The organism is Bacteroidia bacterium (genome assembly GCA_016218155.1).
Classification (GTDB): Bacteria; Bacteroidota; Bacteroidia; order Bacteroidales; family GWA2-32-17; genus GWA2-32-17.
Genome location: JACREQ010000075.1, coordinates 1 through 57671, shown reverse-complemented (window position 1 = coordinate 57671; position 57671 = coordinate 1). Strand labels below are relative to the sequence as shown.

Sequence of the window (57671 nt, the reverse complement as noted above, 5' to 3'; positions counted from 1 at the left end):
AAGATTCTAAAGCATATTTAAACGGAAAGGAAATTTCTGTATCAAAAAGAAAAACTGTTTCGGATAGTTTAATTGCAATTGGTTTCCCATATTATGATTATGAGAGAATTACAGCATTTTTAAAGTCAGTAGATTATTTCTGCCATAAAAGTCATGGGGTTCGCAGATTAGGAAGTGCTGCAACAGATCTTGCTTATGTTGCTTGTGGTCGCTTTGAGACATTTTATGAATATAGTCTTCATCCCTGGGATGTTGCTGCCGGTGCAATAATAGTGCGACAGGCGGGTGGAAAAGTCTGTGATTTTAAAGGAGGCGATGATTTTATTTTCGGGAAAGAAATTATAGCAACAAATAATTATGTATATAACGAGTTTGTTGACTTAGTTAAAAACTTCATGAATTAACATTTTGTTAGGTAATACACGTTGTTAGGAGACTTAGATGTTTTGTTAATATATTTAATGTGGTTTTTTGTGTTAAAATTTCGTAACTTTATATTAATAATTTTTGAAATTAATTAATAACCTAAATAGAAATATTATGAAAAAGTTAGGGGTATTTATATTATTAACTTTGATATATTGGCAGTCAAAATCTTCTGATTTGTCTGTATATTATTATTATTCTCCATTTTATAGTGCTGAAGTTGGTAATTATATAGAAACCTATTTAACTGTTGTTGGAAATTCTGCCGAATTTACTAAAGAAGAAAATGGTAAGTATAAGGCAATGGTTGAGATTACTATGCTTTTTAATCAGGACGGACAAGTTAAAGAATTTAGAAAATACAATTTAAAAAGCCCTGAAGTAAATGATACAAGCTCAAAGCCAAATTTTATTGATTTGCAAAGAATTAATTTAAAAGAAGGTTTATATAATTTTGAATTAAAGGTTAAAGATTTACAAAATGCAAACTCAAAAGAATTTGTTTTTCACGATATTATTACAATTGCCCATAACCCAAAGGAGATTCAGTTTTCCGGTGTTGAATATTTAGAAAAATTTTCGCCTACTAAAGAATCAAATCCATTAACAAGAAATGGGTATGATATGGTTCCTTATGTTGCAGATTTTTACCCTTCAAATATAAAAAATTTTGCATTTTATTTAGAAATATATAATACCAATGTAGTTTTTGGTGAAGCACAGGAATTTTTATTACAATATTATATTGAATCAATTTCTCAGCAAAAGCCAAGTGCTTATTATACCAGAACAAAGAAACAAAAAGCAGCAAGTGTAATCCCTTTAATGGGTGAGTTCTCAATTGATGGTTTAGAAACCGGTAATTATAATTTTGTAATTGAAATCAGAAATAAAGAAAATAAAGTAGTCTCAACTAAGAAATCGTTTTTTCAAAGAAGTAATCCAAAACAAAAAATACAATGGGAAAATATTGACCAGGTAAATGTTATGCAAACATTTGTTGAGGGAATTACATCTGTTGATACTTTGTTAGAGTATATAAATGAATTGTATCCAATTTCTGATGGTGCAGATTTAACTTATGCTCAGAACGCAATAAAATCAAGAGATTTAAGCTATATGCAAAAATATTTTTATGCGTTTTGGAAAGCAAAAAATTATTCCCTCCCTGAAGAAGAATGGAAGAAGTATAAAGAGCAGGTTGATTATGTAAATAAGCTTTATGGATCGCAAATTAAAAAGGGATATGAATCTGATAGAGGAAGGGTTTATTTACAATATGGTGCACCTAATAATACTACTCAAAATAATTCGTCAAATAACATTAATCCATATGAAATTTGGCATTATTATATAATAGACAATCAGCGTGATGGAGTATTTCTTTTTTATAATCCCGAAATAATGGGTAAAGACTACACTTTAATATACTCAAATGCAAAGAAAGAACTCTGTAAACCCAATATAACTACCCTTGTGGATAAGTTATCAAGAGGGAAATCATCATTATCCGAAAATTCTGACTGGTCTGCAAGATTGAAAGAAGATTTAAGAAAAGAAGGAATAAAATAATTCTTATATTTTATTGGTATTGAAAATATGCAGGAATTTACATTTGAAATTTGTGTATTTTTGAAAATTCATGTAGGTTTGGTAAATTTTTGTAAGTGGATAAATTAGCTGTAGTAATTTTAAACTGGAATGGGCGTGAACTTTTAGAAAAGTTTTTGCCTTCTGTTACAAGATATTCTGCTTTACCCGAAGTTAATGTATATGTTATAGATAATGGAAGTAATGATGATTCTGTTGCATTTTTGAATAATGTTTATCCTACAGTCAGAATTATTAAATTAAAAGAAAATTTTGGTTTTGCTGGTGGATATAATAAGGGATTAGAACAGATTGAAGCAAAGTATTTTTGTTTATTAAATAGTGATGTTGAAGTTACAGACGGGTGGTTAAATTCAATAATTTCAATACTTGATTTTAACGAACAGATTGCGGCTTGTCAGCCTAAAATTAGGTCTTATGTAAATAGAGATGAATTTGAATATGCTGGTGCTGCGGGAGGTTATATAGATAAATATGGATTTGCATTTTGCAAAGGAAGGTTATTTAATGTCTATGAGAAGGACAATGGTCAGTACAATAAATCTTCTCATATTTTCTGGGCTACTGGTGCATGTTTATTTATTCGTTCTGAAGTTTATTTTAATGTAGGAGGGCTGGATTTTGATTTCTTTGCTCATATGGAAGAAATTGATTTATGTTGGAGATTAAATTCGAGAGGTTATAAAATAGTATATGAGCCAAATTCTGTAGTGTATCATTTAGGTGGTGCAACATTAAGCAAAACAAATCCACGTAAAACTTATTTGAATTTTAGAAATAATCTATATTTATTATATAAAAATCTTCCTTCTGAAAAATTATTTAAAATTATTTTTACAAGAATGGTTCTTGATGGCATTGCTGCCATTAAATTCTTATTTAGTTTCGAGTTTGCTAATTTTTGGGCAGTATTTAAAGCTCATATGAGTTTTTATTTTTCTATCAGTAAATTCAAGGTAAAAAGAAATGTGAATTTAAAAGAAATGAAAGTTAAAGATTACAATACTATATATAATAAAAGTATAGTTGCCGATTTCTTCTTTAGAAAAAAGAAATATTTTAGTGATTTGCACTTTAATCCATGATGCAAAATAAACTTTCAGTAATTCAGACAGATGATGGTTCAACATCCGTTTATGATTTACAGTTTGGAGAAAATTTTCATTCAACATATGGAGCTATTGAAGAATCTAATCATGTATATATTGTAAATGGATTAAAACTCTTTCAAAAAGATGAGTTAAGAATACTAGAAGTTGGATTTGGTACAGGATTAAATTGTTTGCTAACCATTATAAATAAAGAAACAAATCAGAGAATTTACTATAATTCAATAGAAAAATTTCCGCTAAGTAAAGAACATATTGCAAAACTTAATTATTCAGATAAGTTAAAAGTATCAGATAAAATTTTTGAAAAAATTTCGAATGCTGAATGGGATAAACAATGCGAAATATCTGATAATTTTTATCTTAAAAAAATAAAAATAGATTTGTTAGACTTCATACCAGTTGACTTTTATGATATTATTTATTTTGATGCATTCAGTCCAAATGCTCAACCAGAATTATGGACTACCGAAATATTCAAAAAACTGTTTTATAACCTTAAACAAAATGGAATATTAACAACATATTCATCAAAAGGTGATGTTAAGCGTGCTTTGCGTTGTGCTGGTTTTGAGGTGTTTCGTATTGATGGTCCTAAAGGTAAAAGGCATATATTAAGAGCATTAAAGAAATAAATATTATAAGTAATAAATATCATCTTTTCAATAACATTTGTCATGTTAGTATTGTGATATTAAACATTTTTAATAATGTCAAATATCAGAAATTGAAAATTTTTATATCTCCAATTTTGTTACCATTATTAATGAAAATAAATTCTCAATTAAAATAAATTTTTAATTATCTAAATAAGTTAAAAAAATGGCAGATACAAAAGAGCTAATTACAACTTTAGCTAAAAAGCACGGAGTTGAACGAAAAAGTTTACTTCCGATTCTACAGGGCATTGTTGAAAAAGAAAATTTTCTTTCAAAAGATTCAATGCTAGAAGTAGCAAAAGTTCTTGATATTTCCGCAGCGGAAGTATATGGAACAGCATCTTTCTTTTCATTTCTTGATACAAAGGAAAGAGGTCAGTATGTTGTTAGGGTTTGCAAGTCTATGACTTGTGATATGAAAGGTAAAGAAGAAATCCTTGCAACAATTGAAAGTGTGTTAAAAATTAAAATTGGAGAAACTACTCAAGACAAAAAGTTCTCTTTGTTAGAAACAAATTGCCTTGGACTTTGTGATGAAGGACCTGCAATGCTTATTAACGATGATTATTTTGTAAAATTAACACCTGAAAAAATTCGCGAAATTTTTGGAAGGTATATAAGAAACGAAATTTAATTTAAAGGAGGACTATCAAAATGACAAATAAACCAAAAAAAGTAGATATTATTTTCAGCCCATATTCAGTTGCGCCTTATAAGATTCTAAAAGATACTATGAAGCGTACAAAAGAAGAAATAATAGCAGAATTAATAAGTTCAGGTTTAAGAGGCAGAGGTGGAGCAGGCTTTCCAACAGGAATGAAGTGGAAATTTGCAGCTGAACAAAAAAGTAGTGTGAAATATGTTATCTGTAACGCTGATGAAGGCGAACCAGGTACTTTTAAAGATAGAAAACTTTTAGTTGAAGTTCCAAGAAAGGTTATTTCCGGAATGGCAATTTGTGCTTGGGTAACAGGTGCTACAGAAGGTTTCATATATTTAAGAAGAGAATATAAATATTTAGTAAATGAACTTCAAAAAGAAATTGATCTTTTTAAAGTACATTCAAAAGAAGTTGGATTAAATTTTAATCTTCAAATATTTTTAGGTGCAGGTGCTTATGTTTGCGGTGAAGAAACTGCTCTTCTTGAATCAATGGAAGGCAAAAGAGGCGAACCAAGAAATAAACCACCTTATCCAATTCAGGATGGATTCCTTGGAAAACCAACTGTTGTGAATAATGTTGAAACTTTTGCATCTGCATCAATGGTATGTAGAATTGGTGCTACTGAATATAAAAAATTCGGAACAGCTGACCAGAGAGGTTCAAAATTATTTTCAATTTCAGGTGATTCTCCAAAAGAAGGAGTTTTTGAACTAGAACTTGGAATGAGCGTTGAAGCATTTGCTGCCGAATTTGGTGATGGCGATACAAAAGCTGTTCAGGTAGGTGGTGTTGCTGGATTCTGTGTTCCAAGAAAAGATTTTGCAAAAGCTATTATCGGTGATGGAAACACAACCGGAGGTTCTACAATGATATTCAATAGTTCAAGATCTATGTACAAAGTGTTACATAATTATTTGGATTTTTATGCTGAAGAGTCATGCGGACAATGTACACCATGCAGAATAGGATGTCAACAATTATTAAAAGGAATTGAAGCTGTTAAAAAAGGCGAAAAACCTGCTGAATACTTAGATCAATTACTTAAACTATCCGAATCGATGAGATTAACTTCAAAATGCGGACTAGGACAGTCAGTAACAAATTCGTTCTCTTCAATTGTAACAAATTTTAGAGAAGAAATGATTTATTAATAATTAATTGAATAAAAAAAAGTAAAATGGCTAATAATATAAAATTAACAATAGACGGACATCAGGTAACTGTAGAACAGGGAACCTCTATTTTAGATGCCGCAAAAAAAATCAATATTAAAATTCCAACACTTTGCCATCACGAAGATCTTTGTGTGGCTGGTAATTGTAGAATCTGTGTTGTAGAACAAGTAGGAAAACAAACTTTAACAGCTTCATGTGCAACTCCTGCTGATAACGGAATGGTAATTTTAACTTCATCTCCAAAAATCAGAAGAGCAAGAAAAGATATTATGGCTCTTTTAGTTTCTGAGCATAATACTCAATGTACAACTTGTTATAGAAGTACAAACTGCGAATTGCAAATTTTATCTGCAGAATATAATGTAGATAACTCAATTTACATGAGTGTTCTTAAGGAAAATGATTGTAAAATTGACAAAGCATCATGGTCTGTTGAAAAAGATAACAGTAAATGTATTCGTTGTCAGCGTTGTGTTAGAACATGCGCCGATATTCAACATGTAAATGCTCTTGCTGTAACTGAAAGAGGAAAAGATATGAAAATTTCTACTTTCATGCATTTACCTATGAACGAAATAGTATGTACAAACTGCGGACAGTGTATAACACATTGCCCAACAGGTGCATTAACTGAAAGAAGATACTATGATGAAATCTGGGCTGCAATTGATGATCCGGAAAAACATGTAATTATAAATACAGCTCCTGCTGTACGTGTTGCTTTGGGTGAAATGTTAGGATATCCGGTTGGAACAAGAGTAACTGGTAAAATGGTTACTGCTTTAAAGAAAATGGGATTCAATTCAGTATTGGATACCGATTTTACTGCCGACTTAACTATTATGGAAGAAGGAACAGAATTATTAGGTAGATTAAAAGATGCTTTGGTTCATAAAAAACCAGTATCACTTCCTATGATAACATCATGCTCACCAGGTTGGATTAAATTTATTGAGCATATGTATCCTGAGCATTTAGGACATCTTTCTTCATGTAAATCACCACAACAAATGTTCGGTGCATTAGCAAAAACTTATTATGCTGAGAAAAAAGGTATAGATCCTTCAAAAATTGTTAGCGTTGCAGGTATGCCTTGTGCTGCTAAGAAATTTGAAGCTAACAGACCTGAGATGAGAGATAGTGGTTATCAGGATGTAGATGCAGGATTAACAACCCGCGAACTTGGTTATATGATTAAACAATCAGGTTTAAACTTCCAGGATTTAGAAGAAGATTCATTTGATAAAATTATGGGTGAATCAACTGGTGCTGCTGTAATTTTCGGAGCTACCGGTGGTGTTATGGAAGCTGCATTAAGAACTGCTTATTTCCTAATAACAGGAAGAAATGTTCCATTTGAACATTTAAATATTCTTCCGGTTCGTGGTTTGGAAGGAATTAAAGCTGCAAGTATTAAGTTTGAAAATTGTTTACCAGAATATTCTTTCTTGGAAGGTGTTGAAGCTAAAGTTGCAATAGCACACGGTTTAACAAATGCTCGTTTAATAATGGATCAGATTGTTGCCGGAACTTCTCCATATCATTTCATCGAAGTTATGGCTTGTCCTGGAGGTTGTATTGGTGGCGGTGGTCAACCAATCCCAACAACTAATGAGATCAGACAAAAACGTATTGATGCAATTTATGCTGAAGATATGGGTAAACCAATTCGTATGTCGCATGAAAATCCTGAGGTAGCTCAGATTTATGCTGAATACTTAAAGGTTCCACTTGGTGAAAAATCACATCATTTGTTACATACCAAGTACAGAAAAAGAAACAGATATTAAAATGTTAAAAAAAGCTGCTCAAACGAGCAGCTTTTTTATTTTTAACCTCAAAAATCTGTTAGGTTTTAATCCAATTCTATTAGTTTTAAAAATTCAGTAACTGAAATAATCTGAACATTTAATTTCTCAGCTTTTTCTATTTTATCTGGTCCAGGTTTTTCTCCTGCAACAATAAATGTAGTACTTTTGGATACTGACTTTACAAGTTTTCCACCATAATTTAATACAAGTTCTTCAAGTTTTTTTCTATCAAATGGTTTTGGAAAACTACCGGTAACTACAATGCTTTTTTCTTTAAGAAGGGCAGGGTATATAATCTGATTTTCCAGATTTTCAGAAAATTGAATACCAGCATTTTTTAGTTCATTTATTAAAATGATATTTTCTGGATTCTGAAAGTATGAAATAACACTTGATGCAATTTTATCGCCTACTTCATCAACTGCTAACAAATCTTCAGAAGTACTACTAATTATCGCATCAATGTTTTTGAAATGGATTGCTAATTTTCGTGCTACAGTTTCGCCAACAAACCTGATTCCAAGAGCAAATAACACTTTCTGAAAAGGAATTTCTTTTGATTTTTCAATTCCTGTCAACATGTTATCTGCAGATTTTTCTGCAAATCTTTCAAGTTTTAAAATCTGTTCTTTTTGTAATTTATAAATGTCGGCAACAGATTTTATTAATCCATTTTGATAAAGCAAGTCAACGGTTTCTTCTCCAAGTCCGTCAATATTCATTGCTTTGCGGGATATGAAGTGTTCTATTTTTCCTTTTACCTGAGGCGGACAATTTTCATTAGGACAAAAATGACCGGCTTCATTTTCATTGCGTACTAGCTTTGAGTTGCATTCTGGACAGTACTCTATAAAATTAAAAACTGTAGAATTTTCATTACGTAGGTTTGTGTCAACAGAAATAATTTTTGGAATAATTTCTCCGCCTTTTTCAACTAACACAGTATCTCCAATGCGAATATCAAGCATTTCAATCTGATCGGCATTGTGTAATGTTGCACGTTTAACGGTAGTTCCGGCTAACAACACAGGTTCAAGATTAGCAACAGGTGTAATAATTCCTGTTCTTCCTACCTGAAAAGCAATAGAAAGTAATTTTGTTTTTACCTGTTCTGCCTGAAATTTATAAGCAATAGCCCAACGTGGACTTTTTGCAGTAAAACCTAATTCTTCTTGCTGAGCAACTGAATTTACTTTTATAACAATTCCATCAATATCAAATTTTAGGTTATGCCTTTCAGTTTCCCAATACTTTATGAAATCGAAAATTTCAACTTCAGAACTACATAATTTAATATACTCAGGAACATTAAATCCCCATGATTTTGCAATTTGTAAATTTTTAAAATGACTTTCAAAAGGAATGTTTTCGCCTAATAAGAAGTATAAAAAACATTCAAGTTGCCTGTTTGCAACTATTGATGAATCTAATGTTTTTAATGTTCCAGCTGCTGCATTTCGCGGATTTGCAAAAGCCTGTTCACCTGCTGTTTCTTTTTCGTTGTTTAATCTGTTAAAAACATCACGAGTCATTATTACTTCGCCTCGAATTACAAATTTATTAGGTACGTTGTTAATATTTATATTTTTTGGTATTGATTTAATCGTATTTACATTTGATATTACATTGTCACCAATTGTTCCATCGCCACGTGTTAATGCTTTAGTTAGTATTCCGTTTTCGTAAATTAAACTTATTGATGCCCCGTCAAATTTTAGTTCGCAAACATATTCAGGAAAAAAGCCAATTAGTTTTTCAGTTCTTGTAAAAAAAGCTTGTAATTCTTCTTTTGAATATGTGTTTCCTAATGATAACATTGGATATTCATGAGTAAATTGTTCAAAACCCTTTACTTTGTCGCTTCCAACTTTTTGACTAGGAGATGATGAGTCTATGAATTCCGGGAAAAGTTTTTCTAACTGAACAAGATCATTCATTAAAATATCATATTCAAAATCAGAAATTGTAGGTTGATTAAGAATATAATATTGTTCGTTATGCTTTTTTAATGCTTCTCTTAATAAATCAATGCGCTTTTTTGCTTCTTCTTTTTTCATGAAAAAAATATAGAAAAATGGAATTTTTATTCTGATTTAATTTCTTCTAATTTGAAATTATATTTTCTTGAAAATTCCTCCTGAAATTTGTTAAATTCAAGTAATTGTAATTGTATCTTTTTATAAGCGTTATTCCAATAATTGTTAAGTTTATTTTCATCTTCAATAGTGTATAATGAATCTGGCAGTAAATAAATATTAATTATTTGATTATACTCATTTGTGGCAATATCTTTATAAACTTCAAATAAAGACATAATATTTTTTTTGTATTCATCAGTTTTATCAAATGCCTCAGCTTGGTTTATTTTAATAGTTGATTCTTCAATTTGCTTAATTATTTTATTATGAGTAGGTAGTAATTTTTTAGATATGTTACTGTCTAGACAATAATTTAATGAGTCAAATAATGTAGATATTTTTAATTGTTCATCAATCATTAAATCATTATATTTTACAGCTTCTTCAGTTGAAGGAGAACAGGATACAGCTAATAACCCTGTAAAAAATAAAAGTAAGTAAATATTCATTTTCATAAAAAACATGCAAAAAAACAAAGCTATAATTAATTTAAATCTGGTCAAAAGAATATTTAAACTAAATATTTTTACTTTTGTGTAAACGTTAACAATATTGATGTTAAATGTCCAAAATGATAAATAAATTATTTTGTTAATTATGTTTGATTGTATTAATTAATATTAATAGTAAACTCATGAAAATTATTTTTTTAAATATTTTGTTATTTCTTGTTGTACAGCAAAATGCTTGTAATAAACAAAAAAGTACTACTCAGAAAACTATTTATACCGATTTTGGATCATGTTATGATGAAAGGGAAACTGTAAAAGTTTTAGAAAAATGTAAAGGAAAAATAATTAAAATTTCAGATAATTTATGGGCAATTCAGCCTGATGATAATGAAATAAGAAGGTTGGGAATTTGTCAGATGAATGAGGAATTAAAAAAAGAGAATTTACAAATTATTTTTACTGGTGAAATAAAGAAAGTTGCTCCTACAGAAAGATTTGCTGCAAACCCATTCAAGATTAAAGAATTAATAATTGCAGATTAATTTACACAATTGTTTTTAATTGTAATTTGCTCATATTTAATATTCAGTATAAATATATTAATAAAAAATTCTTTATTCTTTTTTTTTAACTTTTTTTATACTTTTATGCAACTAAAGAAAACAATCTTATGTCTATGCTAAATTAAAACCAAAATTTTATGAAAAAACTATTATCATTTTTATTGATTTTTACGTTTTCGTTTGGATTAATGGCTCAACAAACAGAGTCAAACAAACGAATTTGTGCAACAGATGATGTTCATCAACAAAGAATGAACACAGATCCTGTATATGCAAAAAACTTTGCTGAGTTAGAAAGCTTTGTTAATAAATTTGTTGCTGAACATCCAAATGGATATTCACCAAAAGCTGTGGTAACAATTCCGGTTGTTTTTCACGTAGTATTAACAAGTGCTCAATTTGCTTCATTTCCTGATTCAAGAATTACTGAGCAAATGACTGTTTTAAACAGAGACTATGCAGGTCTTAATACTCATTCAATGGGAGCATTTTCAACTTCATTAAAGTCAAATACTGAACTCCAGTTTTGCCTTGCAGCAGTAAATCCTACAGGTGGTGCTACAAATGGAATTGAAAAGAAAGTATTATCAACTAGTCAAACATGGGGAACTTCTTCAAATATTAAACATACAGCTTCAGGTGGTTTGGATGCATGGGATGTAAATCAATATTTAAATATTTGGGTTTGTAATTTGGGTGGTGGACTTTGCGGTTATGCGCTTTATCCAACTGCTCCTTTAAGTAATGAATATGGTTTGGTTTGTCATTATCAGTATGTTGGTGTTACTGGTGCTTCTGCACCATTTAATTTAGGTGGCACAACAACTCACGAAATAGGTCACTGTTTTAATTTAAAACATATTTGGGCTGATGCAGCAGGATGTTCTCCTGATGATTTAATTGCTGATACCCCACCTCAGGATCAGGAAAATTATGGAACTCCTTCAAGTCCTTTATATGATGCTTGTTCAACAACCTCTCCTGGTGTTATGTTTATGAATTTTATGGATTATGTTGACGATGTAGCATATGCTAATTTTACTCCTGGACAGAAAACGAGAATACAAGCATGTTTTACAGCTGGTGGACCTTTATATAATTTAAGTTTATCTACTGTATGTTCAAGTCCATCTGCAGATCCTGTTGCTGCTTTTACTGGTGCACCTTTAACTGTTAATGCTGGAGGTCAGGTAACTTACACAAGTCAATCTACCGGAACAATTACTTCCTATAGTTGGTCATTCCCTGGTGGTACTCCTTCTACATCTACTAGTGCTGGTCCAGTAACTGTAACATATAATACAGTTGGAGTTTATAATGCAGCTTTAACAGTAGGAACCCCATCAAATACTTTAACTAAAACAAGCTATGTTACTGTTACAGCTCCTGGAACTACAATTTGTGGTGACTGGAATACTGTTCAGAATACAGGATTTGCAACACAATACAGAGGTATTTCTTCTATAAATATTGTTGATGCAAATACGGTTTGGGCACCTGCTTATAATGGCTCAGGAACAGGTGGGTCTTATACACAGGAATATACAAGAACCTCAAATGGTGGAACAACATGGACTGCTGGGAAAATTAACGGTTATGCTGCATATAGCATTGCAAATATTTCTGCAGTTAGCGCAACAAATGCTTGGGCATGTTTATTTGATACAGCAAATGGTGGTGGTAAAATAATGGTAACAACAAACGGTGGAACATCCTGGACTCAACAGACAACAGCTGCGTTTAATACTAGTAGCTGGGCTGATTTTGTGCACTTCTTTAATGCAAATGACGGTATTGCAGTAGGTGATCCAAATGGAGGATATTGGGAAATTTATAAAACATCAAATGGTGGTACCACATGGGCAAGAGTTGCAACAGGAAATATACCTGCACCTTCTAGTACAAGTGAGTATGGCTGGACAGGAGTATTTAGTGCAGTAGGTAATACTGTATGGTTTTCTTCAAATACGGGAAGGGTTTATAAATCTACTGATAAGGGAGCTACATGGACAATGGCAGCAACTGGTGCAACAGATATTAATGAAGTGAAATTTATTGATGCAAATAATGGAATAGCCACAAAAAAAGTATATAATACTACAACTGGTGCACTAACAACTTTTTCAACATATAGAACTACTAATGGTGGTACATCTTGGACAGCATTTACTCCAACAGGTTCTGTAAATACTAGTGAAATGGCTCCTGTTCCTGGAACAACAAGTACATGGTATTCAGTAGGTGGAGTTTGGCCATATGTTGCAAGTACTTATGGTTCTTCATACAGTACAGATAATGGTGCGTCATGGACAGCAATTGATGCTTTGCAGTATACAGCTGTTAGTTTCTTTAATGCTAATACAGGATGGGCAGGTGGATTTAATACCAGTGCTTCAGCAGAAGGTATTTTTAAATGGACTCCATGTGCTACAATTGTTAATGATAATAGTAGTATAGCAAGAGATATTCTTATTTATCCTAATCCTGCAGGAAATGAAATTAATATCCTGATGCCTTATTCAGATGGCGAAAAAATTAATATTAACATTATGGATATATATGGTAAACTTTGTAAAAAAATAGTTGTTTATAATAATATTGATAATGCTGCTAAGATTGATATTAGTGAATTGTCTAATGGAATTTATTTAATTCAGGGTGAGTCTTCAAATGGTAAGTTTGTAAGTAAAATCTCTGTTGTTAAATAAGGGTAATTAAAATAATTATTAAAAGCGACCACTTCTTGCAAATGGTCGCTTTTTTATTTTAATAAATAATATGTTTTTAAATAGTTTTTTGTATTTTTATAAAAGAAATGATTTGAATGATTTCTGATATAATAATCTAAAATGCTGCATAGTATGAAAAGAATAATACTTTTTACTTTCTTTTTTATTGTAATAGTAAATTATAATAATGCTCAAATTAGCCATGGTGGTTTACCGCTAAGTTTTAGCCTTAATTTAAAATCAAATATTGATAAAGTAGAAATAAAACCACTTGCTGTAAATTATGTAAATAATGAGGACCTTAAATTTCCTAAAGATGGCAAACCTCCAAGGGTTGGTTATGGTTTAGCTGCTGATTTATCTTTGAATAACTCTGGTACTTGGACAATTTTAGAAGATGGCAGCAAGATTTGGCAATTGCAAATTAAATCACAAAGTGCGTTGGCGTTGGGTGTTTATTTTGATTTGTTTCACTTGCCAGTAGGCAGTAATCTCTATTTATATAATGAAGATAAAACACAGGTAATTGGTTCTTTTAATTGGCTTAATAATGATGAGTCAAAATTGTTTGCAACTGAGATGATATATGGTGATTTAGTGAATATTGAATATTATGAACCAAAAGAAGTTTTTTCAAAACCAGAATTTCACATTAATAATATAGCATATTTTTATAGGGGAGTTTCTGATTATAAAAATCCGTCATGGACTGAGCCATCTGAGTCATGTGAGGTGAATGTGAATTGTAGTCCGGTTGGAAATAACTGGCAGGATGAAAAAAAAGGAGTAGCAAGAATAGCAATTCAAATTGCAGGAAGCTATTATTGGTGTTCAGGCTCTTTAATAAATAACACTAATCAGGATTGTACTCCTTATTTTCTTTCAGCATTTCATTGTTATGAGGGAGCAACTGCATCAGACCTTAATCAATGGATTTTTTATTTTAACTATGAGGCTTCAGGGTGCACAACTCCATCAAATGAGCCGAGTTCTAATACTATGACAGGTGCTACATTAAAAGCTGATGCAAATATTGTAGGAGGCTCTGATTTATTGTTGTTGCAGCTAAATCAAACAGTTCCTAATAGTTATCATGCATATATGAATGGATGGAATAGAGCAAATTCTTTCCCTGGACCAGGTGTTGGCATTCATCATCCTGCTGGCAGTATTAAGAAAATTTCAACTTTTACCAATGCTGCAACAGGTACATATAATAGTGCCACAGCAGATGCTCATTGGACTTTGTCATGGGTTTCAAATTCAAACGGATGGGGTGTTACAGAAGGTGGGTCGTCAGGTTCGCCTTTATTTGATGCAAATAGTAGAATTGTTGGCACTTTAACAGGAGGTTCTTCATATTGCACTTCTCAAACAGCTGCTGATTATTATGGTAAAATGTATTATCACTGGGATCTGAATTCAGGCGGTTCTTCTGCGCAATTAAAAACATGGTTAGATCCTGCAGGTTCTGGTGTAACAACTTTGAATGGTAAATATTGTGACGGAAGTGGAACAACACCTGTATGTGCAACAGTTAATTTAATGTCAAGTGGTCTATACTGGAATTCATATGCAAATGGAAATAATTCATATGGTGATTTAGCAAAGGCAAATTATTTTGTTACAACAAATCAACAATCAATTCAGGATGTTGAAGTACAGTTTATATATGCCAAAGGTACTGGTAATGCAACTTTAGGTATTTGGAATAATTCAGGTTCAGCTGGTTCTCCTGGCTCATCACCAATTGCAACCAAAACTGTTCCTATTAGTACTATTATTTCTGATATTAATGCAAGTCCTATAAGATCAACATCATTTCATTTTACCTCTCCTGTAACACTTTCGGGTCCTTGTTATGTAGGAGTTATTTTGCCTACTAATTCAGGCGACACTGTCGTAATTTGGGCAGATACTTCGGTTAATTCATCTTATAACGTTGCTTGGGAAAGATGGAGCATTGCAAATGGTGGTGGATGGTATGCTTATAATAATCCATCATCTTGGAATAAAAATGTTGCACTAGCAATTTGGCCTGTGGTATGCACTCCTTCTGCTATTAATGAGATTGAATCTTTGCCGGTTTCAGTTTTCCCAAATCCTGCTAAAGAAGAAATTTTTATAGTACTTCCTTATAAAGCAGGTGAAAAAGTAGAAATATCTTTATATGATATTTTCGGAAAACTATGCAAGATTTATAATGTTGTATCTGCTGAAAATGAACAGGTAAGACTTGATCTAAGTAATCTTAGTAATGGAATCTACATTTTAAATGGTAAATCAATAAGCGTGAAATTTATTGAGAAAATTACTGTAATAAGATAGTTTTTGTAAATCAGAAAGTTAAAAAGCGACTAATGGTCGCTTTTTTTATTTAAAACAGAGCAACCTTTATGAGTATTAATCGTCTACTAAAAGGTTTTAAAATTATGTTTTTTTGAAATAGATTTTTTTTATCTTTACGAGTAAAACTTTTGAAAAATAAGAACAATATGAAATACATTTTTACTTTTTTAATTGCAGTTTTAATGTCGGTAGTTTTATTTGCTCAGAATAATACTACAAGCACAAAGCGTAAATGTGGTTTTGAAGAAGTTCAGAAATGGCGTTTACAAAATGAACCTGGATATGCAGAGGTTTATCAGAAATTACAGGATTTTACAAATAAATTTGTTGCTGATCACCCAAATGGCTATTCTCCAAAAGCTGTAATAACAATACCTGTTGTTTTTCATATTGTTTTATCTACTGCTCAACAAGCTACTTTTGCCGATTTAAGATGTACTGAACAAATAGCTGTGATGAATCAGGATTATGCAGGATTAAATACCCATTCAATGGGACCCTTTGCTGCAAGCTTAAAAACCAATACAGATCTTCAGTTTTGTTTGGCTACAATTAGTCCTACTGGAGCTGCAACAAATGGAATTGAAAGAAGAGACTGGGCTGGAGCACCATGGGGTACAAGCTCAGATGTAAAACATTTTGCAACCGGAGGTTTAGATAGTTGGCCAACTACAGATTATTTAAATATTTGGGTTTGTGATCTTGGAGGAGGCTTATGTGGATATGCACTTACTCCAGGTGGTGCTGCTACAAATCCTGAATACGGATTGGTAAATCATTATGAATATACAGGTGTTACTGGTGCTTCACCACCATATAATTTAGGTGGCACAGGTACTCATGAAAGTGGTCACTGTTTTGATTTAAAACATACATGGGGAGATGCTGGTGGTTGTTCACCTGACGATTTAGTTGCTGATACTCCTCCTCAGGATATTGAGACTTATGGCAATCCAACACCTCCTTTGTTAGATGCTTGTTCGGGAACTGCTCCTGGAATTATGTATATGAATTTTATGGATTATGTTGATGATATAGCATATGCAAATTTCACTCCAGGTCAGAAAACAAGAATTCAGGCTTGTTTTGCTCCGGGTGGACCTCTTGAGCAACTTGGACAATCTGCTAAATGTGGCGTTCCATTAGTTGCTGATTTTGTTGGTGTACCATGTGTTCCTTTAACAGTAAATATTGGCGGATTGGTTGATTTTACTGATTTAACAACTGGTAACCCAACTGCATGGCAATGGACTTTTACAGGAGCAGGTGCCGGTCCTGGACCTTTAACATCAACAATACAAAATCCTCAAAATATTCAATATAATACAGTAGGTTTATTCCCTGTTAAATTAAAAGTTACAAAACCAAATTTTGCAGATAGTATCACCAAGATAGCTTATATTGAAGTTATAGATCCTGCAGCTGTAAATTGTGATTTTGTTGGAAACCCAACAGTTATTTTATCAGGAAATACAGTTGATTTTACTGATTTAAGTACAAATGTTCCAACTTCATGGCAATGGACTTTTGATGGGGGTGTACCAAATACTTCAACAGTTAAGAATCCACAAAATATACTTTATAGCACTCCAGGTATTTATAACGTATGGCACAGGGCTGCAAATGCTGCAACAAATGATACTTTAACAAAACTTGGATATATTAAGGTAATTGATCCTGCTGATATACCACATGCTGATTTTATGGCAGATTTCACAATCAGACCTGTTGGCTCTAATATTAATTTCACAAATTTATCCACTGGTATTTATGATTCTCTTCATTGGTATTTTAGTGGTGCTGTTCCAACTAATTCTGTTGTAAATAATCCTGCATTAGTTAATTATCCAGTTATTGGGGATTTTGATGTGACACTAATCTTATTTAGTGGTTATGGTAATGATACATTAACAAAGCAACTGTATATTCATATTTTTGATCCTGCAATTGCTGACACGGTTCATGCTAATTTCCATGCAACTACCGGTAGATTAATAGTTCAGGGTGGAGCAGTTAGCTTTGAAGATTTGTCAATTGGAAATATTACAGGATGGCAGTGGACATTCCAGGGTGGAACACCTGCAACTTCTACAACTCAGAATCCACAAAATATTGTTTATTCTACTCCTGGTATATATGATGTTTGTTTAATTGTTAGCAACGCTACTTTCCGTGATACTTTATGTAAAACTGATTATGTTGTTGTAACAACAGAAACATGGCCTGATCCTAATGGTTTCTGTGATACAGTTTCTAATATTTATCAAGGCGAGCATCCATTAACATTTATGCATCTTACTCCACAACATTGGGGATATTTCCCAGGACATAACCAACTTTTATATAAATATTATGCTGATAAAGTAACAAATTATACTTTTACAGATGTTACAGGTTTGGTAGTGCCAGTTGTTAAGGCTTATAGCGCTTCACCAAATAATAAAGTCAGATTTACAGTATGGGATGTAAATAGTCAAGGATTACCTGGAAATAGAATAGGATATAAAGACGAATTAATAAGTTCTTTTACTCCATATTTATATCATCCTGTTCACTTTACTACACCTATTCCTGTAAATGGAGAATTCTTTGTTGGATTTGAGTTGTTTTATAATTCTCCTGCTGATACATTTGTTGTGTATATGGCTCCTAATCGTGGTATTACTGGTACAAATAATTTGTATTTAAGAAAAACTACAGCTTCTGCCTGGAAAACCCCAACTGAATTCTTTAATGATACCATGCTTGTTAATACAACACTTGCAATTCAAATTCAAGGTTGTTTAGTTGGTATTGAAGAAATAGATATGGATAATCAGATTTCAATCTATCCTAATCCAGCATATGATAAACTAAATATTGAATTGATAGATGTTATTACAAATTCTTTTGATTGTAAAGTTTATGATTTAACAGGGCGCAGTATAGGTGTTGAACCTTTTGAAACTAACTCAAATCATTATGAAATAGATTTAAGCAGGTTTAATAGTGGAATTTATTTACTTGAACTAAATGTAAATAATCAAAAGGTAACAAAGAAAATATCTGTAATAAAATAATTAAGCACTGGCTTAAATAACAATATAAAAAAGACTGTTTCAATTTTGAAACAGTCTTTTTTATATAGATATAATCAATGCGAGTTCGATATAAAATAATAGAATATATATTGTTTTGTTACTTCGTTGCGGATAATTAACAACGTTTTCTTATAACAAGTTAGTGTTAATTAAGTTTTATTTGTCGTATTTCTTTGATTCTTCCCAAATTTCATTCATCTCGTCAAGTGTCATATCATGTAACGAACAACCTTTTTTTATTGTTTGTTCTTCAAGGTAGTTAAAACGATTAATAAATTTATGATTGGTACGTTCTAAAGCCATTTCGGGATCAATATCATATAGTCTTGCTGCATTTATTACAGAAAATAACAAATCACCAAATTCAAGCTCTGTTTTCTTGAAATTATCAATTTTATTTGCTTCAACAATAAGTTCATCAAGTTCTTCTTTTACTTTATCCCAAACCTGTGTTCGTTCTTCCCAGTCGAAACCAACACCTCTTACTTTTTCCTGAATTCTGCAGGCTTTAACCATTGAAGGTAATGAAACTGGAACTCCTCCTAATACTGATTTATTTCCTTCTTTTAGTTTTAAGGCTTCCCAGTTTTTTTTAACTTCTTCATCATCTGCAACTACAACATCGCTGTAAATATGAGGATGTCTAAAAATAAGTTTTTCACAAATAGAATTAATTACATCATCAATATTAAATGCCTTTTGTTCATCTGCAATTTTAGCATAAAAAACAATGTGCAATAAAATATCTCCTAATTCTTTCTTTAATTCATTTAAATCGTTTTTTGTTATTGCATCTGCTAGCTCATATGTTTCTTCAATAGTAAGTCTTCGAAGACTTTCAAGTGTTTGTTTTTTATCCCATGGACATTTTTCTCTAAGCTCGTCCATTATAGCTAGCAACTTATTAAAAGGACTTAAATCATCATACTTCTTCATCATATGGGGAATTAAAAACATTTTCTACAGTCCATGCAATTGGCTCTTTAACACACAATGTTCTTACTGTTCTTGTAACCTCTTTAAATAATTCAGTCTTTTTATATTTTTTTAAATGCTTTTCTGTAGCCCAGATAGTATAAGAGAAAAACATAAGTTCATTGTCTTTATCACAAAAAATATCGTGATGCAAACAACCGTCCTGTTTAAGTTTTTCTTCTTTCAAATTATCCATAAAGTGTTCGAAAAGCTCAATTTTAGTCTCATTGAGCTCCATTTTTACAATTCTAAGTATCATAAAATTGAATTCTAATATTTGATTTTATTTCAAGTTGAATGAGATTCGCAATTGATGCATTATTCATCGCTATTTCTAATAATCCTATAGAGTTAAATAATGCAATAAATTCGTTGTCGTTATTTTCGTTGTATGTTTTGTTAATTTTTGAGATATGATAATTGGTATTTCCAAGAATAATTTTAAATCTTCTTTCGTTACAAGTCTTTTCAAATTGCTCTTTGTTAATATTTACAATAACATTACCATAATTGTCAATATAAATAATAGTACCTGTAATTGTTGATTTTTCTATTATTGGATAAAAATTCTTAACAATCTTATATTCATTTATTGTGTTTGCAAAATCTGAAATATTTTCACCATTTAATATCTTACATGCACATTTGGCAAAAACATCCTTTTCTGGAAAAGTAGATGAATCATTGGCTAAACAATAAACTGCATCTGGTGTCTCATCTGTAAAGTGTGTAAAAAAGCCATTATCGGAGCATAAAATATAACGGTTTAGGTATTTAAAACACAGATAATTATTATCACCTTCAATTACAGTCTGAATACCAATGATGAAAATTGTACCTTCAGGAAAATCATTAAAACATGATTTTAAAATAAATGCTGCCGGAAATAAATTATGTTTTGTGATGCCATTATTTATATCTATAATATTAACATCGTTTAATTGAGAATAAATAAAACCCTTAACTGCACCTAAGTAGTAGTCATTTTGTTGCCAATCTGTTATCAATGCAATATAAGGCATGTGTTAATATTATGCTGATAAAATATTTTTATTTAGATGAACAAAACTGCTTTCTTTGCGATATTCAAAAGTAAAGAATTATTTCAAATTCATGATCGAAAAAATAATACTTCTAGACGAAGTTGACCCATTAATTTTATTTGGTGCAAATAATAATATAATCAATAAGTTAACTAAAATATTTCCGACAATAAAAATTGTTGCTCGCGGAAATGAGTTGAAACTAATTGGTTCTGAAATAGAAATTGAAGCATTAGGAGAAAGGATTTTATATCTGATTGGTTATTGCAAAAAATATAAACAGCTTCCGGATGAAGTTTTTGATTATACATTTGCTGAAGAGAATCAGGCGGTTTCTACCGAACCAATAAATTCAAATGAAGTTATTCTTACTTTTAATAGCAATGGCAAACCAATTCGTGCATTTACACCAAACCAGAAAGTTTTGGTTGAATCTTGTAATCAAAATGACTTGGTTTTTGTAACTGGTCCTGCTGGTTCTGGAAAAACGTATTGTGCAATTGCACTTGCAGTAAGAGCACTTAAAAACAAAGAAGTTAAAAGAATTATTCTTAGTCGTCCGGCTGTTGAGGCAGGTGAGAATCTTGGTTATTTACCAGGTGATTTAAAAGAAAAACTCGATCCGTATCTTCAGCCATTGTATGATGCTTTACGGGATATGATTCCTGCAAAAAAGCTTAAAGAATATTTTGAAGAAAACGTTATTGAAATAGCACCACTTGCTTTTATGCGTGGTAGAACTTTAGATAATGCATTTGTTATTTTAGACGAAGCACAGAATTCTACATTAATGCAGTTAAAAATGTTTTTAACCAGAATGGGGCGGAGTGCTAAATTTATTGTAACCGGCGACCTTACTCAGGTTGATTTACCCAGAAGAAACGAATCGGGATTATTTTATGCAATAGATATTTTAAAAAATATTGAAGGAATTTCTTCAATTGTTTTTGATGAACGTGATATTGTTCGTCATAAACTTGTTAAGTCTATTGTTAAAGCATTTGAAGACAAACAAAAATAAATAAATATGGATACACTAAAAGGAACAAACTACCAGTTTCCAAAACAGAAAAGCCACTATGTTGGTAAAGTAAGAGATGTTTATAACATAAACGATGAATTATTGGTTATGGTTGTCTCTGATAGAATTTCTGCATTTGATGTTGTTCTACCAAAAGGAATTCCTTATAAGGGACAAGTATTGAATCAGATAGCTGCAAAATTTCTTGATGCAACTTCGGATATTGTTCCAAATTGGAAGATTGCTTTACCAGATCCAAATGTAACTGTTGGCGTTATGTGTGAAACCTATCCTGTAGAAATGATTGTTCGTGGATACCTTACCGGAAGCAGTTGGCGTACATACAAGTCTGGAAAACGCGAGATTTGTGGTGTTACAATACCAGATGGAATGAAAGAACATGAACGTTTTCCACAACCAATAATTACTCCTACTACAAAAGCCAGCGAAGGTCATGACGAAGATATTTCACGAGAGGAAATTATTTCAAGCGGTTTAATTCCTGAGGAAGAATATAAAATGCTCGAAAAATATGCAATGGAATTGTTTTTAAGAGGAACTGAAATAGCAAAGAAACAGGGGCTTATTTTAGTTGATACAAAATATGAATTCGGAAAAAAAGCTGGAAAAATTTATTTGATTGATGAGATTCATACTCCTGATTCATCACGTTATTTTTATTCTGAAGGGTATGAAGAACGTCAGGCAAAAGGAGAACAACAAAAGCAATTGTCAAAAGAATTTGTTCGCGAATGGTTAATGGATAACGGTTTTCAGGGACATGAAGGACAAAAAGTTCCCGAAATGACAGATGATTTTGTTAAACAGGTTTCTGATAGATATATTGAATTATACGAAAAAATTACCGGTGAAAAATTTGTTAAGGCTGAACTTTCAAGTTTAAATCAAAGAATTGAGAATAATGTTATTAATTATTTGAAATAGTAAATACTTATTAAAAATAAAAAAAAGAGCTTCCCTTTAAGAGAGGCTCTTTTTTTATAACAAATTATAAGAATCTTTCCTACTGAATAATGAATTTTTTAACAGCAGTTTGGTTATTATCATAAATTGATAATACGTATATCCCAGACTTAAAATCTGTAACATTAAAATCAGTATTAATTAATCCTTTATCTAGAAATAAGTTTTTTGTATTTATTTTTTCTCCAAGTAAGTTTAATATTTCTATTGTATAATCTCCGGAAGCTGATATTTCAAATTCAGCAAATATCTTTTTATCTGAATTAAAAACTGTTTTAATATTTAATTCAGTTAAAGATGGTTTACAGTTTATATTTTTAAGAGGGAATATTTCAGTTTTTCCATCATAGTCTGTTTGAGACAGCCGGTAATATGAGTTCCCTTCTAATGGGTTATAATCAATCCAACTGTAGTGTGTTATATCATTTGAGTTTCCTGCACCATCTACTTCTGTTATTTTTTGAAATATTCTGCCATCTTCAGATCTTTCAACTGTAAAAAAATCATTATTTGTTTCAGAACTTGTTTCCCATACTAGTTGATTTTTTCCTTCAAAACAATTTGCAGAAAAATTAATAATATTTACTGGTAAAGGAATTGAAACAGGACAAAAGTATTGCTGATTGGCAAGTAGTCCTGTTGAACCTGTAAACCCCCACCAAACATTAGGATTGCCTCCAAATACATTATTTACAAAATCATAAGTGCGTGAAATTCTTAAACTTCCATCAACGTAAACGCTTAATAGGTTTGGTGCTGCAGGATTCCATGTTACTCGAAGTGTATGTAATAAACCGTCAGCTAATAAACCATCTAATGGGTCGGCTTGAACAGGTCCGGCTAAAGGTGCTCCAGGGCCTTGCATATCACCATCAATTTCAATAGCAGTATGGTCAACTGACATATCGTAATTATGAGTAGGGAAGTCATTGTCATATGTGTCAAATTCAACAACAACTGCATTAGGTATTCCTCCGGCACCCAACTGACCACCGGTTGAGCCACACTGACTAATTCCTTGAGGTGAGTTCTGAAATACAAAAGCACATCCATCTGCTCCACCAGCTGTTGCACCAAAATACATTTGAACTGAGTAATCAAAAGCACTTGCAAACGATATTTTATTTCTATTCCATGCACATCCGTTTTGTGTTGATGCTGCTGAAGTAAGCTGTACACAATTTGGACCGGCAGTAGGATAATTAATTGCACTATTATACAGGCAATAATATTGATTTGTTGATGTTCCCGTTGTAAAGCTCCATGTTGTAGATCCCACTGCAGAACCAAGAGCATTTATTGATACAACTTTCCAGTAATAAGTAGTGTTGTCGGAAAGTGCATTTGGAATAGCGTAAGAAGTTGTTGTAAGATTTGAAATAAAAGGTGGAGTTGCAGATGTTCCAAAATAAAAATCATAAGAAGTTGCAGCATTACAGCCTGAATTAGCAGGAGCTGTCCAGAAAAAATCAAGACTGCATGAATTAATATTTATTGAGCCATTTGATGGAGTAGGATTTGTAGTTATACCGGGAACTGAAGGTGTACAACAATTAATGGCTAAAGTATATGCACCAGTATTTGATGAATAACCACTTACAAAAATATAATATGTAACGCCAACTGTGGTATTGAAACTGACTTCGGATTGTAAGCTGCAGAAATCATCATTTCCATCAACACAAATATAAGATGCACATGTTCCTGAGAATATATGTAATTTTGTGTCATATGAACTTCCACATAAACTTGCAGTTACTGAATTTCCGGTTCCAATAAATTTATACCATACTCCCGGTCCATCAACCGATGTACCACAAGAACCTGTAGGATCATTCGTAGTTGTTGCGCCAACAGTAGTTCCGGAATAGGAATTTCCACATGTTACTGTAATTGCTCCTGAGCATTGATCGTTTACTTGTGCTTTTGCAAAAAACGTCGTGAACATCAAAAAAAACATTAAAAATTGTTTCATTTTTATAAAATTATTGTGTTAATAAAAGTGCTATACGTCCATATCTAAACCGTTTTAGGTGTAAGAGCATAAAAAATACCTAAAATGTTTAGGTAACTAGCACTAATATAATAACTTTACTAATATCTAAATCGATTAAGTTATATTTTTACTAACTTTTTCAAAATATTGTTAATAAGTTGGTTGAACTATTTAATCTAAATCTGTTCAGATCTACTTTTTTTGAGGCAAAATATTTTTCGTTTTTTTTCAAATAATAAAAACTCTTAAATGTATTTTTGTTGAATATTTTAAAAAAGTGAGGAAATCTACAATAATTATATTTTTTATTTTTCTTGTTTGTACAGCCTTTGGTCAGGAAATATTTACAAAAAGAATTTCATATAATATAAATTATAGGTATGGATTTATTATTCCTCATCGTTCTTCAATGGTATATTTAATTGAGGATCACGTAAGATCATGGGATCTTTCAATCTCGGTTAAAACAAAAGGAGAAAAACCATGGCAGGTTTTATATAGAACACCTGATTTAGGTATAGGTTGTTATAGGGCAAATTTAGGCAATTCTAAATATTTAGGTACAGCAACAGCAGCATTTTTGTTTATAAAAATTCCTATTGTTAAAAAGAAAAATTTTAATTTATCATATTCAATGGGAGAGGGGCTTGCATTTTTGTCAAATCCATTTAATAAAGAAGATAATATATATAATGTTGCAATTGGTTCTCATGCAAATGCTTTTATTGATTTAGGGTTGTTTTCGGAAATGCAAATATTGAAAAATCTGCAAATTGTTACAGGTTTCCATTTTACTCATTATTCAAATGGAGCATGGCGAAAACCAAATCTGGGGTTTAATATTCCTTCATTAAAAGCTGGATTAAAATTTACATTAAGCAATTCAACTGAGATTGATAAAACCAAGATTAAAGAGTTAAAAGCTTCTTTTGTAAGAAAAAATGAATATAGTATAACATTATCCAAAGGTGTTCGTGAAAATCCTCCACCAAATGGTAAGAAGTTTTATACAACAACTGTTAGTATTAATGCCGAACGACTTTTTAATCTAAAAAGAAAATTCGGATCAGGCTTGGATGTATTTTACGATCCTTCTTTAGAATCGAGAATAGTAAGTGATAGCATTGTTTTTAAGCCATTATATAATTTCAGGTCCGGTTTGCATTTGTCTTATGATTTAATGTTTAATCGAATTTCATTTACTATGCAGGCTGGTGCTTATTTCTTTACTAAGGCTTATGATGACGGATTTGTATATAGTAGATTGGGTTTACGTGTAAAAGTATGGAAAAATATTACTGCATCTCTAACTTTAAAAACACATTTTGTTAAGGCTGATGTCATTGAATGGGGAATAGGATATAGTTTTTATAAATAAAAAAAACGGGTAATTAACAAGGAGTGGTTGGAAGAAATTCCGACCACTTTTTTTATGTCTTATTGAAGAATAAATCAGGGTTTCCTCCACATTTAAGAACAAATAATGCAATTACTAAATTTCTAATAACAAATAAATTATATGCTTGTTTAATTTTAATGCACCTTTACTCACAGTCATCCTGAGGTTCTCGAAGGATTTGCCCACAAACTCTCACACATGTTTCGAGAGCCTCAACATGACCCCATTTTGAATAAGATATAATTTACTTTGTTATAAAAACAAAAATGGCCGCAAGAAAAAACTTCCGACCACTCCCGGTAATTAACCCGTTCCTGTTACTTGTAATATGTATATTGTTATTTTACTATATGCTTATGCTTTAACATAGCTAAGCTTTACCATATTTGTTCTGCCTTTTTCATGTAAAGGTGTACTTGCCGCATGAACAACTATATCTTCATTCTTTATGAATCCTTTCTCAACTAAAGTCAGAATTGAATAATCAATAGCATTATCAATACTATTAAAATGATCTGTATAGAAAACAGTAACACCCCACACAAGTGAAAGTTTTGAAACAAGTTCTTTATTACTGGTAAATACAATTACTCTTGCTTTTGGTCTGTGTGCAGCAATTTGAAATGCAGTATAACCAGAGTAACTAAATGTAATAATTGCTTTTGCTTTTGACTGTTCTGCTAAACGGCATGCTGTATGACAAATTGAATCTGAAAGAAATGTACGCGACATTTCCTTTGGAGCATGATCTCTGTTAAAACGGTACGCTGCATCTTCAGTATAATGAATAATACTTTCCATTGCCTGAATAGTTCCTACAGGAAATTTACCTACTGAAGTTTCACCACTTAACATTAAACAATCAGCACCATCTAAAACAGCATTAGCACAGTCTGTAGCTTCTGCTCTTGTTGGTCTGAAAGCAGTTACCATACTTTCGAGCATTTGTGTTGCAATAATTACAGGTTTAGATTGTTCTATACATTTTTTTACTATTTCTTTCTGAATTAAAGGAACTCTGTCAAAAGCAACTTCAACGCCTAAATCACCTCTTGCAATCATTATAGCATCTGTCATATCTATAATGTTATCTATTTCTGCAATTGCTTCAGGCTTTTCTATTTTAGCAATAACTAAAGCATGCTTTTTCTTTTTTCTTATGATTTCTTTAATCTCAACAATATCTGTAACTGTTCTTACAAATGATAATGCAACCCAATCAACATTATGCTCTAATGCAAAATCCAGATCTTTCAAGTCTTTTTCAGTAAGACACGGAAGTGAAACTTTAGTATTAGGTAAATTTACACCTTTATGCGAAGAAAGAATTCCTCCGTTTATAACAACAGTCTCAACAGTATCTTTGCGGTTTGTATTTGTTACGCGAAGTTTAATTTTTCCATCATCTATAAGTATCTCATCATTAACCGCAACATCCTTTGGGAACTCTTCATAAGTAAGATATGCCTTTTCTTTAGTTCCAAGGCAATCAATGGTAACAATATTAAAAGATTGACCATCATCTAGCATTACACCATTATTTTCCATGTCGCCAACGCGAAGTTTCGGACCTTGTAAATCTGCAAGTATTGCAACATTAGAATGAATTTCAGAATTTATTTCACGGATAGTATTCATTACTTTCAAATGTTCTACATGTTTTCCGTGAGAAAAGTTTAAACGACATACGTCAAGACCATTTATAATCATTTCTTTAAGTACATCTTTTGGCGAAGATGCAGGTCCCATTGTTGCAATAATCTTTGTTCTTGATAAAGTCGGTTTCATAGTATTTAATATTAATATTTGGCTAAAATATAAAATTAAAGTCGAAAGGCAAACAAGGTAAAAGTCAAAAGTTAAAAGTTAAAAGTTAATGGTTTGACAGTTATAATTTTGATAAATCAAATTTGTTTTTTTGCAAAGCATAAAAAAAAAACATAATTTGCAGTCAAAACCAAATATTTAATACTATGAAAAAAATAACTTTTACATTTATTTTATTTGCATTAATTGCTTCGCCAATACTTTGCTTAAGTCAGGCTGCAGGAAACTGGTATTTTAACCAGAAAAAATCCGGAAATATTAGCAATTTTGATGATGGTTTAATTAATAATAATGCAAATGAAGCTGCTTATTATCGTCAGTCTCAGCAACAGGCATATTATCCATCTTACTCATCAAATGATACTTCTTTTACTGTTGATGCAAAAGTTATGATGAATGTTAAAGCAGATGAGTATGTTATTATTTTTGCTACATCTCAAGTAGGAGAGACCATTGAAAATTGCCATGATGTAATTAATAAAAGAATTGAAGCATTCGTAGCAAGCTTACTTCCTTTAAATGTTAAAAAGGAAGATATATATGTTGATTTTATTTCACAATTTCCAATATTTGAAGTTGAAGTTGAGAAAAAACTTTTTAGTAAGACATATAATGAAGTACCCAAAGGTTTTGAAGTTCGTAAAAATATTCATCTTAGGTATAAAGATTCTAAAATTGTGGAGCAAATGCTTATTAAAGCATCACAAAATGAAATTTACGACATAGTTAAAGTTGATTATGTTATTAATAATTCTCAGGCAGTTTATGATTCCATAAGAGCTACTTGTGTTAGAATAATTAATGAAAAAGCAAAAGAATACAAAAAACTTGGTGTTAAATTCGATTCAAAATATCAGACTGTTAATGATAATATTTCCAGTACTTATCCTTTGGACAGATATTCTACTTTTTCTGAATTTGTGAAATACACCGGAGATCAAACAAAGCCAGGAAGTAAATCGTTACCACGCTCAAATGTTCCTGCACTTTATTACGATAAAAAAGCTTATTCAGGTTATGATTTAGTAATAAATCCAGCAGTTATCGAACCTGTTGTGCAATTTACTTGCAATTTAACTGTGAAGTTTGTTTTGAAAAAACAGTAAAGTACATAATCATGAAAAATAAATTTATTTATGCTCTGATTATTTTTGCTTTTTATAGTGCCAATTGTTTTTCTCAATATGGAGGTAGTTTAGTATTTTATTCAAATATTGATTTTGAAAGTACGTTAGATACCAATTTGAAAATTATTTTTAATAATGACACTAATGACCTTTGGCAAATTGGAAGACCTAATAAATCTTTTGCAAATTCTTCATATACCCTTCCAAATGCTATAATTACCGATACTATATCTCCTTTTATAGGTCAAAATGATTCATGGTTTGATATTAAAATTAATACCCATCTTTGGATGGGGCAAGCAATGCAACTTGATTTTTTACATAAGTATGAGAATGACAGTTTACATTCAAAATGTTTTGTTGAAATAAGTTATGATCAAGGATTTTCGTGGTTAAATGTTATTGAAAATCAGAATGTTGGAATGGGGCAGATTTATTATGATAATTTATATTCATCAAATGACACTTCCGAATTTGGAGTAGCTGGTTTTTCAGGTAATTGTAATGATTGGCAATTTAGTAGTGTTTATTGGATTTGGGAAGCCTCTGCAAAAAATATTTGTGATACTGTTATAGTTAGGTTTCATTTTATTAGCGATTCTCTTGCTACTACTGGTGGCGGTTGGGTTATTGATAATATTCATATTCTCGGATTTATTAATGCTTGGAGTATTCCAAAGAATTTTGAAAACTCAGATATTGTTATTTACCCAAATCCAATAGTTGATCAGGCAGTTATTGAATTCAAAAATCCTATAAAAAAGCTGTTTATATATGATAGAGTTGGGCGAATGGTTTTATCAGAAGATATTTGTAATGATTATTTTATAATAAAGAAAGAGGAACTCGGAAGTGGTGTGTTTGTAATAAAATTATTAAATAATAATGGAAAAGAGAGTACGAAAACAATTGTTATTGAATAATGTTATAAATTGTCTTTGCAATTAAAAGATTTGGAAAGGCAAAAATGTTAATAAATTGACCTTTAGGTCATGTAGTAGTTTAATAATAAAAAATAATATTTATTTGCCATGACCTTCAGGTCGTGGCAAATAAAAAAATAAATCCGGCTTTAGCCAAAAGAAGTTATGCCATACACTAAAGTAATGATACATTTTATTTGGGCAACAAAGTACAGAATGCCGATAATTTCAAAAGAATTAAAGCCATTACTTTTATCACATATAAAGGAAAATAGTAAAGTCAAAGAAATTTTTATCGATACTATAAATTGTGTTGATAACCATATTCACATGCTTATTTCATTAGGTACTGAGCAAACTATTGCAAAAATTGCTATGCTAATAAAGGGAGAATCTTCATTTTGGGTAAATAAGCAAAAAATAATTAAGCAGAAATTTGAATGGCAAGATGAATATATTGCTTTATCTGTAAGCGAATCAGCTATTGATATTGTTAGGAAATATATTTTGAATCAAGAAGAACATCATAAAAAGAAAACATTTTCTGAAGAATATGATGAGTTTTTGGAAATAAATGGATTAAGCAAAAGCAATTTTGGCTAAAGCCAATTAGCTTTTATTTTTTTTAATCCCCGACCTGAAGGTCGGGGCAAAATAATGGAATGATAAATTTGCAATGACCTTTAGGTCGTGGCAAATGAAAAATATAAATCTGGCTTTAGCCGAAATAAATTATGATAAATAATAAAGAAAATATCATCCGTTGTCCCTGGTGTTTAAAAGATGAACTTTATATAAAGTATCACGATGAGGAATGGGGAAATCCTGTACATGATGATAAAAAACATTTTGAATTTTTAATTCTTGAAACTTTTCAGGCCGGGCTTAGCTGGCATACTATTTTAAAGAAACGAGAGAATTTTCGAAATGCTTTTGATGGGTTTGATGTTATAAAGGTAAGTAAGTACAATGAAAATAAGATAGAGTCATTGCTGCAAGATGCCGGAATAATTAGATACAGACTTAAAATTGAATCTGCTATTGCAAATGCAAAGGCATTTATAGCTGTACAAAAAGAATTTGGAACATTTGATAAATATATTTGGAATTTTGTTAATAATATGCCAATAAAAAATAAGTTGAAATCAATGTCAGAAATTCCTGCAAAAACAGAATTATCTGATAAAGTTAGTGCAGATATGAAAAAGCGTGGATTTAAATTTGTTGGTTCAACAACTATATATGCGCATTTACAGGCTATTGGTGTTGTTAATGATCATTTAGTTAATTGTTTTAGATTTAAGTAATTTATTTCTAGTATTTATATAAGAGTAAATAATTCGTTGATTAAAAAATAAAGCTAAATTTGCTAACTTTTTTTAATAATGAGTTTTAGCAAATATTTTAATCCTGTTAAGTCAGAGTTTATTAAAAATACTCTGACATTAATGAGCGGTACTACTATAGCTCAAGCCATTAACTTTCTTTTATCTCCATTACTTACAAGAATATATTCTCCTGCAGATTTTGGATTACTTGCTACATTTATGGCTATTACCAATATTGTAGGAAGTGTAAGTTGTTTGCGATATGAAATGGCTATTATGCTTCCAAAAAAGGAAAGTGATTCGACAAATATTATAGCATTATCACTTCTAGTGAATATATTCTTTGTTATACTAAGTTTGATAGCTGTTGTGTTGTTTTTTATAATTACTAAAGGTTCAATAATTAATAATTTGTCAGAAAATATTTTTTATTTAATTCCATTATCAATTTTATTAATGGGTGGAATTCAAATATTTAACTTTTGGTCGTTTCGACTTAAAACATTTAAGCAAAATGCTTTAGCAAGAATAGGAAATTCAACAGGAAATATTTCTATTGGTTTAGTTTTAGGTTTTTTAATGAATGGGGGTGGTGCTGGCTTAATCATTGCTTATGTTGGTTCAATGGTAATAAACATTTTGTTTTTAATGTATAAACCATTTAAAAGCCTTGGATATTATATAAAGCAGGTGAGTAAAACAGATATTAAAACTGTTGCAAAAACAAATAAAAAATTTCCAATAATAAATACTCCCCATACTTTAATCGGTGCATTTAAGGATAGTGGAATTGTGTTTTTAATAAAAGATTTATTTAGCCAATCAGTACTTGGTAGTTATTCTTTTGCATACAGGGTTTTAAGCATTCCTACAAGTATAATAAGTTCGTCAATTTCGCAAGTGTTTTTTCAAAAAGCCACACAATTAAATCATGAAAATAAACCATTAAAGCCTCTGTTAATTAGTATTTATAAGACTTCTGCTTTTGTTGGTTTTCCTATATTCTTAATATTGTTTTTTATAGCACCAGGCTTATTTGCATTTGTGTTTTCTGAAGAATACAGGCAGGCAGGTGAAATTGCAAAATATCTTTTACCATGGATATTTATAAACTTTGTTGCTTCTTCTGCTTCTGCACTTCCATTGATATATAACAAATTGTTTGTACCAATGTTGTTTTCAATTAGTGATATTATTTTGCAAGTTGTTTCTATTATTATTGGTTGGTATTTTAATAGTTTTGCCTTGGCATTTATATTAATGGGAATTCTTTGTTTTTTGAATACTTCAGTAAGTTTTGTTTGGTTATTCTCAATTATAAATAAAGCAGAAAAAAATGAAAAAGAAGAATAATACACTTTTTCATACACCTGATTTTATTTCGCTTATTGCGAAAGAATATAATAATGCTGAAATTATTGGTTGGATAGTTGATGAAATTAAAATATATGGTATTGTAACAAAATATAAAATATTCTCACAACTTTATATACTTCCTTTTGGATTGTACATTCCTGAATTGTCTACAGATTCTTTTAATAATTTTATTAAAGTAATTGAGTCTGAATTAACAAATTATGATTATATAATAATAAATAATTCGCCATTTAGTAAGAAATCTTTTTCTGAATATTTTGATTCCAAATTATTTAAATTTAATAATAACCATTGTTATATTTTAGAATTAGATAAGCCATTAGTAGATATTGTTAAAAGTTTTAGCGATACACGTCAAAAGCATATTAAAAGAATAATTAAGAAGAATGCTTTAAATATTTTTCAAACAAATGAAAAAATATATTTCGAGAAATATATTGAATTATATAAAGATACTTTAGCAAGGTGGGGTGAGTCGACTCCTGCATATTCATTTGAGTTAATTGAAAGTTTGCATAAGGTTGATAATATTAAGCTTTGGGTAGCAGAATATGAAGGGAAAATGCTTTCAGGTATGATATGTTTTTATGGCGAAAATACTGTGTTTGATTGGTTAGCAGCAACAATAATAAATGATGAATTTAAAAAATTATATCCTGCTATTGCTGTTCAGTATGCTGTAATTGAACATGCACATAATCAAGGATTATCATGTGTAAATATGGGTGCTTGTGATAATCTTGACGGAGTAAAGGATTTTAAGCTTTCATGGAATGTTAAGGAGTTGACATATCAAACACTTGTTTACCAGACAAAAACATTTAAAGCTTTAAAAAAAATACAACACAATATTTCAAAATTAAAAGGAATTTAAATATTAATTGTAATTTGCAACTTTGTTAAGAATAGATGAAAAGTTTCATAGTTAAAATACTAAAAAAGAGTTTCTTCATGCAAAGGTTACTAATGCATTATAACTCTTATAGAAATCTTAAATATATTTATAAAAAATTTCAGTATGTAACTTTTGGAAGAGGTGTTGAAATTATAAACCGCACAAATTTAGTTTTAGGAAAAAATGTTTCTTTTCAAGATAGAGTAATGCTTCATTGTGGAGGTGTTGATTGGTGCGATTTTAAAGGTGGAATTGAAATTGGTGATAATTCAGTTATTTCTCCAAATTGTATTTTCTGGGGATGTGGTTCTAAAATTACTATAGGTAAAAATTTTGATTGTGGCCCTGGAGTTAAAATATTTGCTTCAAGAACAAAATATGAAGAATTAACAAAATATCCCGAAATTAATAAACATGTTTTTGAAGATGTAATTATTGGGGATAATGTTATATTGTATACAAATGTAGTAATTGGGCCAGGTGTTAAAATAGGTGATGGAGCTGTAGTTGGTGCAAATAGTATGGTTTTATCTAATGTTGAACCATATACTTTAGTTGCTGGATCACCTGCTAAATTTATAAAAAATAGAATTTAGTCCTCATGAAAATCATTGTTACCGGCTTACCTTATTTTGGTAGAAAAATATCTGCTCTTCTAAAAAATGCAGATGCTGGTAATAATTATATTTTTCTGAATACTTATTACAGTAATTACGATAGACTTCGTTTTCTTTGGCACATTTTAACAGCTAAAACAGTTTATTCAATAAATGGAGCAACAGGTAAAAGTTTTGTTCTTAGTTTAGCTATTAAGTTTAAAAAACGTGTGGTTTTTCATTGGGTAGGCTCTGATTTAGAGCTGGCCAGAGTTGCTATAAATAATAATACTGCTGAAAAAAGATTTATTGATTTTCCTGTTCATTTAACCGATTCACCATGGTATGTAACCGATTTAAAAGAAATAGGAATAAATGCAAAATATCTTCCGCTATTGTCTGTAGATAAAGCTCCTGATTCAGTTTCTTTTCCGACTGAATTTAACGTACTTGCTTATATTCCTCAGGATAATCAGGAGTTTTATGGAATATTATCAATCATTGAATTGGCAAAAGTATTTCCTGAAATTAATTTTAATATTACTGGATCAAGCGAATATTCTGTTGAGTTACCAACAAATATAAAATTGCTTGGTTGGATTAAAGATATGAAACCGGTTTTTGAAAATACAGTTGTTTCAATTCGTTTTCCAAAGCATGACGGGCTTTCATTTTTTGTGCTTGAATCTTTGCTTTATAGTAGGTATGTTATTTATAATTATCCAATTGATAATTCTATTTTAGCTAAGAATATTGAAGAAATTAAGTCTGGTTTGACTGAACTTTTAGAAAAATTCAAAGCAGGTAAATTAGAGTTAAATATTAAGGGAAGAGAGTTTGTAATACGTGAGTTTTCACAAGGGAACATTAATAAACTTGCAAAAATATTAACAAAGTAATGAAAGCTGATAGTAAAATTCATGTTATTTTGTTATCGGTTTACTTTCCGCCAATACTTTCGGTTGCAAGTAACAGAATGATTGCTTTTGCAAAATATCTGGATAAAGAAAAATATAATGTGTCAGTTGTTACACTTTATTCTGATGGCTCTGAAAATGTTGAATTACCAGATAATGTTAAAGTGTATTATGTTAAGAATAGCCAGTTTTTAAAACTAGCAACCTTTAAAAAACATAGTTCATATCTGGTTCATAAGCTAAAGGCATTATGGAATAAAATAATAATTTCATTGAATATTCCTGAATATTCATCCTGGCAAAAAGGAGCATTAAAAAAGTTAAAAGATATTATTGAACCCGATTCAGAAACTATTATTATAGCAAGTTTTCCTGTAGAAGAACCTCTTGAAGTTGCAATTAAAATTAAAACCGAATTTCCTAAGGTTAAATTCATCGCCGACTTACGTGATGCATTATCCACAAACCCTTTTGTTAATGAACAAATTAGAAATAGGTATGATAATCTGGAAAAAAGAGTAATAAATTCTGCCGATATAATAACCACAGTCTCCGAGCCAATAATAGAAGATCTTAAGATTAAATTAACAAATAACAAAATTGTTTTTTCTGAAATCAGAAATGGCTTTGATTTTTTGCCCGGCAACATTAATAAAGTAAATGATAAATTCACAATTACTTATGCGGGAACTTTTTATGCAGATAGAAATCCAACACATTTCTTTAATGCTTTAATAAGTTTAATTGAAACTAAACAAATTGAGATACCTGTTGTAAATTTCTTAGGCGTAAGCGGTGGAATAATAATTCCTAAAGCACTGAAAGAAATAGTTAATTGTTTTGAAAGAGTTGAATATGAGCAAATAATTCCAAAGCTTAAATCTTCTGATGCTTTACTTCTAATTCAGCCGGGGAATGGGTTTAAGGGACTATTTTCTGGTAAGATATTTGATTATCTTGGTGCTATGCGACCAATTATTGCAGCAATAGATAAAACTGATGTTGCTGCTAAATTAATTTTTGATTGTAATGCAGGTTTTGTGGCTTCATTTGATAACGAAAAAGAAATTTCCGATGCGATATTATCTGCATATAAACTGTGGAAAAATAATGAGAGCCTTAAGTTTAATGAAGAATTAATACTTGAACATCATCGAAGCAAGCAGGTACAAAAGTTAAATCAACTTATTTTATCTTTGTTTCATGAATAAGCCAAGATATCTTTTGTTTGGAAATGCAGAAAGTGTTCACATGCTTAAATGGGCTAAGGAATTGGTAAAACATTACGATGTGTTTATTCTTTCACCTCTTGGTGTTCATACTGATATTTTAAAAATTATTCCAGAAACTAATATTGTAACATTAAACTTAAAGTTAAATCCGGATGGAGGAAATGTCGCTTTATTAAAAAAACTTTTTCTTTTTAAACGACTCATAAAACAAATAAATCCTGCAATAGTGAATGCTCATTATATTACCAGTCATGGATTTATTGCAGCAATAATTAAAAGTTTATTAGGAGTTAATTATGTATTAGTTCAATCAGCATGGGGAACAGATATTTTAGTAACACCTAACAGAAGTTTTTTGTATAAATTTATTACAAAATATTCTTTAAATAAAGCAAATGTAATAACTTCAGATTCAGAATATATGTCTGATGTTATAAAAAAGCTTTCTAAAACTAAATGCATTACTTTTCCCTTTGGATTGGATTATTTACCAGAGGTTAAAATTGAAGAAAAGGATATTAATTTGTGTTTTTCAAATCGTGCATTGACCGAAAATTATAATATAGATAATGTTATTTATGCTTTTGCAACAATGGTATTTAAGAATGAAAAGCTTAAATTAATTATTGCAAATGATGGTTCAATGCGTAATGAATTAATTGAGATTACTAAAAATATTGGATTAAGCGATAGAATAGAATTTAAAGGATTTTTGTCTGCTTCGCAACAAATTGAAATATATAAAAAATCTACTTATTATTTTTCTTTACCTACATCAGATTCTACTTCAGTTTCTTTGTTGGAAGCTATGGCATATGGATGTATTCCAATATTATCTGATTTGCCGGCAAACCGTGAATGGGTTGTGAATGGAAAAAATGGTGTGATTTTTACAACAAAAGAAGATTTTATAAATCATATACCTGATAAGTTGAAAGCATTTAATGAGAATAGAATTATTATTTCTAAACGAGCAATTTTTTGTGATTCAATTTTAAAGTTTGTCGAAGTGGTTATGTCTGAATTGCAATAAGTTTAGGCGAGGTTTTTAAAATATGAAAAATTATCAAGACGTAATAAACGAGAGATTTGACACTGAAATAGACAATAATAATTCTATTTATTCTCCAATTCATCCAATTGGTAAATATGTTAGAAAAAAAATGTTTGGTGGATTAAATGTTTTTTTTAATGAATATAAAATTAAATATGGTGAATTAAGTAATAAAAAATTATTAGATATTGGTTGTGGTGATGGTGGGATGATTGAATATTTTTTAACAATAGGTTTCTTCCCAGATAAAATTATGGGAATTGATTTATCTTCAAATAGAATTAATAAAGCACAAAAAAGGAATAAAGATGTTCAATACACTTTGGCTGATATAACAACTCTCAATTTAAATGAAAGAAAATTTAATTTAATTACTTCTTTTGATTTATTTTCGCATTTAACAACAAAGGAACAAATAATTAAAGGGCTTTCAAATGTTTATAATCATTTGGAAGATGATGGGTTGTTTTTGTGGTATGATATATATTCTAAGGATCATTTTTTGCCTGCTAAAGATGCCGACTCATGGGGATTTAATAAGGAACAGATGATTTATTTATCAATTGAATTAGGATTTGAAATAGTGTACTATAAAACTTTCTTTAAAAACTTTTTTAACAGATATCATTCAATTTATCAAGTTAAAAGATTATCTCCGGGAATTGTGAATATATTAGAAGCAATTTTGCCCGGAATGCCTGGAAATATTATGCTGGTTTTTAAAAAGAAAAATGTAGAAAAAGAAATTCATTATATAACAAATAAAAATAATTAGCTACATATTTATAGAATGAAAATCCTTTTACTTACTCAATATTATCCTCCCGAGATTGGTGCTCCTCAAAACCGATTATCGGAACTTGCAATAAGGTTAAAGCAAATGGGTGATGAGATTGTTGTATTAACAGCATTACCTAATTATCCTCATCAGGAAATTTATGAGGGTTACAAGGGTAAATGTAAAGTAAAAGAAATAATTGAAGGTATAGAAGTTCATCGTACATGGATATTTGTCAGGAAAAGCAGTTCAATATTTTTAAGGTTGTTAAATTATTTTTCATTTGTATGGAGTTCATTCTGGTATGGTTGGTTTAGATTAGGAAAGTTTGATTTGATTATTTGTGAATCTCCACCTTTGTTTTTAGGTATTTCAGCTTGGTTACTTAAAAAATTAAAGGGGAGTAAATTACTTTTTAATGTATCCGATCTGTGGCCTGAAAGTGCTGAGAAATTGGGTTTGGTAACAAATCGCATGTTTCTCAAATTATCTGGCAGTTTAGAACGATTTATGTACAAGCATTCTGAACTTATTAGCGGACAAACACAGGGAATTGTAAAAAGTATTTCTGATCGTTTTCCAAAAAAGAAAATATTCTGGTTACGCAACGGAGTAAATACAAATTTCTTTGATCCATTAAAGGAATATGAAGATATAAGGATAAGATTAGGAATTGGTAAAGATAAATTTGTAATCTTTTATGGAGGTATTATAGGGCATGCACAAGGGTTGGAAGTTATTTTAAAAGCTGCATCATTTTTAAAAGAAACTAATGTGTTATTTGTTTTGGCAGGCGAAGGACCAGTAAAAGAAGAGTTGATGAAAATGAAAGAAAACCTGAATCTTTCAAATGTGCTTTTAATTCCTGCGTTTAAAAAACAGGAAATGCCTGCTGTTATTAAGTCAATTGATGCATCTGTTATTCCGCTTAAAAAACTAGATTTATTTTTAGGTGCTATTCCATCTAAAATATTCGAAAGTTTAAACATGAAAAAGCCAATAATACTAGGTGTTGATGGCGAAGCGCGTGAATTATTTATAAATACCGGCAAGTGTGGACTTTATTTTGAGCCTGAAAATGAAAAAGACCTTGCTGAGAAAATAACTCTTTTATATAATGATAAGCAGCTTTATTATAATCTTGCCGAAAATGCGTATGATTATGTTTTTAAGAATTTTAATCGTGATATAATTGCAAAAGAATTTAAAGAGTTTTTAACTAATTAAATTAATAAAATGAATTAGTTTTGATGTTTGAAAGTTAGTAATTGTAACATTATAAAATAAAATGCTTAAGATTCTAAATATTATAGGTGCCCGTCCTCAGATTATTAAAGCTGCTGCTATAAGTAGGGCAATTAAAAATCATTTTTCTGATAAGATAGAAGATATTATTGTTCATACCGGTCAGCATTATGATGAAAATATGTCTGAAGTTTTTTTTACTGAAATGGGAATCCCCAAGCCAAAATATAATTTAAATGTTGGAAGTGCATCACACGGAGTTCAGACAGCTGAAATGATAAAGGGAATTGAGAGTATTATATTTTCAGAAAAGCCAAATGTAGTTTTGGTTTATGGTGATACAAACAGCACTCTAGCTGCTGCTGTTGCTGCTGCAAAATTACATATACCGGTTGCTCATGTGGAGGCAGGATTGCGCTCATTTAATAAAAGTATGCCAGAGGAAATTAATAGAATCACATGTGATCATGCCTCAACATTATTGTTTTCTCCAACCGAAACCGGAATTAGTAATTTAGAACGAGAAGGATTTAAAATAAATGCTGAAAAGCCTTATAATATTGATAATCCTGGCGTATTTCATTGTGGAGATGTAATGTATGATAATAGCATATATTTTTCAGAAATATCAGCAAATAAGTCTAATGTTATTGAGAAATATAAATTAGAGAAAAATAATTTTGTTTTAGCAACAATTCATCGTGATAATAACACTGATAATCCTGTTCGTCTAAAACAAATTTTCGAAGCGATAATAAAGATTAGTAAAGATTATTCTATTCCTTTCTTTATCCCATTGCACCCTAGAACTTCAAATATTCTTAAGAAAAATATTGGAGATGAGTTGTACAATCTAATAATTAGCAATAAGGATATTATTTTGGCGCCGCCTGTTTCATTCTTTGATATGATACAGTTGGAATCGAATGCAAAACTTGTGTTTACTGATTCTGGCGGAGTTCAGAAAGAAGCGTATTTCTTTAAAAAACCCTGCATTATTTTACGTTCGGAGACTGAATGGGTGGAAATTGTTAAAAATGGAAATGCAATTATTTGCGATGCCGATTTTAATAAAATAATGGATGCGTGGAAATTGTTCAACTCTAAACAGAATATGGAATATCTTCAAATATTTGGTGATAGTAAAGCATCTGAATTTATTTGTGAAAAACTAGTTGAAACCTTTGAGTAATGTATAAAACAATTACAAATAATTTACTTTTTTATAGCAGTTTACTAGTTGCTTTTCTAATGCCATTGTCGCATAAAATTACTGTTTATGCTATAATGTTATTTGTTTTATCGTGGTTGTTATCCGGACAATGGCTGCATAATGCAAAATTTGCAATTAAGAATTCAGTATTTATTATTTTAGTTACTTTCTTTTTACTGCATTTAATTGGTTTGCTATATTCTTCAAATATGCATGCGGGCTGGTTTGATATAGAGGTAAAGCTTACAATGATTTTATTTCCCTTAGTGTTTTTTCTATCAGATTTCTTGAATGAACAAAAACGTAAATCAGTATTATTAACATTTGTTACCGGAACAACACTTGCAATGTTTGTTTGTATTGGTGCTGCTTTTTATGAATATTTTGTGAATAATGTAAATAATTTCTTTTACATGAAATTGTCAGTTTTTCATCATCCTACTTATTTTGCAATGTATATATGCTTTTCATTAGCTATTATTTTGAAATATTTATTCTATAATGAATCTGAAATTAGTAATTTTTTAAAGTCATTATTTGTCGTTTTAATATTATTATTTGGAGTATTTATTTATATGCTTTCTTCTAAGGCTGGTATAATAATATTCTTTATTACATTAGCTGCAATGTCGCTTCCGGCTTTATTTAATAAGAGTAAAAGATTATTTGCGTCTATTGTTTTATTTTTTGCAGTTTTTCAAATTTGGTTTTCGTTAACTCAGAATATGCGTTTTGAAACAGTTTCAAAATCAGTTGCAACTGCCGAGCAAAATGTTACAACAGCCGAGAGTAATGGCGTTAGAGTATTGATATATGAAGCAGCTATTTATATTATTAAATCAAATTATGCAATAGGAGTTGGTACAGGAGATATTAAGGATGAATTATTATTGGAATATAAAGTCCTTAATATGAAAGGGGCTTTTGATAATAAATTAAATGCACATAGTCAGTTTTTAGAAACTTTTATTGGACAGGGAATAGCAGGAATTTCATTGTTATTATTATTGTTTCTAATTCCATTTATTAATTCAATTAAAACAAAAAATTGGTTATTAATGACATTTGTTTTTATTGTTGCATTAAATTTCTTAACTGAGTCAATGTTAAATACTCAAGCAGGAGTTGTGTTTTTTGCATTTTTTTATAGTTTCTTTGTAGCATCTAAAGGCAGTAAATTATTAAATGCTTAACTTTTTTAAAAAATAGAACAATAAACTTTTAATTAAAATGATACCATTTTCACCACCAAGAATAGATCAGAAAATAATTGATGAAGTTGTTGATACTTTAAAATCAGGTTGGATAACAACTGGTCCTAAAACTAAATTATTTGAGAAAAAAGTAACCGAATATTGTGGCTGTAAAAATACTATAGCATTAAATTCAGCTACCGCAGGATTAGAATTAGTTCTTCGCTGGTATGGAGTAGGCGAGGGCGACGAAGTAATAGTTCCTGCTTATACATATTGTGCTTCAGCAAATGTTATTGTTCATTGTGGAGCAACACCTGTAATGGTTGACATAGATCCTAATGATTTTTCTATTTCTGTTGCTTCAATTAAAAAAGCAATTACTTCAAAAACAAAAGTAATTATTCCTGTTGATATGGCCGGGCTTACCTGTGATTATGAAGCCATATATAATTTGGTAAACATACCGGAAGTTAAAAGTTTATTTGTTGCTAAAAATGATGAGCAAAAGAAACTTGGTCGTATTCTTATTATGGCTGATGCTGCACATTCTTTTGGTGCATTTTATAAAAATAAAAATACCGGTGTATTAGCTGATATTACAGTGTTCTCATTTCATGCAATTAAAAATCTAACAACTGCCGAAGGAGGTTCAATTTGCCTGAACTTGCCTGATAGCTTTGATTGTGATGCATTATATAAATATTTTAGTATTATGATTTTGCATGGCCAAAGTAAAGATGCATTTTCTAAGCTTCAAAAAGGTGCATGGCGTTATGATGTGATTGATGCAGGTTATAAAGCTAATATGACAGATATTCTGGCATCCATTGGATTAATTGAAATTGATAGGTATAAAACTGATACTTTAGTAAAACGCAAATATATTTTTGATTGTTACACCAATGCATTTTCAAAAATGAGTTGGGCACAACTTCCGGTTTACGAAGATGAAAACAGAATTTCTTCTTATCATGTTTATTTGTTAAGAATAAAAAATATTACAGAACAACAACGTGATGCAATAATTCAAAGAATATTTGATAAAGATGTTTCTGTAAACGTACATTTTCAGCCATTACCAATGCTTAGCGCTTATAAAAACAGAGGATTTAAGATGGCAGATTATCCTGTAGCGTTTGATAATTACAGTCGAGAAATTTCTCTGCCTGTTTATTATGATTTAACTGATGAAATGATTGAAACCGTTATTAAAGCTGTAAAAGATTCTGTATTTGAAGAAATTGGAATTTAATGTTAAAAAGATTTACTGACATATTTTTATCTTTGTTAGCAATATTGGTTTTATTGCCAATTATGTTTGTTATTTCATTAATTATAAACTTTGAAAGCAGGGGTGGTTTTTTCTATTTTCAGAAACGTGTAGGGAAAAATAGTCGCGATTTTAAATTAATGAAATTCCGTACAATGTTTGTGGGGTCTGATAAAAAAGGTCTTATCACTGTCGGAACAAATGACAAAAGAATCACCGGATTTGGAAAGTTTCTTCGTAAATTTAAATTAGATGAATTGCCACAATTGTTTAATATTTTATTGGGCGATATGAGTATTGTTGGTCCGCGTCCGGAAGTAAGGAAATATGTTAATCTTTATAACAAAGAACAATTACATGTTTTGTCTGTACGTCCAGGACTTACAGATTATGCCTCGATTGAGTATATTGAGGAAAATAAAATATTGGCAGAATCTGATGATGCAGAAAAAATGTATGTAGAAAAAATTATGCCACATAAACTGGAATTGAATTTAAAATACATTAATAATCAAAGTTTTTTTACTGATTTTAAAATTATATTTAAAACAGCTTTTAAAATATTTTCATAGATGAGAATTATTTTATTCTTTATATTGTTATTATTCTCATTTAATTGCTTCTCACAGAATGCAGATATTGAATTATTGCGCGATATTAATTTAAACAGAAATAAAAATCTCGATGGTGGTTTCCAGCTTATTTCTAATACAACAGGTATAGTTAGTTTTGGAGTTCCTGCTGTTGTTTTGGGAACTGGTTTAATCATGAATGATAGTACAATTAAACATAAAGGATTATTGTTAGGAACTTCTCTTGTTTTAACTTCTGGAATTACTGTAATAATGAAGTATTCAATAAACCGTGAACGCCCTTTTAAAACATATCCTGACATCGAAAAAATGTCTTCTGCCGGGAGTAAATCATTTCCATCGGGACATACATCAGAGGCATTTTCAACGGCAACTTCATTGAGTTTGGCATATCCTAAGTGGTATGTTATAGCACCATCATATTTGTGGGCATCTTCAGTAGGTTATTCGCGAGTGCACCTTGGAGTCCATTATCCAAGCGATGTTGCAGTAGGTGCATTAGTAGGTGCAGGCTCTGCTTTTCTTTGTTATAAAGCTCAAAAATGGTTAAATAAAAAGAGAAGTATTAAATAAGTTTTGATTATGCTACAGAGTAGCATAATGTTTATAAAAAAATAAAAAAATACCTTTCAGCTACAGAGTAGCTGAATGTAAATTGATAAATACAAAATAATACCATGGCAAACACCTATTCTCAAATGTATGTTCACATTGTTTTTGCTGTAAGAAACAGAGAAAACCTAATTCCCAAAAAACATAAAGAGGAATTACAAAAGTATATTACCGGAATTGTAACAAATCATGGGCAAAAACTTTTAGCCGTTAATTGCATGCCAGATCATACACATATTCTTATTGGGTTTAAACCGAATATTTGTGTTTCTGATTTAGTAAGGGATATAAAAACATCTACATCAATCTTTATTAAAGAAAAGAAATTCACTAATTTCAAATTCTATTGGCAGGAGGGTTTTGGCTCATTTACGCATTCGCATCTTCAATTAACAACTGTAATTAATTATATTTTAAATCAGGAAGAGCATCATAAACAAAATTCTTTTAAAAATGAATATTTAGAATTGCTTGCTAAATATGATGTAGATTTTGATCCGCAATATTTATTTGAATGGTATGAAGAATAACATTAAGCTCCGCTGGAGCTTATCCTTGAAAATAAAATTATCTATAAACATTTTGTCCCGCAGGGACAAACATAATTTGAATAAATGATATTAATATTAAATATTAAGCTCCGCTGGAGCTTATTCTTGATAATGATTTTGTCTTTAAATATTTTATTTCTATAGGACAATAATAATTTGAAATAATAGAAATAAAATTTAATTTTATACAAATTATCATAATAAATTAACAATGTTCAATAAAAAATAATCAATCCTAATGATAGAATATTTAAACCAACTAGATACCCAATTATTCTTATTTCTAAACGGGTTAAACAATTCTTTTTTTGATCCGATTATGTATTGGTTAAGCGATAAGGATATTTGGATTCCTTTTTATTTTTTAATTGCATTTTTAATAATCAGGCATTATAAAAAGGATTCTATTTTAATTTTAGTTTTTGCAATTGTTGCTCTAGTTCTTTGTGATCAGGGAGCATCACATTTAATCAAAGTCTTGGTTGAAAGGCTACGTCCCTCACACGAACCAGCTCTTGAAGGATTAGTACATATGTCTTCCGCTGGTCCTGGAGGTATGTATGGATTTGTTTCCTCGCATACAGCCAATGCAATAGGTATGGCGGTTTTCTTTTGGTTAGCTTTGGATAAATCATTTAAAATATTGAAATATGTCATTTTTATTTGGGCAATTTTAGTATCTTACAGTCGTATTTATAACGGTGTACATTATCCCGGTGATGTAATTTGCGGTGCAATTTTAGGAGCTGTTATTTCATTCGGAATGTATAAGTTATATTTGTACACAAATAAAAAACTTATATTGAAAAAACAAAATAATACTAAAAATTAAATTATGGAAATAGTACATGTTGACGCAACCGAAATTCTCGATTCAAGAGGAAACCCTACAGTTGAAGCTACAGTAATTTTAGCAGATGGTACAATGGAACGTGCAATGGTTCCAAGTGGAGCATCTACTGGTGAACGCGAAGCTTGTGAGCTACGTGATGGAGACAAAAAACGTTATCAGGGTAAGGGTGTATTAAGAGCAGTTAACAATGTTAAAACCAAAATTGCTCCAGAAGTTAATGGTAAATATTTTTCTCAGCGTGATCTGGATTATTTTATGATGTCAATTGATGGTTCTCCAAATAAATCAAATTTGGGCGCCAATGCTATTCTTGCTGTTTCGATGGCATTTGCTCGTGCATGTGCTACAAGCAAAGGAATTCCATTGTATCAGTATTTAGGCGGTAGTAATGCATATCTATTGCCTGTTCCTTGCATGAATGTTATAAACGGAGGAAGACATGCAGATAACAATGTGGATTTTCAGGAATTTATGATTGCTCCTCATGGTGCACGTACTTTTAACGAATCAATACGTATGGGTATTGAAGTTTTTCACAGTTTAAAAGGTGTACTTAACGCAAAAGGATATAGTACTGGTGTTGGCGACGAAGGTGGATTTGCGCCAAATTTAAAATCAAATGAAGAGGCAATTGAAGTAATTCTTGAAGCAATAACAAAAGCTGGCTTTAAACCAGGTAAAGAAGTTAGTATTTGCTTAGATCCTGCTGCAAGTGAAATGTGGGAAAAAGGAAAATATCGTTTTTATAAGAGTTCTAAAAAATTAGTTACAAGTGATGATATGGTTAAAATGTGGGAGAGTTGGGTAAAACAATTCCCAATAGTTTCACTTGAAGATGGATTAGCTGAAAATGACTGGAAAGGATGGAAAAATTTAACTGATTCTGTAGGTAAAAAAATTGAGATTGTTGGTGATGATTTATTCTGTACAAACAAAGCTATCCTTGCTGAAGGTATTGCAAAAGGTGTTGCAAATTCTGTTCTGATAAAATTAAATCAGATTGGAACTGTTACAGAAACTTTAGAAACAATTGAATTAGCATTTAAGAATGGTTATAAAGCTTTTATTTCTCATCGCTCGGGTGAAACTTCAGATTCATTTATTGCTGATTTAGCAGTAGCTGTTAATGCTGGTCATATCAAAACCGGTAGCGGATGCAGGAGTGAACGTATCGAAAAATTTAATCAATTAATCAGAATTGAAAATGAATTAGGTACCAGTGCTAAGTTTGCTGGAATTTCTGCATTTAAAAATCAGTAAAAACCAAATTTTGATTACGAATGATAGATTACGAATAACATAGTATTCGTAATTTGTCATTCGTAATTTTTTTGTTAGATTTTAATATTTCTTTATTTTATAATTATTATATAAGTGTACGTTATTGTTGATATAGAAACCACCGGTGGTAGCTTTAAACACGAACGTATAACCGAAATTGCCATTTATTCTTATGATGGGGAAAAGATCACAGATAAATTTGTGACTTTAATTAATCCCGAGAAATCAATTCCGTATTTTATAACAAAACTTACAGGAATTTCAAATGAAATGGTTGCTGATGCTCCACATTTTTACGAAGTAGCTAAACAAATTGTAGAGATTATGCGTGGTAAAATATTTGTTGCCCATAATGCTACTTTTGACTACAATTTTATTAAAAATGAATTTAAAGAATTAGGTTTTGATTTTAAACTCGAAACATTATGTACTGTTAAGTTAAGTCGTAAACTATTTCCAGGATTAAAGTCATATAGTTTAGGTGAACTTTGTAATAGCTTAAATATTGGTATAGAAAACAGACACCGTGCGGCTGGAGATGCGCTTGCAACTGTAAAGTTATTTGAATTATTATTAAAACGAAATACCGAAACAGGAAATAAAATTCCCGTTAAGAAAGAAAAATATAAAATTCCTGAAGGTTTACATCCTGACATTACAATTAATACCATTGAAGAAATTCCTGAAGCTATTGGTGTGTATTATTTGTTAAATGATAAAAATGAAACAATTTATATAGGAAAAAGTAAAAATTTACGTGATCGAGTTCTTACTCATTTGCGAAATATGTCAAGCCGCAAAACAATTGAAATGGCTACTAATGTAGCTTCAATTGGACACGAGATTTGTGGAAATGAATTAATCGCATTGTTATTAGAATCAGAAGAGATAAAAAAACACAAGCCATTATATAACAGAATGCAGAGGAGGACTGGTTTTGCGTGGGGACTTTTTTCATATGAAGATAGAAGTGGTTATTTGCATTTGGCAATTGAAAAAAGTACAACCGGAACTACTCCAATAACTACATTTCATACTCATGAAGAGGCTATTGAATTTTTAGAATCCATGATTGATAAATATACTCTTTGTCAAAAATTTTGTGGGTTATATAATTCTACAGGACCATGTTTTTATTGTCAGGTAGGCAAATGTAATGGTGCATGCACAGGAAATGAATTATCTGAGAAATATAATTCAAGAGTTAAAAAATTGCTTAAATATTGCTCACTTGGTGATAATAGTTTTTTGATTATGGGTGAAGGGAGAACAGATGAAGAAATTTCAGTTGTTAAAGTTGTTAATGGATCATATTGTGGTTTTTCTTATTTTGATAATTCAACGCAAATTAACAATGTTCAGGAAATTGCAGAAAATATTCCTTGCCGCTCTGATAATCGTGATGTAAGAATGATTATTAAAAATTATATTCTGAGAAATCCTAAAATTAAAATTGTAAAACTTTAATATCTAAAGTCACACTGAGCGGCGTCGAAGTGCGACTTTTTAAACTAATGTGTATCCAACCCATGCATCATATATACAAGATGCTCGAAAGTTTTTAAAATTTCTGCCATGTATTCATTTACTGCTTTAACACTTCCGGGAAGAGTATAAACAATACTATTGCCTATTGTTCCGGCAACTCCTCGACTAAGTAATGCGTTTGGTTTTTCAGCGCCATATTTCGTACGAATATGTTCCATAATACCTGGAATTTCTTTTTCCAGCATTGGTTGAACTGTTTCAACGGTTATGTCGCGTGGTCCAATGCCTGTACCGCCAGTAGTTATAATTCCATCATATTTTTCGTGTACTGCTTTTTGAATATGTTTATTTAATTCTTCTTTGTTATCTGGAATAATATGATTAGAAATTTTTACTTTTCTCTTTTTTTCAGAAAAATGTGTTTTTAATAATTCAGTAATTCTTGGTCCGCTCAAATCTTCATATTCTCCTGCACTAGCACGGTCGCTTAATGTTATTACATAAAATTTAAAAACCTTTGGATGGAAAATCATGTTGTCGCCCTTTTTTAAAGAACCATTTCTTGTTACTCTTAAAAAAATTCCTTCTTTTGGCATAACACAATTACCGGTTTCATTATATATTGAGCAATTACTGCCATGGCATTTTTTTCCAATTTGAGTTACTTCTAATTCAACGTGACAACCAACAAATTTATCTAATGGAAGACAGTCTTTTATTTCTAATCCTTTGCAAGTTATATTTTCTGCAAACTCTCCGGGTTCCAGTTTTCTGCCCATTACTTTTTCGAAACGTTCAATACTTTCTGAAGCAAGCATACTTAATTGTCTGTGCCATTTACCTGAATGAGCATCACCTTCAATTCCAATGTTAGATAAAATAATTTCTTCTACAGATTTTTTTATTGTTCCCTTTTCTTCGGATATATTAACTGATAATATTTTAATTTCTGCAATTTGTTCCATAATGAATAAGTCAGTTATTCTTTTGTTTTCTTTACTAATTTAATATTGTTAATAACCATTGATTTATCAACTGCTTTGCACATATCGTAAATTGTAAGTAAAGCAACAGTAGTAGCCGTTAATGCTTCCATTTCAACACCTGTTTTACCTGTGCATTTAGCTTCTGAAACTATATTTATTCCTTTTTTTGTTTGTGTAGCTTTTACACTTACTTTATTCAGCTCTATGTTATGACAAAGTGGAATTAACTCTGCGGTTCTTTTAGCAGCTTGAATTCCGGCTATCTCGGCAACTGTTAATACATCACCTTTTTTCATTTGGTTATCCGAAATTAGCTTTAATGTGTTTGCTTGAAGTAAAATGTTACCTTCTGCAATAGCAACTCTTATCTGGTCAGGTTTTGAGCCTACATCAACCATATTTGCTTTTCCGTTTTTGTCTGTATGGGAAAGTTTTTTTGTCATAAAAATACTATTAAATATACATTATAGGTTATGCTTAACGTCCCCCGCGGCGAATTTGTGATTTAAAAATATATGTTTTGTTCTCTGTTAAAGTTACCAACCTTAAAATATTTTTTTGATGAGTAATAACAATAGTTACTGATGCCAAAATTGAGAATATCATTAATGAAATTGATGGTGTTCCAATAATGAAATTAATTAGCACCGGGAAAAAAACTCCGGCTAATAGTGATCCAAATGAAACATATTTTGTAATTACCAAAATAATAATAAATAACCCGGCACATATTGCTGCAGCAATTGGATGAAGTGCTATTGAAATTCCCAACATTGTTGCAACACCTTTACCTCCTTTAAATTTTGCGAAAACCGGAAAAATATGACCTGTAACTGCTATTATCCCAAGGATAATCGGAATTAGAAAGCTGTCAGCACTTTCCGGAAAAAGTTGCATAACATTAGTTGCAATAAAAACTGGAACCCATCCTTTAACAACATCAATAATAAAAACAGGGATCCCTGCTTTTGGACCTAAAACCCTGAAGGTATTTGTTGCACCTGCATTTTTACTCCCGTGCTCACGAACATCAATATTGTAAAAATATTTTCCTATCCATACAGATGTTGGAATAGAACCCATTAAGTAAGCGAATAATATAAAACCTATTAAATATAAAACTGACATCTGTTTGTTTTTAATGTAAAAATAAGGTTTTGAAAACCTAAATACTAAATTTTAACAATAATTATCTATTGCTACATAAAAAAAGAAAAGGCAATTCTTTAAGAATTGCCTTTAAAAATATGATAAAAAAATATTAAGAACCTAATGTAGCAACCATTACAGCTTTAATTGTGTGTATTCTGTTTTCTGCTTCATCAAAAACTATTGAATTTGGTGATTCAAAAACTTCTTCTGTTACTTCCATTCCATCTAATTTATATTTTTGGAAAATTTCTTCGCCCATTTTTGTTTCGCGATTATGGAATGCAGGTAAGCAATGTAAAAATTTAACTTTAGGATTTCCTGTAAGTTGTAACATCTTTGTGTTTACCTGATAAGGTTTTAACATTTTAATACGTTCTGCCCAAACTGAATCTGGTTCTCCCATTGATACCCATACGTCGGTATATAGAAAATCAACTCCTTTAACAGCTTTAGCTACGTCGTCAGTAATTGTAATTTTTGCACCTGTTTCTTTTGCAATTTCTTTAGCTTTTTTAACCAATTCTGCAGATGGTTGACAAGCTTTTGGAGCAGCAGCTCTAAAATCCATTCCCATTTTTGCAGCACCAATTAATAATGAATTTCCCATATTGTTTTTTGCATCACCACAATAACAGAAAGAAACCTGATTTAAAGGTTTATCGGAATGTTCCATCATTGTTAAAAAGTCAGCAAGAATCTGAGTTGGGTGAAATTCATTTGTTAAGCCATTCCAAACCGGAACTCCTGCATATTGTGCAAGTTCTTCAACAATTGCCTGACCGTAACCACGATACTCGATGCCGTCATACATTCTGCCAAGTACTCTTGCAGTATCTTTCATCGATTCTTTTTTTCCAATTTGAGTTCCTGATGGTCCCAAATAAGTTACATGTGCACCTTGGTCGTATGCAGCAACCTCAAATGCGCAACGTGTTCTTGTAGAATCTTTCTCAAATATTAAAGCAATGTTTTTGCCTTTTAATTTTTGTTGTTCAGTGCCGGCATATTTTGCCTTTTTTAAATCTAAAGCAAGATTTAATAAATAAGTAATTTCTTGTGGAGTAAAATCCAACAACTTTAAAAAGCTTCTGTTTCTGATATTAAATGCCATAATTTCTGGTTTTTATTGTTAATTTAATACTATTATTGTTCCTGCTTCTTTATTATGAAGTTGATCTGCAACTGTTATAATTGCTTCTTTCCCTCCATTTTTTACAAATTGAATGCATGCTTTTACTTTTGGTCCCATGCTTCCTTCGCCAAACTGACCTTCTGCTAAATATCTTTCAGCATCCATGATAGTAAGTCTATCAAGCTTTATTTCGTTTGGTTTATTAAAATTGATACAAACTTTAGGTACATCGGTTATAATATAGAATTCATCTGCACCAATCTGATTTGCTAATAATGATGAAGCTAAATCTTTATCAATTACTGCATCAATTCCTTCTAATTTGTGTGGTTCTACATAAAAAACAGGAATACCACCACCACCAACTGCAATTACAATATTTCCTTCGCGGGCAAGTTTTGCAATAGATTTTCTATTTGCAATTCTATTAGGTGAAGGTGATGCAACAACTTTTCTCCATCCATTTCCTTTTGCGTCTTCTTTATATTTTGATCCGGTTTCGGCAGCTAATTTTTCTGCTTCTTCTTTTGTATAATAAGGACCAATAGGTTTTGTAGGATTTGCAAATGCGGGATCGTTTTTATCTACAAGAACTTGAGTTATAAGTGTAATTATATCTTCATCCATTCCTTTTGCCTCAAGAGCATTTCTAAGTTGTTGTTCAATAACGTAACCAATAAAGCCCTGACTATATGCTCCACAAATATCTAAAGGCATTTCGGGAATACCATGAATTTTCTTTCCGCCATCGTTTTGTAAAAGAATATTACCTACTTGTGGTCCGTTTCCATGGGTAATAACTAAATTATATCCTTTTTGAATCAACGGTACAAGGTTTTCGCAAGTTTCATAAGCGTTTTTCTCTTGTTCGCTGATAGTTCCTTTTTGCCCGGCTCTTAAAAGTGCATTACCACCAAAGGCTACAACTGCTAGTTTATTCATAAAAATCTTAATTAAAATAAGGGTGCAAAACTAAATATTATTTTCCACATCTTACTAATATGACGATATTCTAATTTATATGTCAGTTAACAGATAAATAAAATTTAAAAATGTATGTTGTAATTATCTATTTTTTTTACTTTTGCAATAAAAGTAAAATCCGCGTTAGTTACTTTAAAAAATAATATTCAATTCGTCTAACTTACATTTGAAAAATGAAAACAAGATACCTTGACTTAATAGAACAAACTTTTGATTTTCCGCAGGATGAGTTTAAAGTAACTGATGATGAGTTGTCGTTTCATGATATTCCTTTAATGGATATTATCAAGCAATATGGAACGCCACTAAAGATTACTTATCTTCCTAAGATATCCGAACAAATACAGAAAGCAAAGCGCTTCTTTAACGTTGCAATTGCAAAATCTGACTATCAGGGTGACTATTTTTACTGCTATTGTACTAAAAGTTCACATTTTTCTTTTGTTCTGGAGGAGGCACTTAAAAATGATATTCATATTGAAACTTCATCTGCATTTGACATTCCGATTATAGATCGTTTATACGAAAATGGAAAAATTACTACTGATACATATATAGTATGTAATGGTTTTAAAAAAGCTTTATACATGCAATATATTTGTGAGCTTGTAAACAGCGGATTTCATAATACTATTCCGGTTCTAGATAATAAAGATGAATTGGATTATTACGAAAAAAATGTAAAAGTAAAAACTAAGCTGGGAATAAGAATTGCTGCTGAGGAGGAGCCCAGTTTTCAGTTCTATACTTCGAGACTTGGTTTTAGATACAATGAAATAATTGATTATTATAATACCAGAATTAAAAACTCAAAGAAGTTTGAACTTAAAATGCTTCACTTCTTTATTAATACCGGAATTAAAGATACCTCATACTATTGGAATGAACTTACTAAGTGTGTTTCTGTGTATATTGAGTTAAAGAAAATTTGTCCTGAGTTAGATAGTTTAAATATTGGTGGTGGCTTCCCAATAAAGAATTCTTTAGCATTCGACTACGAGTATGAATACATTGCGGAAGAAATCATCAGTCAGATAAAACGTTTATGTGAACAAGGCGAGGTTCCCGAACCAAATATTTTTACTGAATTCGGATCGTACACAGTTGGTGAAAGTGGAGCAGTTCTGTATAACGTTCTTGATCAGAAAAAGCAAAACGACAGAGAGCAATGGGATATTATTGATAGTTCATTTATGACAACCCTACCAGATATATGGGCTATGAACCAAAGATTTATTCTTTTAGCCGTTAATAATTGGGAATTACCTTACGAAAGAGTTTTCCTTGGCGGTTTAACTTGTGATAGTCAGGATTACTATAGTGAAGAGGCTCATGTAAATGCAATCTTTTTGCCAAAATTTGATAAAGAAAAACCTTTATTTATAGGTTTTTTTCATACAGGAGCTTATCAGGAAGCTTTAGGTGGATATGGTGGAATTCAGCATTGTTTAATTCCAGCACCAAAACATATTATTATTTCTAAAGATGAAAATGATGATTATGTAACCAAACTATTTGCTAAAGAACAGAGTGCCGTTTCTATGCTGAAAAACTTGGGTTATTAATATTCTTTATAATCTGTATTTTTTTTAAATTATAGCTAGTCATATAAAATATTTTTTTATTTTTGTCTTTATTATTTGAAGCAAAAAAAAGCATGCGATATACCGCAATAAGGATTAGTGGACTGATTTCAATATTTTTACTAATATTTACATACTCTTGTGGTATTGATGGTTTCTCTGGGAAATTAGATGAGGGAGTAATTGAATATGATATGGTTTATTTGCAGGATGAAAAAGATAATCCACTTATTAGCTTATTGCCAACATCTATGACAGTTAAATTTAAAGATGATGTTACTGTTCAGAAAATAGAAGGATGGATGGGTATTTTTCAAATGGCTGGTATTGCCGATAGAGATAAAAATAAGAGGCAGGCTCTATTGAAAATAATGAATGAAAAGTATTATTACGAAACTACAATGGACGGTCCTCAATTTGGATATGATGAAATGCCGGGAATGAAAGTTGAGAAATCTGATTCTACAAAAACTATTGCAGGTTATAAATGTAAGGCATATAGCGTTTCTTTAAATGATTCTGCAAATACAAAATTTATTGTATATTATACAGATGAGATAAAAATTAACAAGCCAAATTGTAACAATCCATTTAATATGATTGATGGAGTATTGTTAGAATACCAAATGGCATTTCAGAAAATACCTACACATTTAAAAGCAAAAAAAGTTATTAAAGAAAAGGTAAATGATGAAGAATTTGCAATTCCTGAAGGATTTGTGAAAGTTCCTAAAGAAAAAATGCAGGAAACTATTAGTAATTTAATGTAGTATTTTTAAATAAATCAAATCTTATGAAAATTGTTAGTGTAGCATTATTATTTGTTGCCGTATTAGTATCAGTTAATTGTATGGCACAAAAAAAAGGTAAAGAATTTACAGGTAGTATTTTATATTCTGTTACTGTTCAGGGTGAGGTTGATCCTTCAATGGCATCACAATTACCAACTGAAGTACTGATTTGTTATAGTGGTCCAAAAACCAGATTAGAACAAAAATCTGCAATGGGTTCAGTTATTATTATTACTAATTCTGAAACTAAAGAACAGGTTGTACTATTAGATATGATGGGACAAAAAATGGCACTTAAATCAACTAAAGAAGAAACTGAAAAAGCACAGGCAGAAATTCCAAAAGGCACAGTTACTGTTGGAACCGAAACCAAAAAAATTGCAGGATATGATTGTAAGAAAGCTGATTTTGTTCAGGATGGCAAAACTTCTACTATTTGGGTAACTGATGGTATTGATCTTAAAAATTCAAACTGGCAAACTCAATATAAAGATGTAGAAGGTGTTATGTTAGAGTATGTTCAAGAAGGTGGACAAGAAGGAGAAATTAAAATGTTAATTTCTGCAAAAGAAGTTAAAAAAGAGAAAGTTAAAGATGCAATGTTTGCAATTCCTACTGGATATCAGGAAATGTCTATGTCTGAGTTTAAGAAAATGATGGGTGGCGGAGAGTAATACACTTTTAACTGTTCATAAAAAATTCAAAAAAATCCTCTTTAATAGAGGATTTTTTGCTTAAAAATAAGCACTTTCGTTTCATATTTATGAAAGCAGTCCTTTAATATGGCCGAGAAAAAAAAGAAAACCGAAAAAGAATCAACAAAAACAGAAGAGAAAAACGTTTCTTTTATTAAAAGGTCTATTGGATTTATTACTGACGATCGTACAAAAGCTGTAATGGCAGTCGTAATAATTTGTTTTTCACTTTTTACACTTTTCTCATTTATTTCTTACCTTTTTACATGGCAAACAGACCAGAGTAAATTAACAATTAATTGGTTATCATTACTTGCTGATGAAAATATTATAGTAGATAACTGGGCTGGAAAAACTGGAGCATATATTTCAAATTTATTTATTAATAAATGGTTTGGATTGCCTTCAATTTCTTTCCTGTTATTTTTTTTATTGGTAGCTTTTAGGTTATTAAATTTAAAGTGGTTACCTTTTGGTAAGACTACCAGATACCTTATTTTTCTTACACTTTGGTTTTCGGTTGCCCTTGGATATTTATTTGGAAGCAACTGGTTTGTATTAGGTGGTGCTACAGGATTTTTTATAAGTAAATGGCTTAATTCTGCAGTAGGTGAAATTGGAACTTTCTTTATTCTGGCAGTAACTGCTTTTACTTTCATCATTTTTGTTTTCAGAGATGCTTTACTTTGGTTTAAAAGAATTTTAAATAAATCAAAAAATGCAATTATTCCTGTAAAAACTAAAAATCCTGCTACAGATGAAACAGAAGACAGAACATTTTCTGATGATACAAACAATGAGAAGGCAGAAGATGTTGCTCCAGTTGTAGAAGATGAATTACCAGTTGAGATAGATAATATTGAAGAAGAAAATAATGATGACGATTTTGAAATCGTTCAAACAATAAAAGAAATACCTTCTGACACCCCTGATGAAATTTCGCTTACTGTAGAAAGAAAAGAATCTGAACCCGAAGTTGAAGTAACTGACCAACCGGTTCAACCTATTATGGGCGACTTTGATCCTCGCCTTGAGTTATCACATTATAAATTTCCACCAATTGATTTATTGGAAGATCATCGCTCTTCTAATTCTGAGGTTAGCGAACAGGAATTGATAGCCAATAAAAATAAGATTATTGATACACTTAAAAACTACGGTATTCAGATTGATAAAATTAAAGCTACAATCGGACCGACCGTAACATTATATGAAATAGTTCCTGCCCCCGGAGTTAAAATTTCAAAAATTAGAAATCTTGAAGATGATATTGCTTTAAGCCTGGCTGCACTTGGAATTAGGATTATTGCTCCAATACCAGGTAAAGGAACAATAGGTATTGAGGTTCCAAATCTTAATCCTGAAATTGTTTCTATGCGCTCTGTTATCAGTTCTTCAAAATTTCAGGAGGCTAAATTTGATTTACCCGTAACATTGGGTAAAACAATTCAAAATGAAGTTTTTGTTTTTGATTTAACAAGGTCTCCACACTTATTAGTTGCAGGTGCTACCGGTCAGGGAAAATCAGTAGGATTAAATGCAATTATTACTTCTTTATTATATAGAAAGCATCCTTGTGAACTGAAATTTGTTTTAATTGATCCAAAGAAAATTGAGCTTTCAAGTTATTCTATTATTGAAAAACATTTTCTTGCTAAATTACCAGATGCTGTTGATGCAATTATTACAGATGTACAGAAAGTTAAGAACACGCTTCGTTCTTTAACCATAGAAATGGATACTCGTTATGATTTGTTAAAAGAAGCCGGTGGTGTAAGAACAATAAAGGAATATAACGAGAAGTTTAT

At 30.7% G+C, this 57671-nt stretch carries 51 protein-coding genes (1 of these 51 running past the window's edge); 39 read left to right on the top strand and 12 right to left on the bottom strand.

What is annotated here, in order from left to right:
- From HY951_13840 to HY951_13810, 7 genes are all read left to right on the top strand, one after another.
- Positions 1 to 404, top strand: the 3' portion of a protein-coding gene (locus HY951_13840) for an inositol monophosphatase (GenBank protein ID MBI5541143.1). 388 nt of this gene lie to the left of the window's left edge; 404 of the gene's 792 nt are visible here — the last part of the coding sequence; its start codon lies off the left edge, out of view; the stop codon is at positions 402 to 404.
- Between the two features lie 136 nt (positions 405 to 540).
- On the top strand, positions 541 to 1998 hold the full coding sequence (locus HY951_13835) for a GWxTD domain-containing protein (protein MBI5541142.1): 1458 nt from the start codon (positions 541 to 543) through the stop codon (positions 1996 to 1998).
- 95 nt (positions 1999 to 2093) lie between these two features.
- Entirely contained in the window at positions 2094 to 3122 is a 1029-nt protein-coding gene (locus HY951_13830; protein MBI5541141.1) for a glycosyltransferase family 2 protein, read from the top strand.
- A complete protein-coding gene (mnmD, locus tag HY951_13825) occupies positions 3119 to 3781 on the top strand; it encodes a tRNA (5-methylaminomethyl-2-thiouridine)(34)-methyltransferase MnmD (GenBank protein ID MBI5541140.1) in 663 nt (220 codons plus the stop codon). Before HY951_13830 ends, mnmD begins: the two co-directional genes overlap by 4 nt.
- Positions 3782 to 3968: 187 nt before the next feature.
- Positions 3969 to 4439 carry an NAD(P)H-dependent oxidoreductase subunit E gene (locus HY951_13820; protein ID MBI5541139.1) on the top strand — a complete coding sequence of 157 codons (471 nt, stop codon included), beginning with the start codon at positions 3969 to 3971 and terminating at the stop codon, positions 4437 to 4439.
- Between the two features lie 20 nt (positions 4440 to 4459).
- The gene (locus HY951_13815; protein ID MBI5541138.1) at positions 4460 to 5620 is read left to right on the top strand and encodes an NADH-quinone oxidoreductase subunit E; all 1161 of its coding nucleotides are present in this window, start codon (positions 4460 to 4462) and stop codon (positions 5618 to 5620) included.
- 26 nt (positions 5621 to 5646) lie between these two features.
- Positions 5647 to 7434 (top strand): iron hydrogenase small subunit, encoded by a 1788-nt coding sequence (locus tag HY951_13810; protein MBI5541137.1) that lies wholly within the window; start codon positions 5647 to 5649, stop codon positions 7432 to 7434.
- A 65-nt stretch (positions 7435 to 7499) separates the two neighbouring features.
- Here HY951_13810 and ligA read toward each other — a convergent pair whose 3' ends face one another.
- Both ligA and HY951_13800 read right to left on the bottom strand, forming a co-directional pair.
- Positions 7500 to 9512, bottom strand: coding sequence for an NAD-dependent DNA ligase LigA (gene ligA, locus HY951_13805; GenBank protein ID MBI5541136.1), 2013 nt, complete (start codon positions 9510 to 9512; stop codon positions 7500 to 7502).
- Positions 9513 to 9538: 26 nt separating this feature from the next.
- Positions 9539 to 10042: a hypothetical protein gene (locus HY951_13800; protein ID MBI5541135.1), complete on the bottom strand. Its 504-nt coding sequence runs from the start codon at positions 10040 to 10042 to the stop codon at positions 9539 to 9541.
- A 185-nt stretch (positions 10043 to 10227) separates the two neighbouring features.
- Here HY951_13800 and HY951_13795 point away from each other — a divergent pair, with 185 nt between their 5' ends.
- From HY951_13795 to HY951_13780, 4 genes are all read left to right on the top strand, one after another.
- Positions 10228 to 10587, top strand: a complete 360-nt coding sequence (locus HY951_13795) for a hypothetical protein (GenBank protein ID MBI5541134.1) — start codon at positions 10228 to 10230, stop codon at positions 10585 to 10587.
- 158 nt (positions 10588 to 10745) lie between these two features.
- Positions 10746 to 13316 (top strand): T9SS type A sorting domain-containing protein, encoded by a 2571-nt coding sequence (locus HY951_13790; protein ID MBI5541133.1) that lies wholly within the window; start codon positions 10746 to 10748, stop codon positions 13314 to 13316.
- Between the two features lie 153 nt (positions 13317 to 13469).
- Complete coding sequence (locus HY951_13785) at positions 13470 to 15665, top strand: T9SS type A sorting domain-containing protein (GenBank protein MBI5541132.1); 2196 nt, start codon at positions 13470 to 13472, stop codon at positions 15663 to 15665.
- Positions 15666 to 15832: 167 nt separating this feature from the next.
- The gene (locus HY951_13780; GenBank protein MBI5541131.1) at positions 15833 to 18745 is read left to right on the top strand and encodes a PKD domain-containing protein; all 2913 of its coding nucleotides are present in this window, start codon (positions 15833 to 15835) and stop codon (positions 18743 to 18745) included.
- 177 nt (positions 18746 to 18922) lie between these two features.
- On the opposite strand, the gene mazG is transcribed toward HY951_13780, so the two are convergent.
- Genes mazG through HY951_13765 form a run of 3 tightly spaced genes read right to left on the bottom strand, consistent with a single transcriptional unit; the run spans position 18923 to position 20763 of the window.
- Positions 18923 to 19705 carry a nucleoside triphosphate pyrophosphohydrolase gene (gene mazG, locus HY951_13775; GenBank protein ID MBI5541130.1) on the bottom strand — a complete coding sequence of 261 codons (783 nt, stop codon included), beginning with the start codon at positions 19703 to 19705 and terminating at the stop codon, positions 18923 to 18925.
- A complete protein-coding gene (locus tag HY951_13770) occupies positions 19689 to 20000 on the bottom strand; it encodes an antibiotic biosynthesis monooxygenase (GenBank protein ID MBI5541129.1) in 312 nt (103 codons plus the stop codon). The genes mazG and HY951_13770 overlap by 17 nt, the downstream gene beginning before the upstream one ends.
- A complete protein-coding gene (locus HY951_13765) occupies positions 19990 to 20763 on the bottom strand; it encodes an SAM-dependent chlorinase/fluorinase (GenBank protein MBI5541128.1) in 774 nt (257 codons plus the stop codon). The genes HY951_13770 and HY951_13765 overlap by 11 nt, the downstream gene beginning before the upstream one ends.
- Before the next feature lie 91 nt (positions 20764 to 20854).
- On the opposite strand from HY951_13765, the gene HY951_13760 reads away from it, so the two are divergent.
- Together HY951_13760 and HY951_13755 are read left to right on the top strand one after the other, a co-directional pair.
- Complete coding sequence (locus HY951_13760; protein MBI5541127.1) at positions 20855 to 21805, top strand: PhoH family protein; 951 nt, start codon at positions 20855 to 20857, stop codon at positions 21803 to 21805.
- 6 nt (positions 21806 to 21811) lie between these two features.
- Positions 21812 to 22750 carry a phosphoribosylaminoimidazolesuccinocarboxamide synthase gene (locus HY951_13755; GenBank protein MBI5541126.1) on the top strand — a complete coding sequence of 313 codons (939 nt, stop codon included), beginning with the start codon at positions 21812 to 21814 and terminating at the stop codon, positions 22748 to 22750.
- Between the two features lie 79 nt (positions 22751 to 22829).
- Here HY951_13755 and HY951_13750 read toward each other — a convergent pair whose 3' ends face one another.
- On the bottom strand, positions 22830 to 24737 hold the full coding sequence (locus HY951_13750; GenBank protein MBI5541125.1) for a T9SS type A sorting domain-containing protein: 1908 nt from the start codon (positions 24735 to 24737) through the stop codon (positions 22830 to 22832).
- Between the two features lie 325 nt (positions 24738 to 25062).
- On the opposite strand from HY951_13750, the gene HY951_13745 reads away from it, so the two are divergent.
- The gene (locus HY951_13745) at positions 25063 to 26163 is read left to right on the top strand and encodes an acyloxyacyl hydrolase (GenBank protein ID MBI5541124.1); all 1101 of its coding nucleotides are present in this window, start codon (positions 25063 to 25065) and stop codon (positions 26161 to 26163) included.
- 375 nt (positions 26164 to 26538) lie between these two features.
- Here HY951_13745 and pyk read toward each other — a convergent pair whose 3' ends face one another.
- Positions 26539 to 27972, bottom strand: a complete 1434-nt coding sequence (pyk, locus tag HY951_13740; GenBank protein MBI5541123.1) for a pyruvate kinase — start codon at positions 27970 to 27972, stop codon at positions 26539 to 26541.
- A 185-nt stretch (positions 27973 to 28157) separates the two neighbouring features.
- Here pyk and HY951_13735 point away from each other — a divergent pair, with 185 nt between their 5' ends.
- From HY951_13735 to HY951_13635, 21 genes are all read left to right on the top strand, one after another.
- Positions 28158 to 29117: an SIMPL domain-containing protein gene (locus tag HY951_13735; GenBank protein ID MBI5541122.1), complete on the top strand. Its 960-nt coding sequence runs from the start codon at positions 28158 to 28160 to the stop codon at positions 29115 to 29117.
- An 11-nt stretch (positions 29118 to 29128) separates the two neighbouring features.
- Positions 29129 to 30061 carry a T9SS type A sorting domain-containing protein gene (locus tag HY951_13730; protein MBI5541121.1) on the top strand — a complete coding sequence of 311 codons (933 nt, stop codon included), beginning with the start codon at positions 29129 to 29131 and terminating at the stop codon, positions 30059 to 30061.
- Between the two features lie 165 nt (positions 30062 to 30226).
- Positions 30227 to 30664, top strand: a complete 438-nt coding sequence (gene tnpA, locus HY951_13725; GenBank protein ID MBI5541120.1) for an IS200/IS605 family transposase — start codon at positions 30227 to 30229, stop codon at positions 30662 to 30664.
- A 152-nt stretch (positions 30665 to 30816) separates the two neighbouring features.
- Positions 30817 to 31368: a DNA-3-methyladenine glycosylase I gene (locus tag HY951_13720; GenBank protein ID MBI5541119.1), complete on the top strand. Its 552-nt coding sequence runs from the start codon at positions 30817 to 30819 to the stop codon at positions 31366 to 31368.
- A gap of 78 nt (positions 31369 to 31446) precedes the next feature.
- The gene (locus HY951_13715; GenBank protein ID MBI5541118.1) at positions 31447 to 32742 is read left to right on the top strand and encodes an oligosaccharide flippase family protein; all 1296 of its coding nucleotides are present in this window, start codon (positions 31447 to 31449) and stop codon (positions 32740 to 32742) included.
- The gene (locus tag HY951_13710; protein MBI5541117.1) at positions 32726 to 33640 is read left to right on the top strand and encodes a GNAT family N-acetyltransferase; all 915 of its coding nucleotides are present in this window, start codon (positions 32726 to 32728) and stop codon (positions 33638 to 33640) included. Before HY951_13715 ends, HY951_13710 begins: the two co-directional genes overlap by 17 nt.
- A gap of 77 nt (positions 33641 to 33717) precedes the next feature.
- Positions 33718 to 34257 carry an acyltransferase gene (locus tag HY951_13705; GenBank protein MBI5541116.1) on the top strand — a complete coding sequence of 180 codons (540 nt, stop codon included), beginning with the start codon at positions 33718 to 33720 and terminating at the stop codon, positions 34255 to 34257.
- Between the two features lie 5 nt (positions 34258 to 34262).
- Positions 34263 to 35156: a hypothetical protein gene (locus tag HY951_13700; GenBank protein MBI5541115.1), complete on the top strand. Its 894-nt coding sequence runs from the start codon at positions 34263 to 34265 to the stop codon at positions 35154 to 35156.
- Positions 35156 to 36385, top strand: coding sequence for a hypothetical protein (locus tag HY951_13695; protein ID MBI5541114.1), 1230 nt, complete (start codon positions 35156 to 35158; stop codon positions 36383 to 36385). Before HY951_13700 ends, HY951_13695 begins: the two co-directional genes overlap by 1 nt.
- Positions 36378 to 37439: a glycosyltransferase gene (locus HY951_13690; GenBank protein ID MBI5541113.1), complete on the top strand. Its 1062-nt coding sequence runs from the start codon at positions 36378 to 36380 to the stop codon at positions 37437 to 37439. Before HY951_13695 ends, HY951_13690 begins: the two co-directional genes overlap by 8 nt.
- 22 nt (positions 37440 to 37461) lie before the next feature.
- On the top strand, positions 37462 to 38235 hold the full coding sequence (locus tag HY951_13685; GenBank protein MBI5541112.1) for a class I SAM-dependent methyltransferase: 774 nt from the start codon (positions 37462 to 37464) through the stop codon (positions 38233 to 38235).
- 15 nt (positions 38236 to 38250) lie between these two features.
- On the top strand, positions 38251 to 39465 hold the full coding sequence (locus tag HY951_13680) for a glycosyltransferase family 4 protein (protein ID MBI5541111.1): 1215 nt from the start codon (positions 38251 to 38253) through the stop codon (positions 39463 to 39465).
- A gap of 61 nt (positions 39466 to 39526) precedes the next feature.
- Positions 39527 to 40675, top strand: a complete 1149-nt coding sequence (wecB, locus tag HY951_13675) for a UDP-N-acetylglucosamine 2-epimerase (non-hydrolyzing) (GenBank protein MBI5541110.1) — start codon at positions 39527 to 39529, stop codon at positions 40673 to 40675.
- Positions 40675 to 41889, top strand: a complete 1215-nt coding sequence (locus HY951_13670; protein MBI5541109.1) for an O-antigen ligase family protein — start codon at positions 40675 to 40677, stop codon at positions 41887 to 41889. The genes wecB and HY951_13670 overlap by 1 nt, the downstream gene beginning before the upstream one ends.
- A gap of 37 nt (positions 41890 to 41926) precedes the next feature.
- Positions 41927 to 43144, top strand: coding sequence for a DegT/DnrJ/EryC1/StrS aminotransferase family protein (locus HY951_13665; protein MBI5541108.1), 1218 nt, complete (start codon positions 41927 to 41929; stop codon positions 43142 to 43144).
- Entirely contained in the window at positions 43144 to 43734 is a 591-nt protein-coding gene (locus HY951_13660) for a sugar transferase (GenBank protein MBI5541107.1), read from the top strand. The genes HY951_13665 and HY951_13660 overlap by 1 nt, the downstream gene beginning before the upstream one ends.
- Before the next feature lie 195 nt (positions 43735 to 43929).
- Entirely contained in the window at positions 43930 to 44328 is a 399-nt protein-coding gene (locus tag HY951_13655) for a phosphatase PAP2 family protein (protein ID MBI5541106.1), read from the top strand.
- Between the two features lie 104 nt (positions 44329 to 44432).
- The gene (tnpA, locus tag HY951_13650) at positions 44433 to 44897 is read left to right on the top strand and encodes an IS200/IS605 family transposase (protein MBI5541105.1); all 465 of its coding nucleotides are present in this window, start codon (positions 44433 to 44435) and stop codon (positions 44895 to 44897) included.
- 259 nt (positions 44898 to 45156) lie between these two features.
- Positions 45157 to 45750: a phosphatase PAP2 family protein gene (locus HY951_13645; protein ID MBI5541104.1), complete on the top strand. Its 594-nt coding sequence runs from the start codon at positions 45157 to 45159 to the stop codon at positions 45748 to 45750.
- 3 nt (positions 45751 to 45753) lie between these two features.
- The gene (gene eno / locus HY951_13640) at positions 45754 to 47031 is read left to right on the top strand and encodes a phosphopyruvate hydratase (protein MBI5541103.1); all 1278 of its coding nucleotides are present in this window, start codon (positions 45754 to 45756) and stop codon (positions 47029 to 47031) included.
- A 114-nt stretch (positions 47032 to 47145) separates the two neighbouring features.
- Entirely contained in the window at positions 47146 to 48519 is a 1374-nt protein-coding gene (locus HY951_13635; GenBank protein MBI5541102.1) for a GIY-YIG nuclease family protein, read from the top strand.
- A gap of 44 nt (positions 48520 to 48563) precedes the next feature.
- Here HY951_13635 and HY951_13630 read toward each other — a convergent pair whose 3' ends face one another.
- From HY951_13630 to arcC, 5 genes are all read right to left on the bottom strand, one after another.
- Entirely contained in the window at positions 48564 to 49505 is a 942-nt protein-coding gene (locus HY951_13630; GenBank protein ID MBI5541101.1) for a molybdenum cofactor synthesis protein, read from the bottom strand.
- 14 nt (positions 49506 to 49519) lie between these two features.
- Positions 49520 to 49969 carry a cyclic pyranopterin monophosphate synthase MoaC gene (moaC, locus tag HY951_13625; GenBank protein ID MBI5541100.1) on the bottom strand — a complete coding sequence of 150 codons (450 nt, stop codon included), beginning with the start codon at positions 49967 to 49969 and terminating at the stop codon, positions 49520 to 49522.
- A gap of 34 nt (positions 49970 to 50003) precedes the next feature.
- Positions 50004 to 50654 (bottom strand): glycerol-3-phosphate 1-O-acyltransferase PlsY, encoded by a 651-nt coding sequence (gene plsY, locus HY951_13620; protein ID MBI5541099.1) that lies wholly within the window; start codon positions 50652 to 50654, stop codon positions 50004 to 50006.
- 133 nt (positions 50655 to 50787) lie between these two features.
- Positions 50788 to 51789 (bottom strand): ornithine carbamoyltransferase, encoded by a 1002-nt coding sequence (locus tag HY951_13615; protein ID MBI5541098.1) that lies wholly within the window; start codon positions 51787 to 51789, stop codon positions 50788 to 50790.
- Positions 51790 to 51807: 18 nt separating this feature from the next.
- The gene (arcC, locus tag HY951_13610) at positions 51808 to 52752 is read right to left on the bottom strand and encodes a carbamate kinase (GenBank protein MBI5541097.1); all 945 of its coding nucleotides are present in this window, start codon (positions 52750 to 52752) and stop codon (positions 51808 to 51810) included.
- Positions 52753 to 52967: 215 nt separating this feature from the next.
- On the opposite strand from arcC, the gene HY951_13605 reads away from it, so the two are divergent.
- The 4 genes from HY951_13605 to HY951_13590 all read left to right on the top strand — a co-directional run.
- Positions 52968 to 54359, top strand: coding sequence for an arginine decarboxylase (locus tag HY951_13605; protein MBI5541096.1), 1392 nt, complete (start codon positions 52968 to 52970; stop codon positions 54357 to 54359).
- Between the two features lie 92 nt (positions 54360 to 54451).
- Positions 54452 to 55147, top strand: a complete 696-nt coding sequence (locus HY951_13600; GenBank protein MBI5541095.1) for a hypothetical protein — start codon at positions 54452 to 54454, stop codon at positions 55145 to 55147.
- Between the two features lie 23 nt (positions 55148 to 55170).
- A complete protein-coding gene (locus tag HY951_13595; GenBank protein MBI5541094.1) occupies positions 55171 to 55842 on the top strand; it encodes a DUF4412 domain-containing protein in 672 nt (223 codons plus the stop codon).
- A gap of 108 nt (positions 55843 to 55950) precedes the next feature.
- Positions 55951 to 57671: DNA translocase FtsK 4TM domain-containing protein (locus HY951_13590; protein ID MBI5541093.1), on the top strand; the 1721-nt coding region annotated here is incomplete at its 3' end.

What these genes read in the sequence shown, in the direction of transcription:
- HY951_13835 (MBI5541142.1), top strand. Translation starts at nt 541, where the DNA reads ATGAAAAAGTTAGGGGTATTTATATTATTAACTTTGATATATTGGCAG.
- mnmD (MBI5541140.1), top strand. Translation starts at nt 3,119, where the DNA reads ATGATGCAAAATAAACTTTCAGTAATTCAGACAGATGATGGTTCAACA.
- HY951_13820 (MBI5541139.1), top strand. Translation starts at nt 3,969, where the DNA reads ATGGCAGATACAAAAGAGCTAATTACAACTTTAGCTAAAAAGCACGGA.
- HY951_13815 (MBI5541138.1), top strand. Translation starts at nt 4,460, where the DNA reads ATGACAAATAAACCAAAAAAAGTAGATATTATTTTCAGCCCATATTCA.
- HY951_13810 (MBI5541137.1), top strand. Translation starts at nt 5,647, where the DNA reads ATGGCTAATAATATAAAATTAACAATAGACGGACATCAGGTAACTGTA.
- ligA (MBI5541136.1), bottom strand. Translation starts at nt 9,512, where the DNA reads ATGAAAAAAGAAGAAGCAAAAAAGCGCATTGATTTATTAAGAGAAGCA.
- HY951_13800 (MBI5541135.1), bottom strand. Translation starts at nt 10,042, where the DNA reads ATGAATATTTACTTACTTTTATTTTTTACAGGGTTATTAGCTGTATCC.
- HY951_13795 (MBI5541134.1), top strand. Translation starts at nt 10,228, where the DNA reads ATGAAAATTATTTTTTTAAATATTTTGTTATTTCTTGTTGTACAGCAA.
- HY951_13790 (MBI5541133.1), top strand. Translation starts at nt 10,746, where the DNA reads ATGAAAAAACTATTATCATTTTTATTGATTTTTACGTTTTCGTTTGGA.
- HY951_13785 (MBI5541132.1), top strand. Translation starts at nt 13,470, where the DNA reads ATGAAAAGAATAATACTTTTTACTTTCTTTTTTATTGTAATAGTAAAT.
- HY951_13780 (MBI5541131.1), top strand. Translation starts at nt 15,833, where the DNA reads ATGAAATACATTTTTACTTTTTTAATTGCAGTTTTAATGTCGGTAGTT.
- mazG (MBI5541130.1), bottom strand. Translation starts at nt 19,705, where the DNA reads ATGATGAAGAAGTATGATGATTTAAGTCCTTTTAATAAGTTGCTAGCT.
- HY951_13770 (MBI5541129.1), bottom strand. Translation starts at nt 20,000, where the DNA reads ATGATACTTAGAATTGTAAAAATGGAGCTCAATGAGACTAAAATTGAG.
- HY951_13765 (MBI5541128.1), bottom strand. Translation starts at nt 20,763, where the DNA reads ATGCCTTATATTGCATTGATAACAGATTGGCAACAAAATGACTACTAC.
- HY951_13760 (MBI5541127.1), top strand. Translation starts at nt 20,855, where the DNA reads ATGATCGAAAAAATAATACTTCTAGACGAAGTTGACCCATTAATTTTA.
- HY951_13755 (MBI5541126.1), top strand. Translation starts at nt 21,812, where the DNA reads ATGGATACACTAAAAGGAACAAACTACCAGTTTCCAAAACAGAAAAGC.
- HY951_13750 (MBI5541125.1), bottom strand. Translation starts at nt 24,737, where the DNA reads ATGTTCACGACGTTTTTTGCAAAAGCACAAGTAAACGATCAATGCTCA.
- pyk (MBI5541123.1), bottom strand. Translation starts at nt 27,972, where the DNA reads ATGAAACCGACTTTATCAAGAACAAAGATTATTGCAACAATGGGACCT.
- HY951_13735 (MBI5541122.1), top strand. Translation starts at nt 28,158, where the DNA reads ATGAAAAAAATAACTTTTACATTTATTTTATTTGCATTAATTGCTTCG.
- HY951_13730 (MBI5541121.1), top strand. Translation starts at nt 29,129, where the DNA reads ATGAAAAATAAATTTATTTATGCTCTGATTATTTTTGCTTTTTATAGT.
- tnpA (MBI5541120.1), top strand. Translation starts at nt 30,227, where the DNA reads ATGCCATACACTAAAGTAATGATACATTTTATTTGGGCAACAAAGTAC.
- HY951_13715 (MBI5541118.1), top strand. Translation starts at nt 31,447, where the DNA reads ATGAGTTTTAGCAAATATTTTAATCCTGTTAAGTCAGAGTTTATTAAA.
- HY951_13710 (MBI5541117.1), top strand. Translation starts at nt 32,726, where the DNA reads ATGAAAAAGAAGAATAATACACTTTTTCATACACCTGATTTTATTTCG.
- HY951_13705 (MBI5541116.1), top strand. Translation starts at nt 33,718, where the DNA reads ATGCAAAGGTTACTAATGCATTATAACTCTTATAGAAATCTTAAATAT.
- HY951_13700 (MBI5541115.1), top strand. Translation starts at nt 34,263, where the DNA reads ATGAAAATCATTGTTACCGGCTTACCTTATTTTGGTAGAAAAATATCT.
- HY951_13695 (MBI5541114.1), top strand. Translation starts at nt 35,156, where the DNA reads ATGAAAGCTGATAGTAAAATTCATGTTATTTTGTTATCGGTTTACTTT.
- HY951_13690 (MBI5541113.1), top strand. Translation starts at nt 36,378, where the DNA reads ATGAATAAGCCAAGATATCTTTTGTTTGGAAATGCAGAAAGTGTTCAC.
- HY951_13685 (MBI5541112.1), top strand. Translation starts at nt 37,462, where the DNA reads ATGAAAAATTATCAAGACGTAATAAACGAGAGATTTGACACTGAAATA.
- HY951_13680 (MBI5541111.1), top strand. Translation starts at nt 38,251, where the DNA reads ATGAAAATCCTTTTACTTACTCAATATTATCCTCCCGAGATTGGTGCT.
- wecB (MBI5541110.1), top strand. Translation starts at nt 39,527, where the DNA reads ATGCTTAAGATTCTAAATATTATAGGTGCCCGTCCTCAGATTATTAAA.
- HY951_13670 (MBI5541109.1), top strand. Translation starts at nt 40,675, where the DNA reads ATGTATAAAACAATTACAAATAATTTACTTTTTTATAGCAGTTTACTA.
- HY951_13665 (MBI5541108.1), top strand. Translation starts at nt 41,927, where the DNA reads ATGATACCATTTTCACCACCAAGAATAGATCAGAAAATAATTGATGAA.
- HY951_13660 (MBI5541107.1), top strand. Translation starts at nt 43,144, where the DNA reads ATGTTAAAAAGATTTACTGACATATTTTTATCTTTGTTAGCAATATTG.
- HY951_13655 (MBI5541106.1), top strand. Translation starts at nt 43,930, where the DNA reads ATGAATGATAGTACAATTAAACATAAAGGATTATTGTTAGGAACTTCT.
- tnpA (MBI5541105.1), top strand. Translation starts at nt 44,433, where the DNA reads ATGGCAAACACCTATTCTCAAATGTATGTTCACATTGTTTTTGCTGTA.
- HY951_13645 (MBI5541104.1), top strand. Translation starts at nt 45,157, where the DNA reads ATGATAGAATATTTAAACCAACTAGATACCCAATTATTCTTATTTCTA.
- eno (MBI5541103.1), top strand. Translation starts at nt 45,754, where the DNA reads ATGGAAATAGTACATGTTGACGCAACCGAAATTCTCGATTCAAGAGGA.
- HY951_13630 (MBI5541101.1), bottom strand. Translation starts at nt 49,505, where the DNA reads ATGGAACAAATTGCAGAAATTAAAATATTATCAGTTAATATATCCGAA.
- moaC (MBI5541100.1), bottom strand. Translation starts at nt 49,969, where the DNA reads ATGACAAAAAAACTTTCCCATACAGACAAAAACGGAAAAGCAAATATG.
- plsY (MBI5541099.1), bottom strand. Translation starts at nt 50,654, where the DNA reads ATGTCAGTTTTATATTTAATAGGTTTTATATTATTCGCTTACTTAATG.
- HY951_13615 (MBI5541098.1), bottom strand. Translation starts at nt 51,789, where the DNA reads ATGGCATTTAATATCAGAAACAGAAGCTTTTTAAAGTTGTTGGATTTT.
- arcC (MBI5541097.1), bottom strand. Translation starts at nt 52,752, where the DNA reads ATGAATAAACTAGCAGTTGTAGCCTTTGGTGGTAATGCACTTTTAAGA.
- HY951_13605 (MBI5541096.1), top strand. Translation starts at nt 52,968, where the DNA reads ATGAAAACAAGATACCTTGACTTAATAGAACAAACTTTTGATTTTCCG.
- HY951_13600 (MBI5541095.1), top strand. Translation starts at nt 54,452, where the DNA reads ATGCGATATACCGCAATAAGGATTAGTGGACTGATTTCAATATTTTTA.
- HY951_13595 (MBI5541094.1), top strand. Translation starts at nt 55,171, where the DNA reads ATGAAAATTGTTAGTGTAGCATTATTATTTGTTGCCGTATTAGTATCA.